This window comes from Streptomyces sp. NPDC056452, from assembly GCF_042796085.1.
In the GTDB taxonomy this organism is placed as follows: Bacteria; Actinomycetota; Actinomycetes; order Streptomycetales; family Streptomycetaceae; genus Streptomyces.
This window is the reverse complement of sequence record NZ_JBHTRI010000035.1, coordinates 1-56,008: the sequence shown is the minus strand read 5'-3', so window position 1 is coordinate 56,008 and position 56,008 is coordinate 1. Positions and strand designations below refer to the sequence as shown.

Sequence of the window (56,008 nt, the reverse complement as noted above, 5' to 3'; positions counted from 1 at the left end):
CGACACCGGCATGTGGGACGAGAACACCCCGACCGTCTGCACCGGGATGCGCGGTCTCGCCGAGTGCGAGATCGAGCTGCACGGCCCGGGCCAGGACATCCATTCCGGATCGTTCGGCGGCGCCGTACCCAACCCCGCGACCGCCCTGGCCCGCCTCGTTGCCGCGCTCCACGACCCACAGGGACGGGTCGCTGTCCCCGGGTTCTACGACGGCGTGGCCGAACTCACCGACACCGAGCGCGCCCTCTTCGCCGAGCTGCCCTTCGACGAGGCCACCTGGCTGCGCACCGCCGCTTCCCAGGCCACCGCGGGCGAGTCCGGGTACACCACGCTGGAACGCATCTGGGCGCGTCCCACCGCCGAGGTCAACGGCATCGGCGGCGGCTACCAGGGGGCGGGCAGCAAGACGGTCATCCCCTCGTCCGCCCTGGTCAAGCTGAGCTTCCGGCTCGTCGCCGGCCAGGATCCGGAGCGCGTCCAGCAGATGGTCCGCAAATGGGCCGAGGAACAGATCCCGGCCGGCATCCGCCACCGGATCACCTTCGCGCCCGCCACCCGCCCCTGCCTGACCCCGCTGGACCACCCCGCACTCCAGGCAGTGGCCCGTGCCATGGGACGGGCCTTCGGGAAGAAGATCCTCTTCACCCGCGAAGGAGGCTCGGGCCCCGCCGCCGACCTGCAGGACGTGCTCGGCGCCCCCGTCCTCTTCCTGGGCATCTCCGTACCGTCCGACGGCTGGCACGGCCCCGACGAGAAGGTCGAGATCGACCTCCTCCTCAAGGGCGTGGAGACCGCCGCCCATCTGTGGGGCGAACTGGCCGCGGCACCACGCTGAATCTCTGATCACCCGATCCACCCCCGGGGGAGTAGGAAGCACCTGTGAGCACCTTCGACAACGCCACCGCCGACCGTCCGATCGGCCTCACCGCGCCCAGCGGCATCGACCGCTCCGCGCACCACCGGCTCGACGAGGCCTGGCTCGCCGCGGCCTGGAGCCACCCGACGACCAGAGTCTTCGTCGTATCGGGCGGGCAGGCGCTGATCGACGACACCCCGGACGGCGGCACCGAGCTCGTCATGACCCCGTCCTTCGAGGCGCCGCTCACCGAGACCCACCGCTACTTCCTGGGCACCGACGAGGAGGGCGTGCGCTACTTCGCCCTCCAGAAGGACTCCCTGCCGGGCCGCATGGACCAGTCCGCCCGCCCCGCCGGCCTGCGCGAGGCGGGGCTGCTCCTGGGCGCGCGGGACGCCGGGCTCATGGTGCACGCCGTGGCCCTGGAGAACTGGCAGCGGCTGCACCGCTTCTGCTCACGCTGCGGCGAGCGCACCGTCATCGCGGCAGCCGGCCACATCCGCCGCTGCCAGGCCTGCGGCGCCGAGCACTACCCGCGTACCGACCCCGCGGTGATCATGCTGGTCACCGACGACCAGGACCGGGCCCTGCTGGGCCGCCAGGTGCACTGGCCGGAGGGACGCTTCTCGACGCTCGCGGGCTTCGTCGAGCCGGGGGAGTCCATCGAGCAGTCCGTCGCCCGCGAGGTGTTCGAGGAGGCCGGCGTCACCGTCGGCGAGGTCGAGTACATCGCCAGCCAGCCCTGGCCGTTCCCGTCCAGCCTGATGCTCGGGTTCATGGCACGCGCCACCTCCTCGGAGATCAACGTGGACGGCGAGGAGATCGAGGAGGCCCGCTGGTTCTCCCGCGAGGACCTGACGGCGGCCTTCGAATCGGGCGAGGTCCTGCCCCCGTTCGGCATCTCGATCGCGGCGCGCCTGATCGAGCTCTGGTACGGCAAGCCACTCCCGAGGCCGGGCGGCGCCGGCTGACGGCGGGTACGCGGGCGGGGTGCGGCGGCACGGTGCGGCACCCCGTGTGACGTGCGCGGGGACGCGCCACCCTTCCTGCCCGACCAAGGGGAGACATGACAGAAGGACGGGTATGGAAGTACGAGGGCACGGAGCTGGCCTGGCTCCAGGAGCGGCTCGGCCGGACCGAGAGCGGTGCCGGACACGTGGTGTCCGAGCTCGTGCCGAGCGGTTTCGAAGCGTACGTGCGGATCTTTCATCGGTTCGCGGCGACGGATGGGTCGGGACGCACCCGCACGTGGAAGACGTGGGCGGAGGACGCCGGCATTTCCTTCCACCCCGAGCTGTCCCATCTGACCCTCCCGGACGAGTTCCGTTTCCCGGGGGAGCCGATGTGGCAGACCGAAGAAGGGGTTCTCGACGGCCCGAGCCGACAGGCGCTGGCCCGGTGCCTTGCCGGAGTGACCGGCGCCCAGAGCGTCTGCTTCGCCTACGATCTGGCAGCAGTCAGCTGGGGTGAGGACGAACCGCTCGTTCGCCGTTCCTCCCTGGCCGACCTGGAAGCCGTACGTGCAGAGGTGGCGGACAGAGTCGGTGAGGACGGTCCGGAATTCTGGTGGCCGGACGACCGCAGCTGGGTGGTGACCACGGACTGGGACCTGCTGTCCACCTACGTCGGCTGCTCGGTGGAGACCGCCGAGCGGATTCTGGGCGACGACGGACTCGAGGCCCTTCCGGTCACGGCTCGGACGCGCGTCGACTGGTTCGCCGACCGTCCGCGCTGATGCCAGCAGTCCGCGATCATGCAGACGGCCCCCGCCGGAGCGAGGGCCACCCTGTACGCACAAGAGAGATCAGGCTGCGGCGAGCGCCTGCTTGACCTGGGCCAGCGAGGGGTTCGTCAGCGTCGAACCGTCGGGGAAGAGCACGGTCGGAACCGTCTGGTTTCCGCCATTCGCCTTCTCGACAAATGCTGCCGAATCCGGGTCCTGCTCGATGTTGACCTCGGTGTACGCGATGCCTTCGCGGTCCATCTGGCCCTTGAGCCGGCGGCAGTAGCCGCACCACGTGGTGCTGTACATCGTCACAGTGCCCGGCATGTCGCTGGTGCTCCCTTGTCTCGTCCGTCTAGCTGGAAGGCGGAAAGAACACGTTCCCGTACCTTCCCGCATGCAGGGAACGTACGGGACCCGGCCGCCATTCCCGCGACCGCACCCGTATCAGTACGACAAACGGCACCCCCTGTGGACAACTTCCGCACCGGCCCCCTGCGACCTGGCAGCATGGCGGGGTGACAGCAGCAACGCATTCCACCCTTTTCCCGCAGGTTCCCGAGTCCGCGGACGCCGTGCTCGACGGGCTCGACCCGGAGCAGCGCGAGGTCGCGCTGGCCCTCGCCGGACCCGTGTGCGTGCTGGCCGGAGCCGGTACGGGGAAGACGCGAGCCATCACGCATCGCATCGCCTACGGGGTCCGGGCCGGGATTCTCCAGCCGACGACCGTGCTCGCCGTCACCTTCACCAACCGCGCCGCCGGCGAGATGCGGGGCAGGCTCCGCCAGCTCGGCGCGACCGGTGTGCAGGCGCGGACGTTCCACTCCGCCGCCCTGCGCCAGCTCCAGTACTTCTGGCCGAAAGCAGTCGGTGGTGCGCTGCCGCGGCTGGTGGAGCGCAAGGTCCAGCTCGTCGCCGAGGCGGCGGCCCGCTGCGGCGTCCGGCTCGACCGTAATGAGCTGCGCGACACGACGAGCGAGATCGAGTGGGCCAAGGTCACCCAGACCGTGCCCGCCGACTACCCGGCCGCGGTCGCCAAGACCCAGCGCGACGCCCCGCGTGATCCTGCCGAGCTGTCACAGATCTACGCGATGTACGAGCAGCTCAAGCGCGACCGCTCGGTGATCGACTTCGAGGATGTGCTGCTTCTCACCGTCGGCATCCTTCAGGACCGGCACGACATCGCCGAGCACGTGCGCACCCAGTACCAGCACTTCGTCGTCGACGAGTACCAGGACGTCAGCCCGCTCCAGCAGCGGCTCCTCGACCTCTGGCTCGGCGACCGGGACAACCTGTGCGTCGTCGGTGACGCCAGCCAGACGATCTACTCCTTCACCGGGGCGACCCCCGACCACCTGCTGAACTTCCGCACCCGCCACCCGAACGCGACGGTGGTCAAGCTGGTGCGGGACTACCGCTCCACCCCGCAGGTCGTCCATCTGGCCAACGGACTGCTGAGCCAGGCCAGCGGCAGGGCGGCAGAGCACCGGCTGGAGCTGGTCTCGCAGCGCGAGAAGGGCCCCGAGCCCTCCTACACGGAGTATGCCGACGAGCCCGCGGAGGCCGAGGGCACCGCCCGGCGGATCCGTGACCTGATCGCCGCAGGCGTCCCGGCCGGGGAGATCGCCGTGCTGTACCGGGTCAATTCCCAGTCCGAGGTCTACGAGCAGGCCCTCGCCGACGCCGGTGTGCCCTACCAGCTGCGCGGCGCGGAGCGCTTCTTCGACCGCGCGGAGGTGCGGGAGGCGGGCGTCGCCCTGCGCGGCGCCGCCCGCGCCGGGGGCAACGACTCCTTGCTCGACGGAGCCGAGGGGCTGCCCTCCGAGGTGCGGGCCGTGCTCTCCACCAAGGGGTGGACCTCCAAGCCGCCCAACGGCTCGGGTGCGGTCCGGGACCGCTGGGAGTCTCTGGCCGCTCTGGTGCGTCTGGCCGAGGACTTCGAACAGGCCAAGCCGGGAGCGACGCTCTCCGACCTCGTGGCGGAGCTCGACGAACGGGCCGCCGCCCAGCACGCCCCCACGGTCCAGGGCGTCACGCTGGCCTCGCTGCACTCGGCGAAGGGGCTGGAGTGGGACGCGGCCTTCCTGGTCGGGCTCACCGAGGGCATGATGCCGATCGCCTACGCCAAGACCGATGAGCAGGTCGAGGAGGAACGCCGGCTGCTGTACGTCGGTGTCACCCGGGCCCGCTTCCACCTCTCGCTGTCCTGGGCCCTGTCCCGCTCGCCCGGCGGTCGCGGCGGCCGTCGGCCGACCCGCTTCCTGAACGGGCTGCGGCCCGGCTCGACCGCCTTCGGCACACGGGGCGGCGCAGGCGGCGGCGGAGGCATCGACCGCGGTTCGGCCACGGGCACGGGCAGCGTCGGTTCCGGCTCTGCGGCCCGGCCCAGGCGCCGCGGGCCGGTGTTGTGCCGGGTCTGCGGCAAGACCCTCACCGAAGCCGGCGAGATGAAGCTGATGCGCTGCGAGGACTGCCCGTCGGACATGGACGAGGGGCTGTACGAGCGGCTGAGGCAGTGGCGTGCGGACCGGGCGAAGGAGATCGGCCAGCCCGCGTACTGCGTGTTCACCGACAAGACGCTGATGGCGATCGCCGAGAGGGTGCCCGACACCGAGGGCGAGCTGGTGGTCATCGCCGGTGTCGGCAACCGGAAGCTGACCCGCTTCGGAGCCGATGTGCTCGACATCTGTGCAGGTCGGACGCTGGAACCGGAGCCAGGAGCGGGCGATGACGACGTGTGAGGAAAACTCGTCGAAAAAATAGTTTGCGCCCGCAGCAGTCATCACCATAGGTTCTTAACCACGGGAACAGCGACTTCTCTGAAGCCCTGATTCCGTGCTGTACTTATCCGAATACGCAGGACCGGCCCCGGCCGGTCCCCTGAGACGCCGAGAGGAGGCGATTCCTGTGATCAGCATTATCAACACCGTCAAAATGACCGATCCGTCGGTCGCCTCCGCCTGCTCGCTCGGCCTCGCCTGCTCTTCGGAACTTTCGCTTCGTGCCACCGGTGTGTCCGGCGTCTCCGTCGGCAGCCCGCTGTCCCTGGCGAGCCTGCCCGTTCGGGAGCGCAATGAGCGACCGACCGAGGCACCGGCAGCAGCAGTAGCGAAGGGACAGGCTCGCGCCTATGCCTTTGCGGCCGTCGGTGCCGGAGCCAAGAAGCAGACGACACAGCACCACACGATGTGGGCCTTCCGTGGGCCTGAACCCTGGAGTGATCCAGCCTGATCCAGCATCAGGCCGGCGCCTTCAGGGCCGCGGAACCCCACTCGGGATCCGCGGCCCTTTTGTTTTGTCCGAACGGATGAGACGAGACGAAGGAGCCTCGGGACAGCAGGACCTGGTACCAGCCGCCAACCGGCCAACAGGCCGGCACGACCAGACGAGGACAACACCACCGTGCAAACCGAGACGCACGCCCCGTCCGTACCGCCTTCCGACACGATCTCCCCGCCCGGCCTCACGGAGGACTCCACCTTGACCCCGCTCACCGCGCTCACCGCGCTCGACGACGCCATCGAGAACCTCGGCGTACCCGTCCCCTGCCGTTCGTACGACCCGGAGGTCTTCTTCGCCGAGACGCCTGCCGACGTCGAGTACGCCAAGTCCCTCTGCCGGACCTGTCCGCTCGTCGAGGCCTGCCTCGCCGGCGCCATGGAGCGTCGCGAGCCGTGGGGCGTCTGGGGTGGCGAGCTCTTCGTCCAGGGCGTCGTCGTCGCCCGCAAGCGTCCGCGTGGCCGTCCGCGCAAGAACCCGGTCGCGGCGTGACCGCCGGCCTGGGGGTCATGTCCCCCACACGAACAAAGCGCATCGGAACCATCGACCGTCCCCAGACCCATGACCCCCGAAATCAGGCACCAATGATCACCCCCACGAAGGAGCCCGTCGGCTCCGCGACCCCGGACGTCACCATCATCGGCGCGAACGACTCGCGTCAGAACAGGACCCGCGAAATGCAACTCATCCCAGAAGCCCTGGCCCGTGCGCATATGCACGACCGCCTGAGGGAAGCCGAGGTGGATCGCCAGGCAGTGCGCCTGGTGGCCGCCCGGCGGATGCAGCGCCGGGCGGAGCGTGCCTCGATGCGCGCCCGCCGTGCGCTCGCCATGGCGGTCATGCACTAACAGCGCCGCCAGCAGCACGATGTGGCCGCCGCGCGACGGCGGCAGGCTGACGGGGCAACCGCTCTGCCCCTCGCGCAGCCACCCCACCCCTTCCGCGGGGCCGGTCCGAACAGGCCGGCCCCGCGGTGCGTTGTGCCGAGCCCGCCGGGCCGACGGGGATATCGTCGCGAGGTGGACGAGGAGACTGATCACCCGGCGCGGCCGGGTGCCGGGCAGGTGTCATGTGCCCGCTGCGGCGTCGTCGCCGACGGCGACACGGCACCCCTGACCTGGATCTGCTCCGTGGAGAACGGCAGACGCCAGTACTTCTGCGAGGACTGTTCCCGCACCCATATCCGGTCGATCGAGGGCCGGCTGGACTCCGACTGGTGGTGACGGGAAGGCCGCGCAGCCGTCAGGAAAGGCTTCGGGCCTCGACCGCTGCGCCCTCCTGCCCGTACGCGCCCTCCCGATCGTCCTCGCTCACCTGATCGTCCTCGCTGTTCCGATCGTCCTCGCTGTCCCGAACAGGCTCGTGCTCCAGGAGGAACCCCGGCAGCCAGGACTCCAGTTCGTCCCGCAGACGCACCGTGGCACCGAGCTGGCACAACACGCCGATGGTGCTCAGCGTGACGCGGTGTATCAGCAGATAGGACGGCGGAAGGTTCAGCTGCTTGCCCAGCTGGTGGGCGGGGGAGCGCGGGTCGGCGATGCGGGCGGCCTGACTGCGCAGCCAGGAGCGGGTGAAGGTGAACTCGTCCACCTGCGCCGGTTCGATGATCGGCAGGAGATAGTCGAGCACGGCGTCCGGCGCGAGTTCGATCGAGTCCTTGACGAACCCCTCCTCACGGAGCATCCGGTACACGGCCTCGGCATCACCGTCCAGCGTCATCCGCAGCGAGTCGCCGATGGTCCGCGGCAGTCCGCCCGGAAGCCGGTCCACCGTTCCGAAGTCCAGGACCCCCAGCCTCCACCGGCCGGCATCTCCGCCGGTGCTGCCTGCATCGGCGACCTCGTTCTCGGTGACCTCGTCCTCGGCGTCCGCGCCCAGTGGAGGCAGCAGCCGGAAGTTCCCCGGATGGGGGTCGGCGTGGAGAAGACCGGTGCGTGCCGGCCCCGAGAACAGGAAGCGCGCGAGCAGCTGACCGGCCCGGTTCCTCTGGTCCGGCGTGCCATCGGCGATCACTTCCGACAGAGGGATGCCGTCCATCCACTCGGTCACAAGAACCTGCTCGGACTGGTGCACCACTCCGGGGACCACCACATCGGGGTCGTCCTCGAACTCCGCCGCGTGCTCCTGCTGGGCCTGAGCCTCCAGCGCGTAGTCCAGCTCCTCCGAGACCCGGTCCCGCAGTTCCGTGATGAGCGGCTTGATGTCCATCCCGGGAATCAGCGGGCCGAGCAGCCTCGCGAAGCGGCTGAGCTGGGTGAGATCCGAGAGCAGTGCCTCACCCGCGCCCGGGTACTGCACCTTCACGGCCACATCGCGTCCGTCGTGCCACACGGCGCGATGGACCTGCCCGATCGACGCGGCGGCAGACGGCCGGTCCTCGAATTCGAGGAACAGCTCCCGCCAGTCCTCACCGAGCCGCTCGGCCAGCACCCCGTGGACGGTGCGGGTCGGCATGGGCGGGGCGGCCTCCTGAAGTTTGGTCAGTGCCGCCCTGTACGGGCCTGCGACATCCTCGGGCAGCGCCGACTCGAAGACGGACAGCGCCTGCCCGAGCTTCATCGCACCGCCCTTCAACTCGCCGAGGACCTTGAAGAGTTGATCCGCCGTGCGCTGTTGGACCTCGCGGGCAACGATCTCCGCGGACTTACCGCCTATCCGCTTGCCCAGGCCCCACGTGGCACGCCCGGCGAAGCCGAGCGGCAGCGCGGCCAGCTTCGCGGTACGGGTGACCGCCTTCCGGGGAAGATCAGACATGTGCCCCTCCAAGTCCCAGACTGCCGTGCCGCGTGAGTGTTTCGGCCCTGCTCCGTCGGCGGCGGTCACCCCGCCATTGTGTCCTGTGCGGCGCCGGCCGCGGAGGTGAGCTCCCCCTCAGTCTGCCCGGCGGCACCACAGGAGCAGTCGAGGTGCGCACCCATCCGTTCGGCCCGCCACTCCAGCAGAGGAAGCGCGGCCTCCCAGCGGGCACCGGTGACGGCCGGCAGCTCCCCGTCGAGAAAGGACAGCGCATGGGCTGCCGCGAGACCGGCCACCGCCGTCGCCAGCCCCAGATCGCAGGCCGGCACCGTGCTGCGCCGCCCGGACCTCCACTGCGCCAGCATCCGCGGCCACTGCGGGTCCTGCTCCGCACGGCGCAGCGCCAGGCAGCCCGCACAGCCGGTGCCGCCCGGCAGCACCAGCGGACCGACCACCCCGGTGGCCTCGATCACTCCCGCGTAGAGATGCGGCGTACCCGAGGCGATCCACGGTGCGGCGGTATCCGGATCGGGGGCGTAGACCGAGAGGCCGTCCCGCGGGGCCACCACGATCAAGGACAGGGCGGGCTCGCCGCTCGCCGGAGCGCCCGCTGTCTCCGCCTGACGGGGAGGTCCGCCGGCCGCGGACCGGCGGACCAACTGCCGGGCCGCGGAATCCCGGCGCTCCCCGACGGCCGCCGCCGGAAGACCGCCGGGCGCGATGTCCCACGGCTCGGCGCGGCCACCGTCGAGCACCTCGACCCGGCCCACTCCGGCCCCGGACAGCACCGCGGCGATCGAAGCGCCGACCCTGCCCGCGCCCCGTACCTGGACCCGCATCGCGCGCCGGGCCGCGAGCCTGCGCAGCCCGCTCCCGGGTTCCGGATGGACGACCGAGAGTGACGCGGCATCGGGACGCTGCCGCTCCACGGTCTCGGCCCGCCGGCGTAATGCATCGGCTTCCGGACCGCCCGCACTCACGTCGTCGAGCAGCCCCGCCTCCGTCAGGCGTGATACCAGGATGTCCACATGACGGTCCGACAGATCGAGCGCTTCGGCTTCTTCGCGCAGGAGTGGGAGTCCGCGTGTTCCGTCGAGCAGTTCGAGGAAACTCCCGGTAGCGATATCCATCGGACCCAGCGTCACAGCATGCGCGGGCGTCACACCGAATTGCACGGTGTTCCGTCCGCGCCAGGCCCGGCGCAGCGCAGGTTTCAACATCGGATGCATGACTTCTCCCCGGTCGGTGTCGGGCTGCACCGGTCGGTATCGGCCGGCGTCGGGATCCGTTGCCAGAATGCAACGCGGTGGCGAAACGTGCGGAAAGTTATCCACAGGCTGGGGTATTAGTCGTTCAAATGGTGCACGCCGAGAAGTGGATCAACGCCGAACCGTCCGGGAGGCAGGACTTCCCGCGCCGACAGCGGGTAACGTCATGGCGTGTCCGCCGACTCTTCACCCGGCCTCGCCGGGGAGACCCCCGTGCGCAGCGCCGGACGCCACCAGCGCAGCGCGGCCGCCCGCCAGCCCGCCGCATCGGTGACGAGTGCGGTCGAGGTCCGCAGAAGCGCCCGGCGCAGCAGAACGGTCTCCGCGTACCGCGAGGGTGACCGCACGATCGTTCTCATCCCCGCCCGGATGTCCGAGGCGGAGGAACAGCGCTGGGTCGGCGTGATGCTCGACAAGCTCGCCGCCCAGGAGAGCAAGCGGGTGATCGGCGACAGCGAGCTCGCCGAACGTGCCGAAGGGCTCTCCGCCCAGTACTTCGAGGGCCGGGCGCGCCCCGCCTCGGTGCGATGGGTGACCAATCAGAACACCCGCTGGGGCTCCTGCACCCCGGCCGAGGGCAGCATCCGCCTCTCGCACCGGCTGCAGGGCATGCCGGAGTACGTCGTGGACTACGTACTCCTCCATGAACTGGCCCACCTCCTGGTTCCCGGCCACGGTCCGCGCTTCTGGCGCCTGCTGGAGGCGTATCCGCGGACCGAGCGGGCGCGTGGCTACCTCGAAGGTGTGGTGGCGGCCGAGCGGCTCCCGCATCTGCCCACCGCACGTGAAGAGTGACGTTCGGTGATTCTGTACCGGGTCTGTACCGACTTAGCTCAATGTCGTGGTTTGCGGTTAGCCTGACGCGACGCATTTACATTCGGGATGGGGGACGGTCGTTACGCATGGCCAGGGAATTCCAACGCGGCCACAAGGCCAAGATCAGTGATCTCACGCCAGGGACGGATCTGTACGTAGGTGTGCAGATCGCCGGCCCGGGCCTGACGTTCGACATCAGCTGCTTCGGTCTCGATGCCAATGAGCAGCTCTCGGACGACCGGTATTTCATCTTCTTCAACCAGCCGAAATCACCCGAGGAGTCCATTCAGCTGCTCGGCGCCCAGGCCGGCGACACCGAGTCCTTCCGCGTCACCCTCGACCGCATTCCGGCGAACATCCACAAGCTTTCGTTCACCGCGACTCTCGACGGTGCGGGGCAGATGTCGCAGGTCGGCCCCGGATACATCCGGATCGTGGCCGGCGGCGAGGAAGTGGTGAAGTACGCCTTCACCGGCTCGGAGTTCACCACCGAGCGCGCGGTCATGCTGGGTGACTTCTACCTCAAGGACGTCTGGCGGTTCGCCGCGGTGGGCCAGGGCTTCGACGGCGGACTGGACGCGCTGCTCAAGAACTTCGGCGGCGAGGTCGCCGAGGAAGCTCCGGCAGCACCGCAGCCGCAGGGCGCGGCACCGTCGTTCGCACCACCCGCCCAGGCCACCGCGCCCCCCGCCTTCGGCGCCCCGGCAGCGCCCCAAGCCCCGCAGCCCGCACCGTCGTTCGGGGCGCCCGCCGCGCCGCAGCAGCCGGTGCACACCGCGCCGACGATCGCGGCCCCCCTGGCACCCCAGGCGCCGGCCCCGTACGGGCAGCCGCCCCAGCAGCCGCAGTTCGGCCAGATCCCGGGCCAGGCCGCGCCGCCGTACGGTCAGCAGCCCCCGGCAGCACCGCCGTACGGCCAGCAGCCCCCGGCGGCCCCTCCGTTCGGCCAGCAGCCGCCCGCCGCGTCGTTCGGTCAGCAGCCTCCGGCCCCGTTCGGTCAGCAGCCTCCGGGCATGCAGCCCGGGGCGCCCCAGGGAATGGTGCCCCAGGGTGTCCCGCAGGCCGGCGCAGGGCTGCAGGCAGCCCTGCAGCCGTACAAGGAGACGGCCACCGGGCAGCGCTGGACCTCGCAGAACCAGCAGCTCATGCGCGTGGACCTGACCATGGGAGGAACACCTGTGCTCGCCCGTCAGGGCAGCATGGTGATGTACCAGGGGAAGGTCGACTTCGGCTACAAGGGCGCCGGGTTCGCGGGCCGCATGGTCGGTAACGCCACCGGCCAGGAAATGCAGCTGATGCGCTGTACTGGTCGTGGACAGGTCTTCCTCGCCGAGGAGGGATCGCACCTGCACCCCATCGAGCTGCAGGGTGACGGCATCTGCGTCTCGGCGGAGAGCGTCCTCGCCTTCGACGAGTCGCTGCAGTACGAGGTGCGCAGGATCGAAGGGCACGGGATTCCCGGCGGTGCCCTGTTCACCATGCAGTTCCAGGGCACGGGCACCGTCGTCGTCAAGACCCACGGTGTTCCGGTCGTCCTGCCGGTCACCCCGACCACGTTCGCCGACTGCAACGCGGTCGTGGCCTGGTCGGCGGCGTCCCAGGTGATCATCTCCAGCCAGGTCCGACTGCGCCGCAACGCGTATCCGGGCCACAGCGGGGAGACCGTGAACCTCCAGTTCCGGGGAGCCCCCGGGAACTTCATCGTCGTCCAGCCCTACGAGGTCTGAGGGAGCCCGTCATGAATCAGCAACTCGCGGGCTTCGCCCCGACCCCCGTCACGGCCCGGATGGAGAACCACGGCCGCACGATGCTCAAGGTCGCCATGGCCTCCGGGCAGGACCTCTACGCACGTACCGGCTCGATGGTGGCCTACGAGGGCTTCATCCAGTACGAGCCCAACCCGCCCGCCGTCCGCCAGATCGCCTCGCAGTGGATCACCGGCGAGGGCGCGCCCCTGATGAAGTGCGCCGGTGACGGGCTGCTGTACCTCGCCGACTACGGCGCCGATGTGGTCGTCATCAATCTCAACAACGACTCGCTGTCGGTCAACGGCACCAATCTCCTCGCCTTCGACGGCCACCTCACCTGGGGTGTGGAGCGGGTCAAGGGCCTGGCCAAGTTCGCCGGCCAGGGCCTGTGGAACGTCTGCGTCCAAGGCACCGGATGGGTTGCGATCACCTCGCGCGGCACGCCGATCGTCGTCGACTGCGGCCGGGGCGAGGACGAGACGTACGTCGACCCCGACGCGCTAGTCGCGTGGTCCCCGAACCTGAAGGTCAAGGGCAAGCGGAGCTTCAAGGCGAGCTCGCTCATCGGGCGGGGCAGCGGAGAGGCCTACCAGATGGCCTTCTCGGGTCAGGGCATCGTCGTCGTCCAGCCGAGCGAGGACAGCACCGACCGCCTGCGGATCCGGAACTGAGCGGGGGGAGAACACATCATGCAGAGTCCGCTTTTCAGTCACACCGAACAGCAGTCGCAGGACCGGTACACCGTCCAGAACCCGCAGCTCCTGCGGGTCTCGCTGACCGGTCATGACGACGTCCTCGCCCGCAAGGGAGCCATGGTCGCCTATCAGGGGCTCATGGAATTCGACGGCGAGTACCAGTCGCAGGGACAGCGCAACGCCCGCAGGAACACGGGCGAGGGCCTCGACCTGATGCGCTGCTCGGGCCAGGGAACGGTCTATCTGGCCAACCTCGCCCAGTACATCCACGTGGTCGACGTCGACCACGAGGGCATGACGGTCGACAGCGCGTACGTCCTCGCCCTCGACTCGTCGCTGCACACCGAGGTCATCGCGGTGGACAGCCAGTACGGGATCTCGGGCACGGGCAAGTACCAGCTCAACATCTCCGGCACCGGCAAGGTCGCGCTGATGACCTCGGGCCAGCCGCTGATGATGCAGGTCACGCCCGACAAGTACGTGAATGCCGACGCCGACGCGATCGTTGCCTGGTCGAGTGGACTGAGGGTGCAGATGCAGGCGCAGACGCACTCCTCCGGCGTTTTCCGGCGCCGCGGCAACACCGGGGAGGGCTGGGAGCTCAGCTTCCTGGGCCAGGGCTTCGCGCTCGTCCAGCCGAGTGAGGTGCTGCCTCCGCAGAACGCTCAGATCGGCCAGGGCGCGGCCGCCCAGTTCGGCGTGGGACAGCACGGCGCCCACAGCCAGAACCAGAACAACGCCTGGAACTGAGTCACCCGGATCCGGCACAGGTAAGGGGCGGCCTATTGCAGGCCGCCCCTTACCTGTGCCCGCGCAGGGCTACTGGCCCTGCTCCAGTCGCGCCCGGGTCCGTTCCATCAGCCGTACGACCGAGGCGTCCGCCACCCCGGCCACCTCGTCGTAGGGGAACCAGCGCAGATCGAGGGATTCCTCGCTGATCTGTTCCGTCGCTCCGGCGGGAGCCGTAGCCGCGTACTGGACGTCGAGGTGCCAGTGACAGGGCGCCGGGATGGGGTGCCGGTCCAGCCGGACCGGTCCGCCGGGCAGCAGGGTGAGTCCCGCTATCCCGGACTCCTCCGTGGCCTCACGCAGAGCCGCGGAGGCCAGGTTGGGGTCCTGCGGCTCGCAGTGGCCGCCCATCTGGAGCCACATCTGCAGCTTCCTGTGCAGCGTCAGCAGAACCCGGCCCCGCTCCGGATCGATCACCAGTGCGCTGGCCGTCAGATGCCCGGCCCCGCAGGCCTTCCACATGCCGTCCGGGTGCCCGGCCAGATGGTCCAGGTACGTCTGGCGCAGCTCGCTCTGGTCCTCCTGGTCCGTGTCGTAGCCCTTGAGTACGAGAACGGCGTCGTCGTGCAGGCTCACTTGTCGGTGTCGTCCTTGCCGTCGCTCTTCGAGTCGTCGCTCTTCGAGTCCTCGCTCCTGGAGTCGTCCGAGTCCTCGGCCGCGGGCTTCTGCGGGCCCTTCGCGGCCTCGCCGAGCATCTTGTCCAGCTCGGAGAAGTCCAGCTGCTCGTGGTGGACGAACCCGTCCGGGTCGTCCAGGTCCTGGGCCGTCGGCAGCATGTCCGGGTGCTCCCACAGGCCGTCACGGCCGTCGACGCCCCGGGCGTCCGTGAGCGAGGCCCACAGCCTTGAAGCGTCCCGCAGCCGGCGCGGACGCAGCTGGAGGCCGATGAGGGTGGCGAAGGTCTGCTCGGCGGGACCGCCGGACGCACGGCGCCTGCGCATCGTCTCGCGCAACGCGTCCGCCGAGGTCAGCCGGGACTTCGCGGCCTCGTGCACCACGGCGTCCACCCAGCCCTCGACAAGGGCGAGCGCTGTCTCCAGGCGGGCGAGCGAGGCCTTCTGCTCAGGAGTGTCCTCCGGCTGGAACATGCCCTGCTGGAGCGCGTCCTGCAGCTGCTCGGGCTGCGTCGGGTCGAACTGGCCGACGACGTCCTCGAGCTTGCTGGTGTCGACCTTGATGCCGCGCGCATAGGCCTCGACCGCACCGAACAGGTGCGAGCGCAGCCACGGAACGTGGGCGAAGAGCCGCTGGTGGGCGGCCTCACGCAGCGCGAGATACAGCCGCACCTCGTCCTGCGCGACGCTCAGGTCCTTACCGAACCGCTCGATGTTCAGCGGGAGCAGCGCGGCCTTGCCGGCCGGGGCCAGAGGAAGGCCGATGTCCGTCGAACCGACGACTTCGCCGGCGAGCACGCCGACCGCCTGCCCGATCTGCTGACCGAACATGGCACCGCCCATGGAACGCATCATCCCGATCAGCGGGCCCGCCATGGCCTGCATCTCCTCGGGCAGGACGTCGCCCATGGCCAGCCCGACCCGCTCGGCCACCGGGTCCACCAGCTGCTGCCAGGCAGGAAGGGACGCCTCGACCCACTCCGCGCGGCTCCACGCCACCGTCGAGACGGAACCGGAGGGCAGCGACGTCACGCCGTCCAGCCAGAGATCCGCCAGGCGCAGCGCCTCGGTGACCGCCGACTGGTCCGACGGGCCGACGCTCGCGTCCTTGCTGCCGTCAGGAGTGCCCTGCGAGACCGTCTGGCGGGCGATCTGCTTGGCCATGTCCCAGTTGACGGGGCCGCCCTCGTAGCTCAGCATCTGGCCGAGCTGCTGGAAGGCCGCTCCCAGGTCGTTCGGGTTCATCGTGCCGAACATCGCTGCGAACGGGTTGTCCCCGCCGGCGCCCGGCCCGATGCCGAACGGGTTCGCAGGCCCGCCCGAACCCTGCCCACCTCCGGTGGGGTCCTTCTTCTTGCCCTCGTCGCCGTTTTCCGGCTCCTCCGGCGGAAGGCCGAATCCGAATGGGGTGTCACTCACGGGTTTCCTCGGCTCGTAGGGCCGCCGGCTCGAACCGACGGCGACTGCCCGACATCACCATCCAGCGTAGACACCAAAGGCCGCTTAGGGCCTCAGTGCTCCGCCGGCTCCCGGCCTGCGGCAGGATGGACGCCACCTGGTACGTACGCGTCATTCGGGTACGTACTGAAGACAACCGCTGGAGACGCCCGGTGAGTTCCCCAGATCCGCAGGTTCGCGCAGCGCGAAACCTGGCCGACCCCTCGCCCGAGAGCAAGCCGACGAAGAATCCTTCCAGAAGCCGGGGCCCCGTCGTCGCGGTCACCGGTGCCGCGACCGGCGTCGGTGAGCTTCTCACCGCGCACCTCGCCGCATCCGACGAGATCAAGCAGGTCATCGCCATCGATGAGCGCCGGGGGGAGGTGTCCGAGGCCACATGGCACATCCTGGACGTACGGGACCCCGCCATCGCGGAGAAACTGCGCGGGGCGGATGTCGTCGTGCACCTGGCACTCGATCTCGACCTGGAGACCGACCCCGCCGCCCGTACCGCGTACAACGTACGCGGCACCCAGACCGTGCTGACGGCCGCGGCGGCCGTCGGGGTCCACCGGGTCGTGCTGTGCACCTCGGCGATGGTCTACGGCGCTCTTCCCGACAACGACATCCCTCTCTCCGAGGACGCCGAACTGCGCGCCACGGCAGAGGCCACCGGTGTCGGCGACCTGCTGGAGATCGAACGGCTCGGGCGCCGCGCCCCCCGTGCCCACCCCGGACTCAATGTCACGGTGGTACGCCCGACCGTCCTGGTCGGCGGTACGGACACCGCGCTGACCCGCTACTTCGAGTCGCCGAGGCTCCTTGTCGTCGCCGGATCGCGCCCCGCCTGGCAGTTCTGCCATGTCGAGGACCTGGTCAGCGCCCTGGAGTACGCCGCACTGGAGAAGATCGACGGGGAGTTCGCGGTCGGCTGCGACGGCTGGCTGGAGCAGGAGGAGGTGGAGGAGCTCTCCGGCGTGCGCCGGATGGAGCTGCCGTCCGCCGTCGCCCTCGGGGCAGCGGCCCGGCTGCACCGGATCGGCCTCACCCCGTCCCCGGCGGGCGACCTCGCCTACACCATGCACCCCTGGGTGGTCAGCGTGAGCCGGCTCCACGACGTCGGCTGGCGGCCCCGGTGGACCAACGAGGAGGTCCTCGGAGCGCTCCTGGAAGAGGTGGAGGGCCGCCACACGGTCGCCGGCCGCCGCCTCGGCCGCAAGGACGCCACCGCGGCAGGCGCCGCGGGAGCCACGGTCGCCCTCCTCGGTACGGCTGCGCTGGTCCGCCGCGCCCGCAAGGCGCGCCGGCGCATCTAGGAAGACCCTGGGCCCCTCCGTCTCCCCAGGTGCGCACCGGGCGCTCCCGGGGGGACCTGTAGGAGGCTCCAAGCAGGCCGGCCGGCCTGCTGGTCGAAAACGCTATTCCGCGATGTCAGCGCCGTGCGGCACGATGGGTCCCATGGCACGCACCCACGACCACCCCGGCGAGCAGGCAGCTCAGGACCCGATCCGGCTGCTGGAGATCAGGGAGACACCGCTCTCCGTCGACGAGATCTTCCGTGCGGTCGGCGACGACGCCGCCGGTGGCATCGCGCTCTTCGTCGGCACGGTGCGCAATCATGACGACGGACAGGACGTCGGCATGCTCGGCTACTCCTGCCATCCGAGTGCCCAGGACGAGCTGCGCAGAGTGGCGGAGAAGGTCGTCGCTCAGTTCCCGGTCAGGGCGCTGGCCGCCGTCCACCGGGTGGGTGAGCTGGCTGTGGGCGATCTGGCGGTGGTCGTCGCCGTCTCCTGCGCCCATCGGGGTGAGGCCTTCGAGGCCTGCCGCAAGCTGATCGACGACCTCAAGCACGAGGTTCCGATCTGGAAGCACCAGCGTTTCTCGGACGGCACCGAGGAGTGGGTCGGCGCCTGCTGAGCGCAAACCGCCCCAGGGGTGTTCAGCCCCGATTTGCGTAACCGCACCCCTGCCATGAGCGTTGGTCCTGCAGGTGGTTAATCTTCTGATCGTCAGTTGCGGTCGCTCATGGGGTAGGGAGGTCGTGATGGCAGCTCTCGCGTGGCTTTTGATTCCGCTTTTCGCCGCTCTCGGCGCGGCGATATGGGGAGGGTGGGCAGCCCGCAATCGAACGACCGGCGACGTCACCGAACTCGCCGGCTACGCCAGGTTCCGTGAGGCGATGGAGAAGTCGGACTCCGGTTCCGAGGCGGTCTGAGACAGCGGCGGCTGTACGCAGTTGCCAATCCCGCATCGCGGCCATGGTCATCCTCCAGGCGTTCTCCGCACAGTGAGCTGACCGGCGGCCCCTCGGCCGTCCCCGTGCCACCCGGCCCCGAGCCCCCGTACGGACCGGCCCCGACGGTGCACTGACAGGCCCTTCCCGTACTGTCGTTCCATGCCACGCCGCACCGCGACGATGCTCGCCTCCACGCTCATTCTGATCGCGCTGCTCTGCGTAGGCGTGCTGATCCCCGTGCCGTATGCGGAGATGTCTCCCGGCCCGACCGTGAACACCCTCGGCGACGCGCGTGGCGAACCCGTTCTGCACATCAGCGGCCGCAAGACCTACCCGACGTCCGGGAACCTCAACATGACGACGGTCCGCGTCACCGGCGCGGACTACGACATGAACATCGTCGAGGCCGTGTACGGCTGGCTGGCCCACGACAGCGTGATCGTTCCGCACGACACCCTCTATCCGGACGGCAAGACGGAGGAGGAGTCGACGCAGGAGAACGCGGAGGAGTTCAGCCAGTCCCAGGAGAGCGCCAAGGTCGCGGCCCTCGAGGAACTGAACATCCCCGTCACCTCACGCGTCGTGGTCTCCACCGTCGTCAAGGACAGCCCCGCCCAGGGCAAGCTGCACGCGGGCGATGTGATCAAGGCCGTCGACGGTACGGCGGTCAAGCAGCCCGAGGACGTCGCGAAGCTCGTCACCGAGCACAAGCCCGGTGAGGACGTCGTGTTTACGATCATCCCCGCCAAGGCGGCCGCCGCGGCCGAGAAGGCCGGCAAGGAGCCGCGGGGCACACGTGAGATCACCCTCACGACGCGCAAGGCCCCTTCGGAGGACCGCGCGATCGTCGGCATCCAGGCCGGGACGGACCACACGTTCCCGTTCGAGATCGACATCAAGCTCGCCGATGTCGGCGGCCCGAGCGCCGGGCTGATGTTCTCGCTGGGCATCATCGACAAGCTCACGCCCGGCCAGCTGACGGGCGGAAAGTTCATCGCCGGCACCGGCACCATCGACGACAGCGGCAAGGTCGGGCCGATCGGCGGCATCAACATGAAGCTGGTCGGCGCGCGCGATGCCGGCGCCCGGTACTTCCTCACCCCGGACGACAACTGTGCCTCCGCGGCAGCCGACACCCCGAGCGGTCTCACCCTGGTGAGGGTGAAGACCCTCGACGACGCGAAGAAGTCGCTGGAGAAGATCCGCGCAGGGGACCCGGCCGGCCTGCCGAGCTGCTCGGCAGGCTGAGGCCCCGCGCGAAGGCAGGGGCCCCGGACCGACCCCGCGCGACGGCGAGGGCCCGGACCGGACCCCGCACGACGGCATGGGCAGAGACCGGCTCCCCGCTACGGCAGGGACCGGGAGCGGTTCCGCGGGGCGGGACCAGCCCCGCGGAACCGCAGGATCAGGCCTCGAAGGTGGCCGCGAGCGCCTCGGCCAGCCCGGGGACCAGGCCCGCACCGGTCAGGACCTCGGTCGGGGAGTCCTTCTCCCGCAGCCGCACGGCCGAGTCCCGCGCCCCGTCCCGCAGAACAGCCACGGTCATCCGGACCTCCTGCCGGTCCGGGTGCTTGGCGACCCACTTGGTCAGCTGGCTGTCGCTCAGGCCTTCCGGTACGGAGGCCTCGGCGGACGGCGGCAGCATCAGCCGCTCGACCGTCATGGCGCAGCCGACCACGGCGTCGGGCCAGGCGATCGTGGCGAGGAATTCGTCCAGGGCGGTGCCGGCGGGAAGCTCCTCCTGCTCGATAGGGGTGAAGGCGGCGGTGGTCGACGCGGCGTCGTCGAGACCGAGCTGGGCGGCCAGGCCCGGCTCACTGGCGCGCAGCCTGGCGGTGTCGACGAGGGCGAACAGCCGGGCGGGCTGGTCCCAGCCGAGGCCTGCGGCGTAGGCATCGATTTCGAGTACGGCGACGGTCAGGGGGCTCGCGGCCATCGGAGGGCCTGAGGGGGAAACGTTGGGCATGGTCAATATCCTGCCTCCTTCCGCCCCGGGAACGGGAACTAGGTAAAGCCTCAGTAAGTTGCATAGGTGGGCTCTACGATCGCTGGGCCTGCTTCACACGACCGCGAACTTCGAGGTGCGCACGTTGGCTTTCCAGATGCCGGACCGCGGCGGAGGCCCGACCGGGCCACGGATCAGAGTCGGCCGCCCGTCCCGGCGCGTCCGTACCCTGCTCATGACACTGGGTGTCCTGGCGGTCCTCGCCATGGCCTTTGTCATGTTCGCCGGGTTCTGGACAGACTGGCTCTGGTACCGCTCGGTCGCGTATTCATCCGTCTTCACCACCACCCTGTGGACCAAGATCGGGCTGTTCCTCGTCTTCGGACTGCTGATGGCCATCGCCATCGGCGTGAACATCTGGCTCGCGCACCGGCTGAGGCCGCCGCTGAGCGCGATGTCGCTGGAGCAGCAGAGCCTGGACCGCTACCGGATGAGTGTCGCCCCGTACAAGAAGTGGGTGCTGCTCGCGATCACCGCCCTCGTCGGGCTGATCGCCGGAGCCTCCGCTTCGGGCCAGTGGCGTACGTGGCTGATGTACGTCAACGGTGTGTCGTTCGGGCAGAAGGACCCCCAGTTCAAGCTGGACGTGTCCTTCTACGCCTTCGACCTGCCGTGGTACCGCTTCATGCTCGGCTTCGGCTTCGCCGCGGCCGTGCTGTCGCTGATCGCCGCAGCGCTGACGCACTACCTGTACGGCGGGCTGCGGATCACCAGCCCCGGCGCACGGGCCACGGGTGCGGCCACCGGCCATCTCTCCGTGCTGCTCGGCATCTTCGTCTCGCTGAAGGCCGTGGCGTACTGGCTCGACCGCTACGGCCTCGCCGTGAAGTCGAGTGACTTCAAGGCCACGGACAACTGGACGGGCCTGCGGTACGTCGACGCCAACGCCTACCTCCCGGCGAAGACGATCCTGTTCTGCATCGCCGTCATCTGCGCCCTGCTGTTCTTCGCGACGCTCTGGCGGCGCACCTGGCAGCTGCCGGTGATCGGCTTCGGCCTGATGGTGCTCTCCGCGATCCTGATCGGCGGGCTCTACCCGGCGATCGTGCAGAAGTTCCAGGTCCAGCCGAACGAGCAGGCCAAGGAAGCGCCGTTCATCCGGAAGAACATCGACGCGACCCGCGATGCCTACGACATCGACGACGCGCAGGTGGACGACTACTCGGGCAAGAGCACGACCACGGACGACGCCAAGCTCCGGGCAGGTGCGGACGCCGCGGCCAGCTACCGCGTGATGGACCCGAACGTCGTCTCGCCGGCCTTCCAGCAGCTCCAGCAGAAGAGGAACTACTACCAGTTCCCCAAGACCCTGGACGTCGACCGCTACAAGGGAACAGACGGCAAGGAGCAGGACACCGTCATCGGCCTGCGCGAGCTCAACCTCGACGGCCTCCCCAAGCGGAACTGGATCAACGACCACTTCACGTACACGCACGGCTACGGCGCCATCGCGGCCCGGGGCACCACGACGGGCACCAACCCGGCGGGCTCCCCGGACTTCACGGAGTCGGGCCTGCCGACCACCGGTGAGCTGCCGAAGTACGAGCAGCGGATCTATTACGGCGAGAAGACCGAGCAGTACTCCATCGTCGGAGGGCCCCAGAAGGAGCTCGACTACGAGGAGGACGGCGAGAAGACCACCAGCTACAAGGGCAACAGCGGTGTCAGTCTCGGCAACGCCTTCAACCGCGCTGCCTACGCCGTGTCCTTCAGCGAGCCGCAGATACTCTATTCCGGAGCCATCGGCGAGGGTTCGCGGATCCTGTACAACCGCACCCCCAAGGAGCGCGTCGAAGCGGTCGCGCCCTGGCTGACCATCGACGGTGACGCCTACCCGGCGGTCGTGGGCGGCCGGATCCAGTGGGTCGTCGACGCCTACACCACGACCAACGGCTATCCGTACGCCTCGCGTACGACGCTCGGTGACACCACGGCGGACTCGCTGACCACCAACCAGCGCGCCGTCGTCGCCCAGCAGAACCAGGTCAACTACATCCGCAACTCGGTGAAGGCCACCGTCGACGCGTACGACGGCAAGGTCAGGCTCTACGAGTGGGACACCGAGGACCCGGTGCTCAAGACCTGGCGCAAGGCGTTCCCCGGAACCGTGAAGTCGCGGGGGGACATCCCGCAGGATCTGATGGACCACCTGCGCTACCCGCAGGACCTGTTCAAGGTCCAGCGGGAGCTGCTCACGCGCTACCACGTCCAGGATCCCGCGCAGTTCTACAGCGGCAGTGACGCCTGGCAGGTGCCGGACGACCCCACCAACAAGGAGCCCGGGGCCGTTCCGCCGTACTACCTGAGCATGAAGATGCCGGACCAGGACGAGCAGAGGTTCTCCCTGACCACGACGTTCACACCGAAGGGGCGGCCCGACCTGGGGGCGTTCATGGCGGTGGACGCGGACGCGGCCAGCAAGGACTACGGCACCATAAGGCTGTTGAGAGTCACCACCACGGTGAAGGGCCCGGGCCAGGTACAGAGTGAGCTCAACGGCAACGACGACGTCGCCGAGTTCGTGAGGAACCTCAAGGGCACCGACTCGGACATCGAGTACGGCAATCTGCTGACCGTGCCGCTGGACGGGGGCTTCCTCTACATCGAGCCGGTGTACACGCGCGGTGGCACGCAGAACTATCCGCTGCTGCGCAAGGTGGCCGCCTCGTACGGGTCGAAGATCGTCTTCGAGAACAGCCTCGGCGAGGCGCTCAACGCGGTCTTCGGGGTCGAGGAATCCGATACGACCACCCCGCCGACGGAGCCCACCGAGCCACCGGGTGACACCACCGAGCCGCCTGCCACCGGGGAGGCCGCTCTGAAGAAGGCCATCGCGGATGCGCAGAAGGCGTACACGGCGGGTGAGGCGGCCCTGAAGAAGAACGACTGGACCGCCTACGGCAAGGCGCAGGCGGACCTGGAGGATGCCCTCAGGCGAGCGGCAGCCGCCCAGCCCAAGGCCACCGGCGGTGCCGACGCGGCAGATACGGCGGCCGGGCCGGCCACGGCCGACAAGGCCGATGAGAAGGGCGAGGACCAGGGCAGCTGAGAAAGTTCCACCCCGCGTCGTGGTACGGTTTGAACACAACGACGCGGGGTGGAGCAGCTCGGTAGCTCGCTGGGCTCATAACCCAGAGGTCGCAGGTTCAAATCCTGTCCCCGCTACTGAAGACTGAGGCCCGGATCCTGAAAAGGATCCGGGCCTTCGTCATGCCGTCGATTGTCGCCTCGGGCACTTTCTCAAGTTGTTGGTGCGAAGTGCGGTTCGCAGGGCACGAGTTGGGCTTGAACGTGTTTGACTTGTCTCTCTGTGGGCATGTCGACAAAACGCTGAAGTGACCTCACTGGCCGCGGTATACCAGGTGTACGCGGGTTGCAGGTGGTGCGACGATGGTATTTATGGGGGACAGGGCAACTCTGTTGGAGACAGGGCGGTTTGTGCAGCGACACGTCCGGAAGACGGAAAACGTGGCGGATGCGGTATTTGCCGCTGCCCTCGCCGAGGCCGCCGACACCGCTGACGACACCTCTGCCGAGGACGCCGCCTACGCCACGGACACCACAGATACCACGGATCATGCCGAGACCGAGGCGCGACACCGTCGTGCCGCGGAGGCCGGCGACGCCGCGTCGATGAGTGTCCTCGGCGCGCTCCTGCTGCGCCGAGGCGACCTCGACGGTGCCGAGTCCTACCTGCGTGCCGCCACGGCCGAGGGCGACCGGGCCGCAGCCAACAACCTGGGTGTCCTGCTCCACCAGCGCGGCTACGCGGACGAGGCCGCCGGGTGGTGGCGCATCGCCGCCGTCGCAGGGTCCGCCGCCGCCGCGCACGCACTCGGGCGGCACTTCCGGGAGTGCGGCGACGAGCCCGGGGCCGAGTACTGGCTGCGCCAGTCCGCCGAGCAGGGCCACGCGCTGGGCGCCTACGCCCTGGCCGACCTGCTCGAGCACAGGAGCGACGTCGGAGCCGAGCGCTGGCTGCGGGCTGCCGCCGAACAGGGCCACCGGGAGGCCGCCTACCGCCTCGCACGCATCCTGGAACGCAACGCTGTCGACGAGCCGCAGGACGCCTTCGGCATGGGGCGGAGCACCGGGGAGGGTGCGCCGAGCGTTCTGGACGGCCGTGCGGGGACGGGGAGGAGCGACGGCCCCGTCGCGGGCCCGGCGACCGGCCGGGTGGGTGAGGCCGAGCAGTGGTACCGGCAGGCTGCCGCGCGCGGTCACCGCCGTGCCGCCCTGCACCTCGGAGCCATCCTGGAGCAGCGCGGTGAGCTGAAGGAGGCGGGCCGCTGGTACCTCACCGCGGCCAAGGACGGTGAGCCCCGTGCTGCCTGCGCCCTCGGCTTCCTGCTGCGCGACGCGGGCGACGAGGAGAGCGCGGCCGTGTGGTGGCTGCGTGCCGCCCAGGACGGCGACGGCAACGCGGCCAACGCCCTGGGGGCACTCCACGCCGCACGCGGTGAGCAGCAGACCGCCGAGCGCTGGTACCGCGCCGCGATGGACGCGGGCGACGTCAACGGTGCGTACAACCTCGGTCTGCTCTGCGCGGCCCAGGACCGCACCCCGCAGGCCGAGCAGTGGTACCGCCGTGCCGCCTACGCGGGACACCGCGAGGCCGCCAACGCGCTGGCCGTGCTGCTGCTCCAGGCGGGCGACGGTACCGGCGCCGAGCCGTGGTTCTCCAAGGCGGCCGAGGCGGGCAGTGTGGATGCCGCGTTCAACCTCGGCATCCTGCATGCCGGACGCGACGAGGACCGTACGGCGCTGAGCTGGTACCAGCGGGCGGCCGCGGCCGGGCACACCGATGCCGCGCTGCAGGTCGGCATGGCGCTGCTGCGCGACGGTGAGGAGCGGGAGGCCGAGCGCCATCTGCGCTGCGCCGCCGGTGGCGGCAGCGCCGAGGCGGCCTTCCGGCTGGCCGGCGTGCTCGACCTGCGCCAGCCGCCGCCCGGACCGCCCGGACTGGGCGAGCCGATGCCGGAGAAGACCGAGTGCGAGGAGTGGTACGAGCGCGCGGCCGAGCAGGGGCACCGCCGTGCCCAGGTCCGGGCCGGGATGCTCGCCGCGGCCCGCGGCGACATGGAGAGTGCTGCCCGCTGGTACCGCGAGGCCGCCGAGTCGGGCAGCCGCAACGGAGCCTTCAACCTCGGCCTGCTGCTCGCCCGTGAGGGCAGCGAGCGTGAGGCTGCCCTGTGGTGGGGCCGCGCCGCCAACGACGGGCACGGCCGTGCCGCCCTGCGCCTCGCGCTGCTCGCCGCCCGCCGCGGTGAGCTCACGGAGGGGCAGCGCTGGTGTGCCCGTGCCGTGGAGCTGGGACCGGCGGAGGTGGCCGAGCGGGCCGCCCGGCTGCTGGAGGCGCTCCACCAGGAGCTCACCGCGTAGACGGTGCGCTCCTGGGGGCGCAGGTGTCCGCGGAAGGGATTTGCGCTGGTCGGCGGGGTACCGTAATGTTGCATTCACAACGACGCGGGGTGGAGCAGCTCGGTAGCTCGCTGGGCTCATAACCCAGAGGTCGCAGGTTCAAATCCTGTCCCCGCTACTGAAGACTGAGGCCCGGATCCTGAAAAGGATCCGGGCCTCAGTCGTATGTCCGGTCGCGTGCAAGGTCCCGTGCGCGGCAAGGTCCCGTCCAGGGTGCCGCCCGCGCGCGGCGAGGTCCCGCACCCGAGGGGCGGGACCGGTCCGGCTCAGGCCGCGGCGGCGCAGTTCGGGCAGACGCCCCGGTAGGTCACCTCGACGTTGGAGACGGTGAAACCGAAGCGCTCGTCGGCCGGCAGGTCGGCCAGCGGATCTCCCGACGGGTGCACGTCCCGGATGGCTCCGCACTGCGCGCACACCAGGTGGTGGTGGGGGCGATGGGCGTTCGGGTCGTACCGCTTGGCCCTGTGGTCGGTCGACACCTCGAGGACCTCACCGAGGGACACCATCTCGCCCAGCGTGTTGTACACGGTGGCGCGGGAGATCTCCGGCAGCCGGCCGACAGCCCTCGCGTGCACCTCGTCCGCCGTCAGGTGTACGTGGTCCCCGTCAAGGACCTCGGCCACGACACGCCGCTGCGCCGTCATGCGCCAGCCGCGTCCGCGAAGTCGTTCCAGGAGGTCACTCATGGGGTCCAGCCTAACAGTGGAGGGACGGAGTCCCGAATGGGTGTGACTTTGGATGCTCGCTTGACTTGGACAATGTCCATTGTAGGATCGAGACTGGCATTGGCCAAGGGACAGGCTGCGCAGGGAAGACGACTGTGCGGGACATGAACGCAGGAGGCGCACGTGACGCAGGGACCGCTCACCACGGAGGCCGGCGCACCGGTTGCCGACAACCAGAACAGCGAGACGGCCGGTCCGGGTGGACCGGTTCTCGTGCAGGACCAGGCGCTGCTGGAGAAGCTCGCCCACTTCAACCGTGAGCGCATCCCGGAGCGCATAGTGCACGCCCGTGGCGCGGGTGCGTACGGCACGTTCACGCTGACCCGCGACGTCTCGCAGTGGACGCGTGCGAAGTTCCTCTCCGAGGTCGGCAAGCAGACCGAGACGTTCCTGCGCTTCTCCACCGTCGCCGGCAACCTCGGTTCCGCCGACGCGGTGCGTGACCCCCGCGGCTTCGCGCTGAAGTTCTACACCGAGGAGGGGAACTACGACCTCGTCGGCAACAACACCCCGGTGTTCTTCATCAAGGACGCCATCAAGTTCCCCGACTTCATCCACACCCAGAAGCGCGACCCGTACACCGGCTCGCAGGAGGCGGACAACGTCTGGGACTTCTGGGGTCTGTCGCCCGAGTCCACGCACCAGGTGACCTGGCTGTTCGGCGACCGCGGGATCCCGGCCACGCTGCGCCACATGAACGGGTACGGATCGCACACGTACCAGTGGAACAACGAGGCCGGCGAGGTCTTCTGGGTCAAGTACCACTTCAAGACCGACCAGGGCATCAAGAACCTCACCACCGACGAGGCCAACCGGCTCTCGGGAGTGGACCCGGACAGCCACCAGCGCGACCTGCGCGAGTCCATCGAACGCGGCGAATTCCCGTCCTGGACGGTGCAGGTGCAGATCATGCCGGCGGCCGAAGCGGCCAACTACCGCTTCAACCCGTTCGACCTGACCAAGGTCTGGCCGCACGAGGACTACCCGCCGGTCGAGATCGGCAAGCTCGAGCTCAACCGCAACCCGGAGAACATCTTCGCCGAGGTCGAGCAGTCCATCTTCAGCCCCGCGCACTTCGTTCCCGGCATCGGACCGTCCCCGGACAAGATGCTCCAGGGCCGCCTCTTCGCGTACGGCGACGCCCACCGCTACCGCGTCGGCATCAACGCCGACCACCTGCCGGTGAACCGCCCCCACGCCACCGAGACGCGTACGAACAGCCGTGACGGCTATCTGTACGACGGCCGTCACCAGGGCACCAAGAACTACGAGCCGAACAGCTTCGGCGGTCCGGTCCAGACCGGCCGGCCGCTGTGGGAGCCCCTCCCGGTCACCGGCGGCACAGGCAACCACGAGGCCCCGAGCCACGCCGAGGACGACGACTTCGTCCAGGCCGGGAACCTCTACCGGCTCTACTCCGAGGACGAGAAGGACCGGCTGATCGAGAACCTCGCCGGGTTCATCTCGAAGGTCTCGCGCGACGACATCGCCGAGCGCGCGATCAACAACTTCCGCCGGGCCGACGGTGACTTCGGCAAGCGGCTGGAAGCAGCGGTACAGGCCCTGCGGAGCTGAGACGTCGGACACGAGTGCGGGGTGGGGCAGCGGATCCGCTGCCCCACCCCGCACTTCTGTGTGCGCGCTCGTCACAGGGTGAGCCGGTGCACCCCTCCCCGCACCGTGCCGACGTGCAGCCGGTGGAGTCGGTCGTCGGTGTCCCCGCTCAGCCGACCAGCTCCACCGGAGGGCGCCCGGGGCGCCCGGCCGGAGCCCAGCAGCGGATGATGTCTCGCACCGACACGATGCCGACCGGTCCGTCGTCGTCCAGCACGATCAGATGCCGGAAGCCGCCGTGCGTCATGGCCTCGGCCGCCTCCTCCAGGGTCCAGACAGGGGCGGCGAAGACCACATCGGTGGTGGTGTGGCTGGAGGCGGTCTCGACATCGGGGTTCTGGCCCGATCCGACCGCGTTGAGGATGTCGCGTTCGGTGAGGATGCCGAACCCGCAGGTGTCCGGGTCATGGACGACGGCTGCTCCGACACGGCGGACCGACATCAGCCGGGCGGCCTGGCGGAGGGTGTGGGTCGGGCCGATGGTGAGAACCACCGTGCTCATGGCGTCACGGACGAGCATGAAGGGAGCCACCTCCTTCGTGAAGCGACTACGTGAGCCGATTCACAAGTTCACAAGTAGGGGGACTCTCAGAGTCGCACTGTTGGGGGACGGCAACAAGGGGTGGCGAAGACCGTTCGAGGGGCGTGCGGTGGTGCGGCACGCCCCTCGTGGTGCCGGTGCGCCCGCTCGGGCTCCCGGCATGGCTGCTCAGACGGTGGGCCGCGTCGGAAGGCGCGGCCCGGCCCGGTCAGTAGCGCTGATTCAAGTAACCCAGAAGTTCGTGGTGGAGCGTCCCGTTCGAAGCCGCCGCGTTGCCGCCGCCCGGACCGGGGACCCCGTCCAGGCTGGTGAACTGCCCGCCCGCCTCCTGGACGATGATCGCGTTCGCCGCCATGTCCCAGAGCGAGAGCTCCGGCTCCGCGCAGATGTCGACCGATCCCTCGGCGACCATCATGTACGGCCAGAAGTCCCCGTAGCCGCGGGTACGCCAGCAGGCCCGGGTCAGATCCATGAAGCCGTCGAGCCGGCCCTGCTCCTCCCACCCGGTCAGCGAGGAGTACGCGAGGGACGCGTCCGCGATGCGCTCCACCTTCGACACGTGCAGCCGGGTCGCGGAGGTCAGGCTGCGGCCGGAGAAGGCTCCCGCGCCCTTCGCCGCCCACCAGCGCCGGTTCAGCGCGGGCGCGGACACCACGCCGACCACCGGCTGGAAGCCGTCCTCACCGGCTTCCATCAGCGAGATCAGCGTCGCCCAGACCGGCACACCGCGTACGTAGTTCTTCGTGCCGTCGATCGGGTCGATCACCCAGCGGCGCGGACCGGTCCCCTCGATGCCGTACTCCTCGCCCAGAATCGCGTCGCGTGGGCGGGCCCGATGGAGGTGGCCGCGGATCAGCTCCTCGGCGGCCTTGTCGGCCTCGCTCACCGGCGTCATGTCCGGCTTGGTCTCGACCTTGAGGTCCAGAGCCTTGAACCGGTCCATCGTCGTCGCGTCGGCGGCATCCGCCAGCACGTGGGCGAGGCGCAGATCATCGTGGTAGTCGGGCATGCCGTCACAGTATCCACAGGCACCCGTCCGGGCTACACGGCCCCATGTGCTGGAGCGCTGCCGGGAAGCCGTGCGCAGCCCCTTGACAGTGCGGGGCGGCGCGTCAACTCTGAATCGCAGATCCCCCGGCGTGGGAGGCAACGATGCCTGCAGCGCGAGAAGCCCTGCTGGACGCGGCACTGTCGGCGCTCTCCACGCTGCCGTGGGCGGCGGTACGCATGGTCGACGTGGCAGCCGCCGCCGGGGTCTCCCGGCAGACCCTCTACAACGAGTTCGGCAGCAAGGACGGCCTGGCCCGCGCCCTGATCCGGCGCGCCGCCGACGGCTATCTGGCCGGGGCGGAACGGGCCCTCGGCGCGCCCGGGGCCGCGGGGGCGGGACCGGCGGAGCTCGCCCTGTGGACCGTGCGTGCCGCCCGGGCGAACGACCTGGTCAAGGCCTTGCTCACGGGGTTCTGGGGGGAGCGGTTACCCCGGCCCGTGGCCACGGGGCCGTCGACGTCGGTCGTGCCCGCGCAGCGCCGGGCCGATGCCGCACTGCCGACCCCCACGGAACTGCTCGCACTCGTCCGGGACCGGGCCGTGGCCGCACTCAAAAGCTCTCCTCAGGACGCCGCGGAACTGGCCCTGACCTGCGAGATCGCGCTCCGTCTTGCCCTCTCGTACGCGATGGTGCCGGCGGTTCCCGCACCGTCCCCGGTCGGGGCGGACGCGGTGACACTGGTGCGCGAGGCCCTGGCGCGGCACCCGGCACGCTGAAACGCGCGGTGCGGTGCACGGGGTGTACGGGAGGTCAGGCCGAGGAGCCCGACAGCTGCAGACCGATCACACCGACGATCACCAGCGAGATCGAAATGAGCTTGAGCGTGGAGACCACGTCGTCGAGGAAGACCATCCCGTAGATCGCGGTGCCGGCCGCGCCGATGCCCGTCCACACCGCGTACGCGGGTCCGACGTCGAGCTTCTTGAGGGCCAGCGTCAGCAGCCCGAAGCTTCCGAGCGCGAACACGCAGAACGCGATCGTCGGCCACAGCCGGGTGAAACCGTGGGAGAGCTTCAGACACACGGCGAAGCCGGTCTCCAGCAGTCCTGCGACCACGACCAGCAACCACGCCATCGTCAGGTGCCTCCCACGTAGGTGACTGCTTCGTCTCGCTTGACGCGATTATGCACTTACCAGTTGTGGGAGCTCGCAAACGTGCGCGAGTCGTGCGGGCCGGCGCCCCTCAGTCCCCCTCGCGGCGCTCCCGGGTCGAGAGCAGCCGCCGCAGGGAGTCGAGCCGTGCGGGATCCGCGTGCCCCTCCGAGACCCATGCATCCAGGGCGCATTCCGGCTCACGGTCGTCATGGGTGCAGCCGCGCGGGCAGTTCTCCGTACCCGGCTGCAGGTCGGGGAACGCGTTGATGACCCGGGACGGGTCGACGTGGTGCAGCCCGAACGAACGGACACCCGGGGTGTCGACAACCCAGCCGCGGTCGTCCGGCAGCGGCAGCGCGAGCGCCGACGTGGTGGTGTGACGGCCGCGGCCCGTGACGGCGTTGACCACACCAGTCGTACGCCGTCGGTCCTTCGGCACCAGGGCGTTGACCAGGGTCGTCTTCCCGACTCCGGAGTGCCCGACGAATGCGGTCACCCGGTCGTTGAGCAGCTCCCGCACCCGGTCGGCCGCGTCACCGTTCTCCAGTTCCTCGCGGCTGGTCACGATGTAGGGGACACCCAGCGGGGTGTACGCCTCCAGGAGCTTGTCCGGTGACGCCAGGTCGGACTTGGTCAGGACCAGGAGCGGGGTGAGCCCGCCGTCGTACGCCGCCACCAGACAGCGGTCGATCATGCGGGGGCGGGGTTCCGGATCGGCGAGCGCGGTGACGATGGCCAGCTGATCGGCGTTGGCGACGACCACCCGTTCGTACGGATCGTCGTCGTCCGCGGTACGGCGCAGGACCGAGCGGCGCTCGCCGATGCGGACGATGCGGGCCAGCGTGTCCTTGTCGCCTGAGAGGTCGCCGACGATGGAGACCATGTCCCCCACGACGGCTGCCTTGCGGCCCAGCTCACGGGCCTTCATCGCCATCACGGTGCGCCCGTCGACGAGGCAGGTGAGCCGTCCGCGGTCGACGGTGAGGACCATGCCGTCCTGGGCGTCCTCGTGCTTGGGGCGGGTGTGCGTGCGAGGACGGTTGCCCTTGCGGTTGGGGCGGACGCGGATGTCGTCCTCGTCCGGGTTCTTCCCGTAGCGGCGCATGTCCTCAGACCCCGCGCCTTTCCGGGGCTGCCCCGAGTGCTCCCGGCGAGACGCCGACCGTTCCGGAGGGTTCACCGAGCATGCCGGCCCACATCTCGGGGAAGTCCGGCAGTGTCTTCGCCGTCGTACCGACGTTCTCGATCTCCACCCCGGCGACGGCGAGGCCGATGATCGCGCCCGCCGTCGCCATCCGGTGGTCGTCGTACGTGTGGAAGGTGCCGCCGTGCAGCGGGCGCGGGCGGATCAGCAGTCCGTCGGCGGTCTCGGTGACGTCGCCGCCCAGGCCGTTGATCTCCTTCGTCAGAGCGGCCAGCCGGTCCGTCTCGTGCAGCCGCAGATGGGCGACGCCGCTCAGCGTGGAGGGGGAGTCGGCGAGGGCGGCGAGTGCGGCGATGCCCGGGGTGAGCTCGCCGACCTCGCTCAGGTCGACGTCGATGCCGTGGATGCGGCCCGATCCTGTGAAGGTGAGGCCGCGTTCCGTCAGTTCGCAGCTGCCTCCCATTGCGGTGAAGATCTCGCGCAGCGCGTCACCCGGCTGGGTGGTGCGCAGCGGCCAGTCGGGGACCGTGACCCGGCCGCCGGTGACCAGTGCGGCCGCGAGGAACGGCTGGGCGTTGGACAGGTCCGGCTCGACGGTCAGGTCGCGGCCGAGCAGTGCGGAGGGGGAGACCCGCCAGACGTTGGGCTCACCACCGCTCTCCGGCTCGTCGACCTGGGCGCCGACCGCGCGCAGCATGTCGACGGTCATCCGGATGTGCGGCATGGAGGGCAGGGCCGAACCTGTGTGGCGTACCTCCACCCCCTGGTTGAAGCGGGGTGCCGACAGCAGGAGGGCGGAGACGAACTGGGAGGACGAGGAGGCGTCGATGGCCACCGGACCGCCGTCGAGCGCGCCCGCGCCGTGGACGGTCAGCGGTAGTGCCCCGCGCCCGTCGTCATCGATCCGGGCACCCAGCACGCGCAGCGCGTCGATCACACCGTTCAAGGGGCGCTCGTAGGAGCGGGGATCGCCGTCGAAGTGGACCGGGCCGTCCGCCAGGCAGGCCACGGGCGGCAGGAACCGCATGACCGTTCCTGCGTTGCCGACGTCGACCGTGGCCGGGCCGTGCAGGCCGGCCGGAATGACCCGCCACGCCTCGCCCGAGCCGTCCGGGCCGACGCCCTCCTCGATTCCGACGCCCATCGCACGGAGCGCCTGTGCCATCAGCAGGGTGTCCCGGGAGCGCAGCGGGCGGCGCAGCCAGCCCGGCTCGGAGGAGAGGGAGGCGAGGACGAGGGCGCGGTTGGTGACCGACTTCGACCCGGGCACGGTGACGGTCGCGTCGACGGCTCCGCTCGCAAGCGGGGCGGGCCAGAGGGCGGGGTGCACGGAACTTTCGGTCATGGCCCTCACTTTAGTGGCACACCGCAAACCCAGATCCCGATCAAATGGGACGAAATAGTGATGTAACGCAAGGGTGGTACACACGGCGGGGCGCTCCGGGCCGTCACAGTCCGAGCAGCCAGCGCCCGCCGCCGATCAGTGAGCAGAGCGACACCGCGTGGAAGAGGAAGAGCCATATCGCGGCCGGCGCGTGCGTGAGCCGGGAGAGCTGGTCGGCGTCGGAGTCCGGTGCGCCGCCGTGCCGCCGCTTGGACTGCAGCTCGAAGGCCGGGCGCACTCCACCGAGCAGCAGGAACCAGACCACGGTGTACGCGAACGCCGACTGGACAGCGGCCGACGTCAGCCAGGACACCAGCAGGAAGGCCGCACCCGTGAGGATGACGGTCAGCGCCCCGTACAGATTGCGGATCATCACCAGCATGACCGCGAGCAGCGCGGTCGCCAGCCACAGGAGGAGCGTGATCCTGCCGTTGGTGAGCAGCCAGGCGCCGCCCAGGCCCAGCAGCGGAGGTGCGGTGTACCCGGCCGCCGCGGTGAGGATCATGCCGGCGCCGGTCGGCTTGCCGCGGCTGACGGTCAGCCCGCTGGTGTCGGAGTGCAGCCGGATTCCGGAGAGCTGCCGCCCGGTGAGCAGGGCGACGAGTCCGTGGCCGCCCTCGTGCGCGATGGTGATCGCGTTCCGGGAGAGCCGCCATATGAGGTTCGGCACGACGGCGATGAGCGCCACTGTGGCCGTCACGACCACGAGCCACTGCTCGGGCGCGGGCTGGGTGCCGAAGACGCGATCCCACAGATCGCCCAGTTCGGTGCTGTCCATGGTGCGGGCGGCTCCTTGAGGTACTTGAGGTTTTGGCGTCCACTCGACCTGACGGTCGTGGCAGTCTGGCACTTATGTGCGGACGGTATGCAGCGAGTCGGCGGCCCGAGGATCTGACCGGGCTCTTCGGGGTCGAGAAGTGGGACCCCACCGAAACCCTGGAGCCCGACTGGAACGTGGCGCCGACCAAAGAGGTCTACGCGGTTCTGGAGCGTCCTGTGAAGGACGCAGACGACCAGCGTCCGGTTCGCCAGCTGCGCACGCTGAAGTGGGGCCTCGTACCGTCCTGGTCGAAGTCTCCCGAAGGCGGCGCCCGCATGATCAACGCCCGCGCGGAGACCGTCCACGAGAAGCCCTCCTTCCGCCGGCCCTTCGTGTCGAGGCGCTGCATCCTTCCCGCGGACGGCTACTACGAGTGGGTCACCGGCGCCGACGAGCGGCAGCTGGAGGAGACCGGGAAGCGGAAACGCCCCCGCAAGCAGCCCTACTTCGTCACACCGGCGGACGGCGCGGTCTTCGCGATGGCGGGTCTGTACGAGTTCTGGCGGGACCGGACCCTGCCCGACGACCATCCGCAGTCCTGGTGGGTGACCTGCTCCGTGATCACCACGGAGGCGGAGACGTCCCCGCTGGCCGTGGCCCCCGCTGAGGGGCCCGCCGCGCTCGCCGACATCCACCCCCGGATGCCCCTGATGCTCACCCCCGACCGCTGGGACGACTGGCTCGACCCGGCGCGCACCGACATCACGGAACTGAAGGCCCTGCTGGAACCCCCGCCCGGAGGGCTCATGCGGGCCTACCCGGTGGCCACGGCCGTCAGCAACGTCCGCAACAACGGCGCGGAACTGCTGGAGGAGCTGGCCGCGCCGGAGGTGAGCACGCTCTTCTGACCCGTCAGGATGGGTCCCGTGACCCGTGCAGAGACAGCGCAGTGGACCGAGACGGCCGATACGGAAGCCGGAGTGGCCAGGATCACCTGGCGGCCCGCCGAGAACGCCCGGCTGGTGCTCGCCGTCAGCCACGGAGCGGGCGGCGGCATCGAGGCCCGGGATCTCCAGGCCCTCGCCGCCGTGCTCCCCGGGCACCGGGTGAGCGTCGCCCTGGTGGAGCAGCCCTGGCGGGTGGCGGGGAAGAAGCTCGCGCCCGCTCCCCGGACCCTGGACACGGGCTGGCGAGGGCTGTGGCCCGCGCTGACCGCCCCGGGGCTGCCCGTCGTCGCCGGGGGGCGCAGCGCGGGGGCCCGGGTGGCCTGCCGTACGGCGACGGAGCTCGGTGCCCACGCGGTGCTCGCGCTCAGCTTTCCGCTGCACCCGCCGGGCCGACCGGAGAAGTCCCGCAAGGACGAGCTGCTGGGGGCGGGCGTGCCCGTCCTGGTCGTGCAGGGCGGGCGCGACCCGTTCGGACGACCCGAGGAGTTTCCTCCGGGGGAGCACCGGATCGTCGAGGTGCCGCACGGGGACCATGGTTTCGCCGTACCCAAGAAGGCCCCTCTGACCCAGGATCAGGCCATGGATCTCCTCACCGGTGCGGCGGCCGAGTGGCTGGACGGACTCCCCTAGCCACGTGGTTCCGCTGCCTCCACGGCACCGGCGGGGCCCCGGGAATGCGGCGTGCGGGGCCGCTGTTGTTCGGGACGTCGGTACAAGAAAGTCCTACGTGGAGAGGGAGTCCGTCGCATGGGTTCGACCATCTGCCCGCGCCGCTCGAACACCGCTGATCTGGAGTGGACGGTCCTGCATGCGGCCAAGACCACTCCCGAGCGCGCCGTGAGCGGAGCGGATCGACAGCCCGCGTCGAAGCAAGGTCGACTATTCTCCGAGGCGAGCGGGTCCGGTTTCGGTTCCGCCACATCGTTGGAGGAGGTGGGTCCGGTCACTGGGACCGACACAGGGACCGACGACGGCCGTGCGGAGGAGACGACCGCCGAGCGCAATGCGCGCTTCGAGCGGGACGCCCTCGGATTTCTCGACCAGATGTACTCGGCCGCGCTGCGCATGACGCGCAACCCCGCCGATGCCGAGGACCTGGTCCAGGAGACGTACGCCAAGGCGTACGGCTCCTTCCACCAGTTCCGTGAGGGCACGAACCTCAAGGCGTGGATGTACCGCATCCTCACGAACACATTCATCAACTCGTACCGCAAGAAGCAGCGCGAACCCCAGCGGAGTGCCGCCGAGGAGATCGAGGACTGGCAGCTGGCACGTGCCGAGTCGCACATGTCGACCGGTCTGCGCTCGGCGGAGTCCCAGGCGCTGGACCACCTGCCGGACTCCGATGTGAAGTCCGCACTGCAGTCGATCCCCGAAGAGTTCCGCATCGCCGTGTATCTCGCCGACGTAGAGGGCTTTGCGTACAAGGAGATCGCGGACATCATGGGGACCCCCATCGGTACGGTGATGTCCCGCCTGCACCGGGGACGCCGCCAGCTGCGCGGCATGCTGGAGGACTACGCGCGTGAGCGCGGGCTCGTCCCGGCCGGTGCCGGTGAGTCGGACGACAGGAAAGGCTCGACCTCATGAGCTGCGGAGAGCCGCACGAGACGGATTGCTCAGAGGTTCTCGATCATCTCTATGAGTTCCTCGACCATGAGATGCCCGAGGGCGACTGCACCAAGTTCGAGGTGCACTTCGAGGAGTGCTCCCCGTGCCTCGAGAAGTACGGCCTGGAGCAGGCCGTGAAGAAGCTGGTGAAGCGCTGCTGCGGTCAGGACGACGTCCCGTCCGATCTGCGCTCGAAGGTGATGGGACGGATCGACCTGATCCGTTCGGGACAGGCCGTCCCGGAGCAGGATGTCGCGATGGGCGGGGCAGAACGGCCCGCCACCGCCGAGTGACAACTGCCCTCGGGCACCGCTGTCACGCACCCCTGTCGAGCGCCGGAACCCCGGCAGTGTCACCCGAATGTGCTAATCCCTCCCATCGGGACCCTTGGCCGCGCCCAACTCGCTAGCCTGGCGCCTTCATTGACCAGGCTGGGGGCGGGCGGTACGGGTGAGGAGCACACCGGGGGCGGCGCGCGCATACATTCTGGCCGCGCTGATCTGCTCCTTTCTCTGCGCCCTGCCGGCGCTGTCCTCCGGGACGGGCACCCCCTGGGGCACCCTCGCCCTTCTCACGGCGCTCTACCTGGTGTGTGAGCTTCCCGGGCGCTGCCCGTTCTTCGGCAGCTCCGTCCCGGTCACCGCCGGGTCGTTCTTCCCCCTGCTGCTCGCCGCGGCCTTCCTGCTGCCGCCCGCTGCCGCCGTCATGGTCGCGATACCCGGGTCGCTGGCCGGCCGGGTCGAACAGCCGCCGGCGACCGCCCGCCGCGTCTGGCGGGCCGCTCAGCTCTCCCTCGCCGTGTGGGCGGCCTCGTCGGCCCACACCGCGCTCGGGGGCCCGGCCACGCTCGGCGGTTCCGGCGGCGGTGCGGTTCCCGACCTCCCGTACGCCCTGTTTCCCGCCTGCGCCTCGGCGCTCGTCTTCAGCCTCGTCCTGGCCGCCCTGGACGGAGGCATCCTCGCCACGGCCGAGCGCGTGCCGTTGCGGCACGCCTGGCGCGGGCTGCCGGCGGGGTCACTGGGGCCGCATCTGGTGCACGCGCTGGCCGGGCTGATGATGGCCGTCCTCTGGCGCAGCTCGTACGGGCCGGTGTCCGCCCTCGTCGTCCTGCTGCCGATGTACATCTCCTGCTGGGTGTTCGCCCAGTACCACCGCCAGCACGCCGCCCACCGCGCCACCATCCGGGCGCTGGTCCAGGCCGTCGACATCAAGGACACGTACACCCGCGGGCACAGTGAGCGGGTGGGGCGGGCCTCCGAGCTGATCGCCGTCGAGCTCGGCATGGAGGAGCAGCGCATGGAGGCGCTCCGCTTCGCCGGGATCCTGCACGACGTCGGCAAGCTGGGCGTCCCCACGCGGGTGCTGCGCAAGGACGGACCGCTGACCCCCGAGGAACGCCGGGTCATCGAGCTGCATCCGGAGTACGGGCACGAGATCGTCCGGGGCATCGGCTTCCTCGACGAGGCGCGCGCCGCGATCCTCCACCACCACGAACGGCTCGACGGCAGCGGCTATCCGTACGGCCTCACCGGCGACAAGATCCCCGAGTTCGCCCGGGTGGTGGCCGTCGCCGACGCCTTCGACGCGATGACCTCGACCCGCTCCTACCGGCGTGGACGCCCCGTACCGGCGGCGGTGGAGGAGCTGGAGCGCTGCGCGGGCAGCCAGTTCGACCCGCGGATGGTGCGGGCGCTCGCGCGGGCCCTGGACCGGCACGGCTGGTCCTCGGCGGCCAACGCGGTCACCTCGGACGAGGAGACGTTCGGGGTGCCCCGCCAGCGGTCGGGGAAGCCGGCGTCCGCCGCCGGCACCGCGGACCGGCACGGACGGCCCCGGTGAGCCTGATCAGCCGCCCCTCGCTGCCCCCGGCCGTCCTCGCCGTCCGCGGCGCCGCCCTCGCCCTCGCCGTCGTCGCACTCGGCCACACCCTGTGGAACGGTGTCGTCGAACCCGGCCACGCGCTCGCCTTCGGTGTCCTCGTCACCGTGGGGGAGCTGGCCCGCTGGGGCGCCCTGCCGGGTGAGCGGGAGCCCGCGCCGCTCGGGTCGGCCGGAGCGCTCGCGTACGCGCTGCTCGGACGCAGCGCCGGGGAGCCCAGCGCGCACGGCGTCCTGCAGGTGATCACCGTCGTCGCCGCGGCGCAGCTGCTCGCCTCGGTGCCCCAGCTGGCGCGCGGCAGCGGACCGGGACCCGACCGGGTGGCCCGCCGCATCCTGGCCGTCGCCTTCGCCGCGGTGTGTTTCCAGCCGCTCTTCAACTCGGGGCGGACCGCGCTCTGGTTCGGCGAGGGACCGTACTTCGCGCTCTTCCTGCTCCTGCTGCTGGTCCTCACCGCCCTGTGCGACGCCGTCCTGGCCGCCCTGCTGCTGCACTCCCGCACCCGGTACCCGTTCGGACCCCTGCTGCGTGACGAGCTCCGCGCGCTCAGCGGCATCGGCTCGGCCGTCTGTGCGACCGGTGCCGTCATGGCGCTCGGGGTCGCCGTCGGCGGGCTCTGGGCGCTGCCCGTCCTGTGTGTCCCGCTGCTGCTCACCCAGGTGTCCTTCCGCCGGTACGCCGCCGTCCGCACGACCTACCGCCAGACCATCACCTCGCTGGCCAGGTCCACGGAGATCGCCGGATACACCCAGCACGGCCATGCCCGCAGGGTCGCCGAGCTCTCCACCGCCGTGGGGAGGGAGCTCGGCCTGGCCGGCCCCGAGCTGACCGTCCTGGAGTACGCGGCGCTGATGCACGACATCGGCCAGCTCTCGCTCGTCGATCCGGTGCCCGACGGTGCGACCGCGGGGCTGCCGCCGGCCGAGCAGCGGAGGATCGCGCTGCTCGGAGGCGCCGTGGTCCGGCAGACCGGGGTGGACACCGAGGTGGCGGTGGTCGTGGAGCAGCAGGCCGATCCGTACCGGGAACAGCCGATCACCGCCAGGATCGTCCGTGCGGTCAATGCGTACGACGACCTGTGCGGGGAAGGCGTCAGTGGCCCCCTGGGGGCCCTGGAGCAGCTCAGGCTCGGCACCGGCCGGGACTACCAGCCGCAGGTGGTCGAAGCGCTGGCCAGAGTCCTGGCGCGAGGCGGTCTGACCCCGGTCCGGTCTGGGTAACCCATGGGTAATGAGCGAGCGTCCACCCGGGCATGGTTGGATGCGAAGGAGAGCGGAAAACGAGGGTGTCCAGTCGGGACAGGCGGGAATCGTGAGGATCTTCGGGAAGGTACGGCATCGGCCATCCGCCTCTTGGCGGCAGGCCACCGACCGCGCGTTCACGCTGATCGGCGACGGCCGGTACGAGGACGCGGGGGCGCTGCTGACGCGCGCGGCGGATCTGGAGCCCTGGCTCTCGGAGTCCTGGTTCAATCTGGCGCTGCTGCACAAGTTCCGGCACGACTGGGAACAGGCGAGGGCCGCGGGCCTGCGCGCCGTCGCCCTGCTCGACAGGGAGTCCGGCGCCCCCGACTGGTGGAACGTCGGGATCGCGGCCACCGCGCTGCAGGACTGGCCCCTGGCCCGCCGGGCCTGGCAGGCGTACGGCCTGAAGGTGCCGGGCAGCGGCCAGTACAACGCGGCGGCCAACAGCGAGCCGACGGGCATGGAGCTGGGCAGTGCGGCGGTACGGCTGTCGCCCGAGGGCGAGGCCGAGGTCGTCTGGGGCCGCAGGCTCGACCCCGCGCGGATGGAAGTGCTGTCGATCCCGCTGCCGTCCTCCGGCCGGCGCTGGGGCGAGGTCGTCCTGCACGACGGGGTTCCGAACGGCGAGCGGATCACGGCGGCGGGCCCGTCCTACCCCGTCTTCGACGAGATCGAGCTGTGGGCGCCCTCTCCCGTACCCACCTGGGTGGTGCTCCTGGAAGCGGCTGAGGAGGCCGACCGGGACGCGCTGGAGCAGCTTGCGTCCGACGCCGGGTTCGCGGCGGAGGACTGGTCGTCCTCCGTGCGGCTCCTGTGCCGGGCCTGTTCGGAGAGCCCGATGGAGAGCGACGAGGGCGACGGGGAGCACTTGGACCCGCACGACCACAGCGAACCCGGCCACCCGGGCCCGCTGGGCCACCGCACCGCGGGCGACCTCTGGGTTCCGGAGCGTGAATGCGGCATAGCGGCGCCGGCAGGGCTCGTGCGCGGGCTGCTGGACAGCTGGGTCGCGGACAGTCCGGACAGCCGTGAGTGGCGCGATCTGGAAGAAGTCTGCTGACCGGTGCCCGTAGGCTGTACGGGCACCGATTCCGGTGCGGTTCTCACTGGTTTCAGGTTTGCAGGAAGGCGTACGGCGGACATGTCGCAGCAGGAGACGGACGAGCAGGTCGGCGTGGACGACGAGGGATTCCTCGTGGACACCGAGGACTGTGAGGCGCGCGAGGCGGCGTACCGCGAGCGCGGCACCTCCCGCCCGATCACGGTCGTGGGCAACCCGGTGCTCCACAAGGAGTGCAGAGACGTCACGGAGTTCGGTGACGAGCTCGCACAGCTGATCGACGACATGTTCGCCAGCCAGCGGACGGCCGAGGGTGTGGGCCTGGCCGCCAACCAGATCGGTGTGGACCTCAAGGTCTTCGTCTACGACTGCCCGGACGACGACGGTGTGCGGCACGTCGGCGCGATCTGCAACCCGGTGCTCGAGGAGCTGGCGCCGGAGGAGCGGATCCTCGACGACTCCAACGAGGGCTGCCTCTCGGTCCCGACGGCGTACGCCGCACTGGCGCGCCCGGACTACGCGGTGGTGCGCGGCCAGGACGCCAAGGGCAACGCGGTGAAGGTGCGGGGCAACGGGTACTTCGCGCGCTGCCTCCAGCACGAGACGGACCACCTGTACGGGTACCTGTACATCGACCGGCTCTCGAAGCGGGACCGCAAGGACGCGCTTCGACAGATGGACGAGGGCACGCCGCGCTACGAGGTCGTCGCGAACGGCTGAGCAACTGCCTGGTGAGGCCCTGCTGCCGGTGCGCCGGCGGCAGGGCCTTCCCGTTGCCCCGGGACGATGGTGTTCAACTGCCAACCAGCGTTTCCCCAGGGGTAGTTGACGCGCGTCGACTCGTCCGACAGGCTCACCCCTACACCTCACCGTGGTTGGGAGAACCCCATGCTCAGACGTACCGCACATCTGCTGCTCGGTTTTGTCATGACCATGGCCTTCGCTGTGGGCGGGGCCATCGTCACCGCAGGCCCCGCGCAGGCCGACGGCTGCTACACCTGGACCCGCACACTGTCGTCCGGAGCCTCCGGAGCCGACGTCACCCAGCTCCAGATCCGGGTGTCCGGCTATCCGGGATACAACTCCGTACTCGCCATCGACGGCTCGTACGGCCCCGCGACCACGGCCGCGGTCAAGCGCTTCCAGTCGGCCTACGGCCTCGCCGCGGACGGCATCGCCGGACCGGCCACGCAGTCCAAGCTCTACGCGCTCCAGGACGACGACTGCACCCCGATCCACTTCACCTACCCCGAGCTCAACAAGTGCAACAGCACCTGGGCCGGCGGGGCGGTGGCCGCCGGCACGGCCAAGGCCAACGCGCTGAGCTCCATGTGGAAGCTGGAGGCGCTGCGGCACGCACTCGGTGACCAGTCCATCCGTGTCACCAGCGGATTCCGGTCGACCTCCTGCAACTCCGCGGTGGGCGGGGCGACGAACAGTCGTCATCTGTACGGTGACGCGGTCGACCTCGGCTCCGGACCGCACTCGCTGTGCACCATCGCCCAGCAGGCCCGCAACCACGGGTTCAACGGGATCCTCGGCCCGGGCTACGCCGGGCACAGCGACCACATCCATGTGAACCAGGGGCCGAGCCACTTCTGGTCGGCCTCCCAGTGCGGCATCTGACCGCACACGCACCGCTGCCGTGCCCCGTCCGGGACCGAGTGATCTCCCGGGCGGGGCACCGCCGTTCGCGGCTCAGGCCGCGTCGGTCATGGCGGCGGGCCCCCGGAACGTGCGGCGGTAGGCGTTCGGCGTCGTCCCCAGCGAGCGGACGAACTGATGGCGCAGCGCCGCCGCGTTCCCGAAGCCGGTCCGCCCGGCGATCGTGTCCATGGTCTCGTCCGAGGTCTCCAGCAGGTGCTGCGCCAGCAGCACGCGCTGCCGCAGCAGCCAGCGGTACGGGGTGGTGCCCGTCTCCTGCTGGAAGCGGCGCGCGAAGGTGCGGGGCGACATGTGCGACTGGGCGGCCAGCTGCTCGACGGTCATCTCCTGGTCGAGATGGGCCTCCATCCAGGCGAGCGTGTCCCCGACCGTGTCGCACCGGGTGCGGGGCAGCGGGCGCTGGATGTACTGGGCCTGGCCGCCGTCCCGGTGCGGCGGCACCACCATGCGGCGGGCGATGGCATTGGCGACGGCCGGGCCGTGCGCCTGGCGGACCAGATGCAGACAGGCGTCGATACCGGCTGCCGTGCCCGCGGACGAGATGACCGGGCCCTCGTCCACATAGAGCACGTCCGGCTCCACGATCGCCTTCGGGAAGCGCCGGGCCAGTTCGGCCGCATGGCGCCAGTGGGTGGTGCAGCGGCGCCCGTCCAGCAGCCCGGCCGCGCCGAGGACGTACGCGCCGGAGCAGACGCTCAGCACCCGCGCTCCGCGCTCCACGGCCCGGCGCAGGGCGTCCAGGACCTCCTGGGGGTACTCCCGCTCCATGAAGTGGCTGCCCGCCGGTACGGCGATGAGGTCGGCCTCCTCCAGCCGGTCCAGCCCGTACGGCGTGCTGATGGTGAACCCGGCGTGCGTCCGCAGGACCGGCCCCTCGGCGGAGACGACCGCGAAGTCGTGGACCGGCAGCCCCTCGTCGGAGCGGTCGAGTCCGAACACCTCGCACAGCACGCCGAGTTCGAAGGGGTGGACCTCGTCGAGCAGCAGAGCGGCGACATTCTTCAGCATGACGACAGTGTGGCAGTAATTCGATGCTCTATGACAGTCCTGCCACTGACCGAATCCGCTCGCACGGACGACAGTGGAGCCATGAACACATTCCTGAGCTACCTGGCCACAGCCGCACTCTTCGCCTTCGTCCTGCTGCCCGCGCTCGCCGGGCTCGCACGGGAGCGCCGGATCGACCGCGAACTGCGGGACGCGGAACGGCAGCGGTCCGCGCAGCCCCCGGAAACGGCAGGCGCCGCGCGGCCGGTCACGGCCACGCGGCGCCCGTTCGCCGGAAGTTGGGCGAGGACCTGAGGTCTTCCGCCGGACCCTAGAAGTCGTCGTCGAAGCCGACCGAGCCCTCCACCGCCACCTGGTACGCGGAGGGCCGGCGCTCGAAGAAGTTCGTCAACTCCTGGACGCCCTGCAGTTCCATGAACGAGAAGGGGTTCTCGGATCCGTAGAGCGGCGGGAAGCCGAGCCGGGTGAGCCGCTGGTCGGCGACGCACTCCAGGTACTGGCGCATCGACTCCGTGTTCATGCCGGGCAGGCCCTCGCCGCACAGATCGCGGCCGAACTGCAGCTCCGCCTCGACGGCCTCCTTCAGCATGTCGGTGACCTGCTGCTGGAGGGCGTCGTCGAAGAGCTCCGGCTCCTCCTTGCGGACGGTGTCCACGACCTCGAACGCGAAGTTCATGTGCATGGTCTCGTCACGGAACACCCAGTTGGTGCCCGTGGCCAGGCCGTGCAGCAGGCCGCGCGAGCGGAACCAGTACACGTACGCGAAGGCGCCGTAGAAGAACAGCCCCTCGATGCACGCCGCGAAGCAGATCAGGTTCAGCAGGAAGCGGCGGCGGTCGGCCTGCGTCTCCAAGCGGTCGAGCTTCTCGACCTCGTTGATCCACTTGAAGCAGAACTGGGCCTTCTCGCGGATGGAGGGGATCTCCTCGACCGCGTCGAACGCTGCCGCACGGTCGTCCGGATCGGGCAGATAGGTGTCGAGCAGCGTCAGATAGAACTGGACGTGCACCGCCTCCTCGAACAGCTGGCGCGACAGGTACAGCCGCGCCTCCGGGGAGTTGATGTGCTTGTACAGCGTCAGCACCAGGTTGTTGGAGACGATCGAGTCACCGGTCGCGAAGAACGCGACGAGCCGGCCGATCATGTGCTGCTCGCCGGGGGAGAGCTTGGCCAGATCGGAGACGTCGGAGTGGAGGTCGACCTCCTCCACCGTCCAGGTGTTCTTGATCGCGTCCCGGTAGCGCTCGTAGAAGTCCGGGTAGCGCATGGGGCGCAGGGTCAGCTCGAAGCCCGGGTCGAGCAGGTTCTTGGTGGTGTCGGAACTCATTACTGGCAGGCCTCGCAGGACTCGGGGTTTTCGAGCGAGCAGGCGATGGCATCCGCGTCGGGCGCCGAAGCCTGCTGTACGGGAATGGGCGCGGCGGCAGCGGCCGTCCCGGACGCCGCACGGGCGATCCGGGTCGCCGGACGCGAGCGCAGGTAGTACGTCGTCTTCAGCCCCTGCTTCCAGGCGTACGCGTACATCGAGGAGAGCTTGCCGATCGTCGGCGTCTCCAGGAACAGGTTCAGCGACTGGCTCTGGTCGAGGAACGGCGTACGGGCCGCCGCCATGTCGATCAGACCGCGCTGCGGGATCTCCCACGCCGTGCGGTACAGCGCACGCACGTCCTCGGGGATCCAGGCGAAGCCCTGCACCGAGCCGCTCGCCTCGCGCAGCGCCTCCCGGGTCCGCGCGTCCCACACGCCGAGCTTCTTCAGCTCGTCCACCAGGTACGCGTTGACCTGGAGGAACTCACCGCTGAGCGTCTCGCGCTTGAAGAGGTTGGAGACCTGCGGCTCGATGCACTCGTACACACCGGCGATCGAGGCGATCGTGGCCGTCGGCGCGATGGCGAGCAGCAGCGAGTTGCGCATCCCGGTCTTGGCGACCCGGGCACGCAGCGCGTCCCAGCGCTCCGGCCAGTTCAGCTCGGTGTCGTAGTGGTCGGGGTGCAGCACACCGCGGGCGGCGCGCGTCTCGGACCAGGCGGGCAGCGGGCCCGAACGCTCCGCGAGGTCGCACGACGCCTCGTAGGCGGCCAGCATGATCCGCTCGGAGATCCTCGTGGAGAGCGCGCGGGCCTCGGGCGAGTCGAAGGGCAGCCGCAGCTGGAAGAAGACGTCCTGCAGGCCCATCGCACCCAGACCCACCGGGCGCCAGCGGGCGTTGGACCGGCCCGCCTGCTCGGTCGGGTAGAAGTTGATGTCGACCACGCGGTCGAGGAAGGTCACGGCGGTTCGGACCGTGGCGTCCAGCCGCTCCCAGTCCATCTCCCCGCCGACGACGAACGCGCCGAGGTTGACCGAACCCAGGTTGCAGACGGCCGTCTCGCCGTCGTCGGTGACCTCGAGGATCTCCGTGCACAGGTTCGACGAGTGCACGACCCTGCCCGGCTCGGCGGTCTGGTTCGCTGTCCGGTTGGAGGCGTCCTTGAACGTCATCCAGCCCTGACCGGTCTGGGCCAGCGTCCGCATCATCCGGCCGTACAGCTCACGGGCGGGCATCGTTCTGCGGGCCAGGCCCTTGGCCTCCGCCGCACGGTATGCGGCATCGAACTCGTCGCCCCACAGGTCGACAAGCTCGGGGGTGTCGGCAGGGGAGAACAGCGACCACTCGGTGTCCGCGTCGACGCGCCGCATGAACTCGTCGGGGATCCAGTGCGCCAGATTCAGGTTGTGCGTGCGGCGCTGGTCCTCGCCCGTGTTGTCGCGCAGCTCCAGGAACTCCTCGATGTCCGCGTGCCAGGTCTCCAGGTACACGGCGGCAGCACCCTTGCGGCGGCCCCCCTGGTTGACCGCGGCGACCGAGGCGTCGAGCGTCTTCAGGAACGGCACGATGCCGTTGGAGTGCCCGTTGGTGCCACGGATCAGCGAACCCCGGGCGCGGATACGGGAGTACGAGAGGCCGATGCCCCCTGCGTGCTTCGACAGCCGCGCCACCTGGTGGTAGCGGTCGTAGATCGAGTCGAGCTCGTCCAGCGGGGAGTCCAGCAGGTAGCAGGAGGACATCTGCGGGTGCCGGGTGCCGGAGTTGAACAGGGTGGGCGAGGAGGGGAGGTAGTCGAGCCGGCTCATCAGCCCGTACAGCGAGGTGACTTCGTCCAGGGCGCGCTCGGAGGTGTCCTCGGCGAGGCCGGCGGCCACCCGGAGCATGAAGTGCTGCGGGGTCTCGATGACCTGGCGGGTGAGCGGATGGCGCAGCAGGTAGCGGCTGAACAGCGTCCGCAGCCCGAAGTAGCCGAAGCGGTCGTCGGCGCCGTCGTCGAGAGCCTGCCCGACCAGCGCGTCGAGGGCGTCCGCGTGCAGCGTGACGAACTCGGCCGTACGGTCCGCGATCAGACCCTCGCGGTGGCCGACGGCGACCGAGGCGGAGAAGGAGACGGCGCCCTGGCCGGCGGCCTCGTCCGCGATGGTGCGGGTGAGGAGCCGTGCGGCGAGCCGGGAGTAGGCGGGGTCCTCGGAGATCAGGCCCGCGGCGGCCTCGGTGGCCAGCGAGCGCAGCTCGGCCTCGTCCGAACGGGCGTTGCGGCCGCGCAGTGCGGCGGCGGCGACCCGTCCGGGGTCGGTGTCGGGCAGATCGACGGTGAGGTCGGTCAGGGTCCGCAGCAGTGCGGTCCCGGGCCCGTCGGGAGTGGCGTGCGTGGACTCGGCTGAATCGACCGCTGAAACCGGATCGGCTGGCGCGATGGTCACTGGGACTATCCCTCGCTCGGCTCGGGGCCGGCGGGAGCGGGGGCAGCCGGGCAGGACGACCCGGGTCGGGGCAGCACCGCGCGGCGTCCACCGGCCTTCCGCGAGGCCCGGACGTCTGGCGTCCGGTTCGGTCGAGCCGGACGCGCTGTCGGCAGGTCTTCGGACTCCCGGGTGCGCAGAAGCACACCGATCACACCGTTGCGGGACAGTTCCGGATTCGCACCGGATTCCCCTGCGGAGACAGCGAGCACGAGCATACATGTGGGGGCCGCCGGACATGGCAGCCCCCACATGTTGTGTCGTGCTCGATCAGAGCTCCAGGCGGAATGTCAGGAGGGAGATGTTCTCGACGGGCTTCCAGTCGCGTTCCGGAGTCCGTACGAAGCCCAGGCGCCGGTAGATCCGATGGGCGCCGAGCATGGCCTGCTGCGTCGACAGGACGAGACCGGAGACGCCCTCCGTGGCCCGTGCCCGGTCGATACAGGCCCGTACGAGCGCCTCGCCCGCCCCGCGCCCACGGGCTTCGCGGGAGACGGCCAGCATCCGGAATTCGGCCTCGTCCGCCCGGGCGATGTCCGCCCACGGGCTGCCGGGTGCCGCGTAGGTCACGCCGCCGAGCAGCGTGCCGTCACCGCCCACCGCGACGAGTACCTCCGCCTCGGCGGCCCGGCGCCCGACCGCGCGCAGTTCGGCCAGATAGGGGTCGTCGGCGCCGAAGTCCAGCAGCTCGTCCGCGAGATACGCCTCGGCGGTGATGCCGGCCAGTGCCTCGTGCTCCTGGAGGCCGACGGGCCTGATCGAGATGTCCATGGGCTGGAGTCTGCCGCAGGCGGAAGCGAGGGTCGAACTCCTTTGCGGCGGCCCGGAACGGAGCGGGCCGCCGCGCCCCCGTGGGGGACGTGGCGGCCCGCTGCGCAACCGGCTCTCGTCGGGACGGGGTCAGTGACCGCCGCCCGGGGCGCCCACGGTGGCCGGCGGGAGCTCCACCTTGACACCCGGGTCGCCCGCGTCCGCCGTGTAGTCGGACGGGGAGGTCTCGTCGATCCCGGCCGGTGCCTTCAGCGCGTTCAGGACGAAGGTCAGGACGACCACCACGACGACGTTCAGCACGAACGCGGTCAGACCGATGTAGCCGATCTCGCCGATGCCGGGGATCTCCTTCGAGGAGCCGCCGAAGTGCTTCTGGGTCGGGCTGGCGACGCCGTACGCGGCGACCGTGCCGTAGATCATGCCGACCGCCCAGCCCGCGATCAGGGCCCAGCGGTGGAACCACCGGGTGAACAGGCCGCCCACCAGGGCCGGCATCGTCTGGAGGATCCAGATCCCGCCGAGCAGCTGGAAGTTGATCGCGACCGTCTTGTCCATGGTGAGGACGAAGGCGAGCGCGCCGACCTTGACCAGGAGCGAGACCAGCTTGGAGACCTTGGTCTCCTCGGCCGGGGTCGCGTCGGGCTTGATGAAGTCCTTGTAGATGTTGCGGGTGAAGAGGTTCGCCGCGGCGATCGACATGATCGCGGCGGGCACCAGCGCACCGATCCCTATCGCGGCGAAGGCCACACCGGCGAACCAGTCGGGGAACATGTTCTCGAACAGCTGCGGAATGGCCAGCTGGCCGTTGTCCACCTTCACCCCGGCGGCGATCGCCATGAAGCCGAGCAGGGCCAGAAGACCGAGCATCAGCGAATACAGCGGCAGGATCGTGGTGTTGCGCCGGATCACGTCACGGCTGCGGCTGGAGAGCGTCGCCGTGATGGAGTGCGGGTACATGAAGAGCGCCAGCGCCGAACCCAGTGCCAGCGTGGCGTAGCCCCACTGGCCCATCTCTCCCGGGACAAGACCGGCGACGGGCTTCCCCGCGGCTTCGTTCTTGGTCGCGAACGCCTCGCCCGCCTTGGCGAAGATGTCGTCGAATCCGCCGAGCTTGATGGGGATGTAGATGATGGCCACCGCGATGACCAGATAGATCAGGCCGTCCTTGACGAAGGCGATCAGCGCGGGCGCGCGCAGCCCCGAGGAGTAGGTGTACGCGGCCAGTACGGCGAACGCGATCAGCAGCGGCAGGTCCTTGATGAACCAGTGCGTGGTCTCGCCGCCGCCGACGCCCATGACGTCCAGCACGGCCTGGATGCCGACGAGCTGGAGGGCGATGTACGGCATCGTGGCGAGGATGCCGGTGACCGCGACCGCCAGCGACAGCCCCTTCGAGCCGAAGCGTCCGCGGACGAAGTCCGAGGTGGTCACGTAGCCGTGCTTGTGCGAGACCGACCAGAGCCGCGGCAGGAAGGTGAAGATCAGCGGGTAGACGAGGATCGTGTACGGGACGGCGAAGAAGCCCGCAGCGCCCGCCGCGTAGATCGCCGCGGGGACCGCGACGAAGGTGTACGCCGTGTAGAGGTCACCGCCGAGCAGGAACCAGGTGACCCAGGTGCCGAACGACCGTCCGCCCAGGCCCCATTCGTCGAGACTCGCCTCGTTCTCGGCCTTGCGCCAGCGCGAGGCCATGAATCCGATGACCGTGACGGCCAGGAAGAAGAAAATGAATACGGCGAGTGCGACGCCGTTCACGCCGTCCTTCATGCTGACGCACCTCCCTTGCGGGAGCGCTGGTCACGCTGCCACAGCTTGTACGCGACCATCGTGAGAGCGGTCGAGATGAGCACCCAGAGCATCTGGTACCAGTAGAAGAACGGGATGCCGATAAAGGTCGGATCGACCTTCGCGTACGAACCCACCCAGAGCATCGCCACGAACGGCGCGATAAGACAGAGGGCGATAATCACCCTTGTGGGTGTCACTGTTGGTCGTTTCACGACCGTATCTTCCGGCATGTGGCGACTCCGTCCCCTCGCTGATCACCGATTGCAATGCGCACGAAATCTAGGCGAGGGTTCCGGCAACCGTCACCCCCCGTCCGCATTGCGGTCCTGCAACGGTCCTGCGTCGCCCGAAATGACTGATCCCCCTGCGCCGGCAGGGGGATCAGTCATATCGGTATTCCGGGGGCTTTTCTCAGTCGGTGGGCCGCTTCAGACGTGCCACGAACTTGTACCGGTCGCCGCGGTACACCGAGCGGACCCACTCCACCGGCTCGCCGTGTCCGTCGATCGAATGCCGGGACAGCATGAGCATCGGCAGGCCGACGTCCGTACCGAGCAGTCCCGCCTCGCGCGGGGTGGCGAGAGAGGTCTCGATGGTCTCCTCGGCCTCGGCGAGCCGGACGTCGTACACCTCCGCCAGCGCGGTGTAGAGAGAGGTGTACTTCACCAGTGAACGGCGCAGCGCGGGAAAGCGTTTGGCCGAAAGGTGGGTGGTCTCGATGGCCATGGGCTCACCGCTCGCGAGCCGGAGCCGCTCGATGCGCAGCACCCGTCCGCCCGCCGTGATGTCGAGCAGCCCGGCGAGCGTGTCGTCCGCTGTGACGTAACCGATGTCCAGCAGTTGGGACGTCGGCTCCAGACCCTGGGCGCGCATGTCCTCGGTGTACGAGGTGAGCTGCAGCGCCTGGGACACCTTCGGCTTCGCGACGAACGTGCCCTTGCCCTGGATGCGCTCCAGCCGGCCCTCGACGACCAGTTCCTGCAGGGCCTGGCGCACGGTGGTGCGCGAGGTGTCGAACTCGGCCGCCAGGGTCCGTTCGGGCGGCACAGGCGTGCCGGGCGGCAAGGTGTCGGTCATGTCGAGGAGATGGCGCTTGAGCCGGTAGTACTTCGGGACGCGCGCCGTTCGCGCACCCGCGCCGGTCTCGCTCGTACTGCTGGCCCCGTCGGCACCCATGGCCCGCCTTCCCGACTGCTGCGTTGCTGCCGTCACCGGCTCCTCCGTCTGTCGCGGCTCACATGGTGGCACGGTCCGGTCACGGGTCGTCGCCCTCCCTTAGATGTCGGTCCTATAACGGACGCGAGTGCACTTCTTATACACCCTTGACACCCCTAAAGGTCTAGGCCAAGCTCCCGGTACTGGTCTAAACCATTAAAGACCAGGTCCCAGACCCACAGGCAGTACTGGTCGTACATTTCCGCGGTGGGCGGGGGGTTGCTGGTATCCCTGAGGAGGGTGTGGCATGAAGCGCAAGCTCATAGCGGCAGTAGGCGTCGCAGCGATGATGACCGGTATCGCGGCGTGTGGTGGGGACAGTGGCGACAACGCTTCGAAGGACCCGAAGGACCGTACCGAGAGCCTGACGGTCTGGCTCATGGTCGACGCGCAGAGCACCTGGCCGGAGCTGGTCAAGGATGTCAACGCGCAGTTCAAGGCGAAGTATCCCAAGGTCAAGGTCAACGTCCAGTACCAGCAGTGGGCAGACAAGGCCAAGAAGCTCGACACCGCTCTCGGTGGCGACAAGTTCCCGGATGTCGTCGAGCTCGGCAACACCGAGACGATGCAGTACATCCTGAACGGCGCACTGGCCGAGATCGACCCCAAGAAGTACGACAACTCGGACACCTGGATCAAGGGTCTGAAGGACACCTGCACCTTTGAGGGCAAGCAGTTCTGCGTTCCTTACTACGCCGGTGCCCGCGTCGCCATTTACAACAAGGACATGCTCAAGAAGGGCACCGGCAGCGACGTGCTGCCGCAGACCGAGGACGAGCTGTTCGCGGCCCTGGACAAGGTCCAGGCCGAGTACGGCAAGAAGGACAAGCGCTTCTCGTCCCTCTACCTGCCGGGCCGTTACTGGTACGCGGCCGCCTCCTACGTCGCGGCGTACGGCGGCTCGATCGCCGAGTACGACGAGGGTGCGAAGGAGTGGAAGGGCAACCTTTCCTCCGCCGAGTCCCAGAAGGGCATCGAGCACTTCATCAACCTGGTCAAGAAGTACAACAAGGCCGACCAGACGAAGGACGAGCAGGACCACGCCAACGTCATGGCCAACGAGAAGGCGGCCGTGCTGTACGGCAACGGCTGGGAGGCCGGGTCCGTCGTCGACGGTGCGAACAACGGCAACCCGAAGCTCAAGGACAAGATCGGGACGGCCGGCATGCCCGGTCCGAACGGCAAGGCGCTCCCGTCCTTCATCGGTGGTTCCGACCTCGCGGTGACCTCGAAGTCGAAGGTCACCGACCTGGGCCAGGAGTGGATCTCCCTCTTCACCAGTGAGAAGTCGCAGGAGGTGCTCACCTCCAAGAACATCCTCCCGAACAACGAGAAGCAGCTCGAGCCGCTGAAGGCCAAGCCGGAGACCGCCGCCGTCGCCAACGCGGTGCCGGACGCCTGGTTCACGCCGATCGCGCCGGGCTGGACCTCGATCGAGAAGGAGGAGGTCCTGGAGAACATGCTCCTGGAGATCCTCAAGGGAGCCTCGGTCGCCGACGCCGCCAAGAAGGCCGACGGCAAGATCAACGAGCTGATCAACAAGTAGTCCCTGAGCCTTCGGCTCTCCAGGCGGGGGCCCGCGACACCGGGTCCCCGCCCCTTTCTTTCTTAGGTAGAGAACGCCGTGATTTCCGGGTGCGCACCCCCGGAATCCCGATGGAAGGTCAGCCACGTGACTGCTGCCGACACCCAGGCCGCCGGTCCACCGGTATCCGTACCGAGTGCCCCGGAGGAGATCGGGACCTCACCCTCCAAGCAGGATGCTGCCGGGCCGCGCCCGAAGAAGCGGCGGAAGAAGGGCGAGCTCCTCCCCTACTTCCTGATCCTGCCGGCGATCCTGGCGATCGCCGCCGTCTACGTCTACCCGCTGATCAAGACCGTGATCATGTCCTTCCAGGACCTGGGGCGCGCGGCTCTGTGGGGCAACGGCGAGACGCCGTGGGTCGGCTTCGAGCAGTTCACCAACATCCTCGGGGACCCCGAGTTCTGGTCGGTCACCGGCCGGACCGTCGTCTTCATGACCATCTGTGTCGTCCTGACCATGGGCATCGGCCTGCTGATCGCCCTGATGATGCTGCGCCTGTCCACCTGGGTGCGGCTCGTCCTGACGGTGGCGCTGATCGCCGCCTGGTCCATGCCGCTTATGGTCGCCGCGTCCGTCTTCCGCTGGCTCGCCGACTCGGACTACGGCCTCATCAACACGCTGCTCGCCGACCTCACCGGCGACGAGGGATGGCTCGGCCACAACTGGTTCCTCGACCCCTGGCAGGGCTTCGGCATCATCACGCTGCTGGTCGTCTGGGGCGCCATCCCGTTCGTCGTCATCACGATGTACGCGGCCCTCACCCAGGTCCCCAAGGAGCTGGAGGAGGCGGCAGCCCTCGACGGTGCCTCCGCGTTCGGTGTCTACCGCTTCGTGACCTGGCCGGTCATCAGGCCGGTCTTCACGATGGTCGCCACCCTGTCGGTCATCTGGGACTTCAACGTCTTCGGCCAGATCTGGCTGCTGCGCGGCAACAAGCCGGAGCCGGACTACGAGACCCTCGGCCTCTACTCCTTCTCCAAGGCGTTCGAGTCCACCTCCTTCAGCCAGGGCAGTGCGATCGCTCTGATCACCGTCCTGATGCTCTCCGGTGTCGCCGTGTACTACCTGCGCCAGCTGATCAAGACGGGAGAGGTCGAATGAGCACCTCCGCACCCTCGAACGCTCCTGCCCAGGTCCTGCGGCCCGACCGCAAGAAGAACCGCCTCGGCTACAACATCCTGGCGCTGGTCACAGCCGGCCTCATGGCCTTCCCGGTCTACTGGCTGATCGTCAGCTCCCTGCGCCCCAACCACGAGATCCGGTCGTACGACCAGACCCTGTGGCCCTCCTCCCTCACCTTCGACAACTTCGCGCGCGCGGTGAAGCAGGACAACTTCGCCACCGCGATCCAGTCGAGCCTGATCGTCTCGGTCACCGCCGTGCTCGGCGGCATGATCATCGCGACGCTCGCCGCGCTCGCCATCGGACGCTTCCGCTTCTTCGGGCGGAAAGCGCTGATGATGATCATGATCCTGGTCCAGATGCTGCCGCCGACCGCGATGCTGATCCCGATCTACCTCCAGCTCAACGCGCTGGGCGGCATCGACGAGTACTGGGGACTCATCGTCGTCTACCTGGTGTCCACGCTGCCCTTCGCGACCATCATGATCCGCGGCTTCGTCATCAACATCCCGGTGGAGCTCGAGGAGTCGGCGATGGTGGACGGCTGTACCCGCATGGGGGCCTTCCGCCGGGTCATCTTCCCGCTGCTGGCTCCTGGGCTCGCGGCCGCGTCCATCTTCGCGCTGGTCAACGCGTGGAACGAGTACCTCTTCGCGTACATCCTGATCAACGACAACTCCAAGTACACGCTCAACGTGTGGCTGATGACCTTCACCACCGAACGGGGCACGGACTACGGCGCGCTGATGGCGGCCTCCACGCTCATCTCCATCCCGGTCGTCATCTTCTTCATGATCATTCAGGGGAAGATGGCCACGGGGCTCACGTCCGGCGCAGTGAAGGGATAACGCGCGCGATGACCACCCTCGTATCCACCACGGACACCGTCACGCGCGATGCCCTCGCCGTGCTGCAGCCCGGGTTCACCGGCACCACCGCCCCCGACTGGCTGCGGCGCAGGGTCGGCGAAGGCCTGGCCTCCGTCGGCCTGTTCGGACGGAACATCGAATCGCCCGAACAGCTTGCCGCGCTCACCGCGCAGCTGCGGGCCGAGCGGGACGACGTACTCGTCGCGATCGACGAGGAGGGCGGCGACGTCACCCGACTCGAGGTCCGCAACGGCTCGTCCTTCCCCGGCAACAACGCCCTCGGCTTCGTCGACGACGTGGACCTGACCCGGGCCGTCGCCCGGGAGCTGGGCCGCCGGCTGGCCGAGTGCGGCGTCAACCTCAACTGGGCGCCGTCCGCGGACGTCAACTCCAATCCCGGCAATCCGGTCATCGGCGTCCGGTCCTTCGGTGCCGACACCGCCCTGGTCGCCCGGCACACCGCGGCGTACGTCGAGGGCCTCCAGGCCGCCGGCGTGGCCGCCTGCACCAAGCACTTCCCCGGACACGGCGACACGGCGGTCGACTCGCACCACGCGATGCCCCGCATCGACGTGGATCTGGACACGCTGCACGCCCGTGAGCTGGTGCCTTTCAGAGCGGCCATCGCAGCGGGTTCCAAATCAGTGATGAGTGCACATATCCTGCTTCCCGCGCTCGACCCGAACCGTCCGGCGACACTGAGCCCCCAGATCCTCACGGGTCTGCTGCGCCAGGAGCTGGGCTACGAGGGGCTGATCGTCACCGACGGCATGGAGATGGACGCCATCGCCGGTACGTACGGCATCGAGCGCGGCTCCGTCCTCGCCATAGCCGCCGGCGCCGACGCCATCTGTGTCGGAGGCGGGCTGGCCGACGAGGAGACCGTGCTGCGGCTGCGCGACGCTCTGGTGGCGGCGGTGCGGAGCGGTGAACTTCCCGAGGAGCGGCTGGCCGACGCCGCCGCACGGGTACGGGCTCTCGCGTCCTGGACGCAGCGGGCCAGGGGGGCTGCCTCGGAGCCGGGCGCGGACATGCAGGAGGGGACCGCGCCCGGCACCGGAGCCGACAGCGGCATCGGGCTCGTCGCGGCCCGCCGCGCCGTGAAGGTCACCGGCAGCGCCGGACCGCTCACCGGACCCGCGTACGTTGCCGCGTTCACCCCGGTCGCCAACATCGCGGTCGGCGACGAGACCCCGTGGGGCGTCGCCGAGGAGCTGGCCCGGTTGGTGCCCGGGACCGGGACGGACACGTACGGCGACGGGACGCAGGCGGTCACGGACCAGGTGCTCAAGGCGGCGGGGGAGCGGCGCATCGTGGCGGTCGTCCGTGATGCGCACCGCCATGCCTGGATGGGCGAGGCGCTCGATGCCCTGGTGGCGGCCCGTCCCGACACCATCGTGGTCGAGATGGGCCTGCCGAAGGCGCCGCCGAGGGGGGCACTGCACATCGCCACCCACGGTGCGGCGCGGGTGTGCGGGGTCGCGGCGGCCGAGGCGGTCACGGGCGTACGGAACGTGTGAGGGCGGTCCCGGCC

The 56,008-nt window shown here is 69.7% G+C and carries 54 protein-coding genes, 2 tRNA genes and 1 riboswitch (1 of these 57 cut by a window edge); of the genes, 36 read left to right on the top strand and 20 right to left on the bottom strand.

Annotated elements, in window-relative coordinates; genetic code table 11:
* From ACFQ6X_RS28935 to ACFQ6X_RS28925, 3 genes are all read left to right on the top strand, one after another.
* Positions 1–835, top strand: partial view of a dipeptidase gene (locus ACFQ6X_RS28935; protein ID WP_383185654.1) — the 3' portion only. The gene continues 560 nt to the left of window position 1, outside the view; the window shows 835 of its 1,395 coding nt (coding positions 561–1,395); its start codon lies off the left edge, out of view; its stop codon occupies positions 833–835.
* Positions 836–879: 44 nt separating this feature from the next.
* Positions 880–1,827, top strand: coding sequence for an NAD(+) diphosphatase (gene nudC, locus ACFQ6X_RS28930; RefSeq protein ID WP_329207620.1), 948 nt, complete (start codon positions 880–882; stop codon positions 1,825–1,827).
* Between the two features lie 95 nt (positions 1,828–1,922).
* Positions 1,923–2,591 carry a hypothetical protein gene (locus ACFQ6X_RS28925; RefSeq protein ID WP_383185652.1) on the top strand — a complete coding sequence of 223 codons (669 nt, stop codon included), beginning with the start codon at positions 1,923–1,925 and terminating at the stop codon, positions 2,589–2,591.
* 69 nt (positions 2,592–2,660) lie between these two features.
* Here the strand turns inward: ACFQ6X_RS28925 and ACFQ6X_RS28920 are convergent, their stop codons facing one another.
* A complete protein-coding gene (locus ACFQ6X_RS28920; protein WP_383185650.1) occupies positions 2,661–2,906 on the bottom strand; it encodes a mycoredoxin in 246 nt (81 codons plus the stop codon).
* Between the two features lie 191 nt (positions 2,907–3,097).
* On the opposite strand from ACFQ6X_RS28920, the gene ACFQ6X_RS28915 reads away from it, so the two are divergent.
* From ACFQ6X_RS28915 to ACFQ6X_RS28895, 5 genes are all read left to right on the top strand, one after another.
* Positions 3,098–5,320 carry an ATP-dependent DNA helicase UvrD2 gene (locus ACFQ6X_RS28915; protein WP_383185648.1) on the top strand — a complete coding sequence of 741 codons (2,223 nt, stop codon included), beginning with the start codon at positions 3,098–3,100 and terminating at the stop codon, positions 5,318–5,320.
* A 166-nt stretch (positions 5,321–5,486) separates the two neighbouring features.
* Positions 5,487–5,810, top strand: coding sequence for a hypothetical protein (locus ACFQ6X_RS28910; protein ID WP_383185646.1), 324 nt, complete (start codon positions 5,487–5,489; stop codon positions 5,808–5,810).
* Positions 5,811–5,981: 171 nt separating this feature from the next.
* A complete protein-coding gene (locus ACFQ6X_RS28905; protein WP_383185645.1) occupies positions 5,982–6,350 on the top strand; it encodes a WhiB family transcriptional regulator in 369 nt (122 codons plus the stop codon).
* Complete coding sequence (locus ACFQ6X_RS28900) at positions 6,347–6,706, top strand: hypothetical protein (RefSeq protein WP_351167946.1); 360 nt, start codon at positions 6,347–6,349, stop codon at positions 6,704–6,706. Before ACFQ6X_RS28905 ends, ACFQ6X_RS28900 begins: the two co-directional genes overlap by 4 nt.
* Positions 6,707–6,877: 171 nt before the next feature.
* The gene (locus ACFQ6X_RS28895; RefSeq protein WP_383185643.1) at positions 6,878–7,081 is read left to right on the top strand and encodes a hypothetical protein; all 204 of its coding nucleotides are present in this window, start codon (positions 6,878–6,880) and stop codon (positions 7,079–7,081) included.
* Positions 7,082–7,100: 19 nt separating this feature from the next.
* Here the strand turns inward: ACFQ6X_RS28895 and ACFQ6X_RS28890 are convergent, their stop codons facing one another.
* A complete protein-coding gene (locus ACFQ6X_RS28890) occupies positions 7,101–8,612 on the bottom strand; it encodes an ABC1 kinase family protein (protein ID WP_383185641.1) in 1,512 nt (503 codons plus the stop codon).
* 65 nt (positions 8,613–8,677) lie between these two features.
* Positions 8,678–9,823: a ThiF family adenylyltransferase gene (locus tag ACFQ6X_RS28885; protein ID WP_383185639.1), complete on the bottom strand. Its 1,146-nt coding sequence runs from the start codon at positions 9,821–9,823 to the stop codon at positions 8,678–8,680.
* Between the two features lie 210 nt (positions 9,824–10,033).
* On the opposite strand from ACFQ6X_RS28885, the gene ACFQ6X_RS28880 reads away from it, so the two are divergent.
* The 4 genes from ACFQ6X_RS28880 (at position 10,034) to ACFQ6X_RS28865 (ending at position 13,871) form a co-directional block, all read left to right on the top strand.
* The gene (locus ACFQ6X_RS28880; protein ID WP_383185637.1) at positions 10,034–10,657 is read left to right on the top strand and encodes a M48 family metallopeptidase; all 624 of its coding nucleotides are present in this window, start codon (positions 10,034–10,036) and stop codon (positions 10,655–10,657) included.
* A 107-nt stretch (positions 10,658–10,764) separates the two neighbouring features.
* Positions 10,765–12,405: a TerD family protein gene (locus ACFQ6X_RS28875; protein ID WP_383185636.1), complete on the top strand. Its 1,641-nt coding sequence runs from the start codon at positions 10,765–10,767 to the stop codon at positions 12,403–12,405.
* Between the two features lie 11 nt (positions 12,406–12,416).
* Positions 12,417–13,097, top strand: coding sequence for an AIM24 family protein (locus ACFQ6X_RS28870; protein ID WP_329207599.1), 681 nt, complete (start codon positions 12,417–12,419; stop codon positions 13,095–13,097).
* An 18-nt stretch (positions 13,098–13,115) separates the two neighbouring features.
* A complete protein-coding gene (locus ACFQ6X_RS28865; RefSeq protein WP_383185634.1) occupies positions 13,116–13,871 on the top strand; it encodes an AIM24 family protein in 756 nt (251 codons plus the stop codon).
* A gap of 69 nt (positions 13,872–13,940) precedes the next feature.
* On the opposite strand, the gene ACFQ6X_RS28860 is transcribed toward ACFQ6X_RS28865, so the two are convergent.
* Positions 13,941–14,486 carry an NUDIX hydrolase gene (locus ACFQ6X_RS28860; protein ID WP_383185632.1) on the bottom strand — a complete coding sequence of 182 codons (546 nt, stop codon included), beginning with the start codon at positions 14,484–14,486 and terminating at the stop codon, positions 13,941–13,943.
* Positions 14,483–15,943 (bottom strand): zinc-dependent metalloprotease, encoded by a 1,461-nt coding sequence (locus ACFQ6X_RS28855; RefSeq protein WP_383185631.1) that lies wholly within the window; start codon positions 15,941–15,943, stop codon positions 14,483–14,485. The genes ACFQ6X_RS28860 and ACFQ6X_RS28855 overlap by 4 nt, the downstream gene beginning before the upstream one ends.
* 191 nt (positions 15,944–16,134) lie before the next feature.
* On the opposite strand from ACFQ6X_RS28855, the gene ACFQ6X_RS28850 reads away from it, so the two are divergent.
* The 4 genes from ACFQ6X_RS28850 to ACFQ6X_RS28835 all read left to right on the top strand — a co-directional run bounded on the left by ACFQ6X_RS28850 (position 16,135) and on the right by ACFQ6X_RS28835 (position 19,448).
* A complete protein-coding gene (locus ACFQ6X_RS28850; protein WP_383185629.1) occupies positions 16,135–17,277 on the top strand; it encodes an SDR family oxidoreductase in 1,143 nt (380 codons plus the stop codon).
* A gap of 142 nt (positions 17,278–17,419) precedes the next feature.
* Complete coding sequence (locus ACFQ6X_RS28845; protein WP_383185627.1) at positions 17,420–17,881, top strand: molybdenum cofactor biosynthesis protein MoaE; 462 nt, start codon at positions 17,420–17,422, stop codon at positions 17,879–17,881.
* 127 nt (positions 17,882–18,008) lie between these two features.
* Positions 18,009–18,179, top strand: coding sequence for a hypothetical protein (locus ACFQ6X_RS28840; protein WP_329207588.1), 171 nt, complete (start codon positions 18,009–18,011; stop codon positions 18,177–18,179).
* A 180-nt stretch (positions 18,180–18,359) separates the two neighbouring features.
* Complete coding sequence (locus ACFQ6X_RS28835; RefSeq protein WP_383185625.1) at positions 18,360–19,448, top strand: PDZ domain-containing protein; 1,089 nt, start codon at positions 18,360–18,362, stop codon at positions 19,446–19,448.
* 157 nt (positions 19,449–19,605) lie between these two features.
* Here the strand turns inward: ACFQ6X_RS28835 and ACFQ6X_RS28830 are convergent, their stop codons facing one another.
* Complete coding sequence (locus ACFQ6X_RS28830; protein ID WP_329207584.1) at positions 19,606–20,166, bottom strand: PPA1309 family protein; 561 nt, start codon at positions 20,164–20,166, stop codon at positions 19,606–19,608.
* Positions 20,167–20,302: 136 nt separating this feature from the next.
* Between ACFQ6X_RS28830 and ACFQ6X_RS28825 the strand changes: the two genes are divergently transcribed.
* The 4 genes from ACFQ6X_RS28825 (at position 20,303) to ACFQ6X_RS28810 (ending at position 25,744) form a co-directional block, all read left to right on the top strand.
* Positions 20,303–23,254, top strand: coding sequence for a UPF0182 family protein (locus ACFQ6X_RS28825; protein WP_383185684.1), 2,952 nt, complete (start codon positions 20,303–20,305; stop codon positions 23,252–23,254).
* A 42-nt stretch (positions 23,255–23,296) separates the two neighbouring features.
* Positions 23,297–23,370: transfer RNA gene (locus tag ACFQ6X_RS28820), tRNA-Met, on the top strand.
* A 225-nt stretch (positions 23,371–23,595) separates the two neighbouring features.
* Positions 23,596–25,587: a tetratricopeptide repeat protein gene (locus ACFQ6X_RS28815; protein WP_383185622.1), complete on the top strand. Its 1,992-nt coding sequence runs from the start codon at positions 23,596–23,598 to the stop codon at positions 25,585–25,587.
* Positions 25,588–25,670: 83 nt separating this feature from the next.
* Positions 25,671–25,744 (top strand) — tRNA-Met (locus tag ACFQ6X_RS28810).
* 148 nt (positions 25,745–25,892) lie between these two features.
* On the opposite strand, the gene ACFQ6X_RS28805 is transcribed toward ACFQ6X_RS28810, so the two are convergent.
* Entirely contained in the window at positions 25,893–26,312 is a 420-nt protein-coding gene (locus ACFQ6X_RS28805; RefSeq protein ID WP_383185620.1) for a Fur family transcriptional regulator, read from the bottom strand.
* A 162-nt stretch (positions 26,313–26,474) separates the two neighbouring features.
* Here ACFQ6X_RS28805 and ACFQ6X_RS28800 point away from each other — a divergent pair, with 162 nt between their 5' ends.
* Positions 26,475–27,926, top strand: a complete 1,452-nt coding sequence (locus ACFQ6X_RS28800; protein WP_383185618.1) for a catalase — start codon at positions 26,475–26,477, stop codon at positions 27,924–27,926.
* A gap of 148 nt (positions 27,927–28,074) precedes the next feature.
* Here ACFQ6X_RS28800 and ACFQ6X_RS28795 read toward each other — a convergent pair whose 3' ends face one another.
* Together ACFQ6X_RS28795 and hisN are read right to left on the bottom strand one after the other, a co-directional pair.
* Complete coding sequence (locus ACFQ6X_RS28795; protein WP_383185616.1) at positions 28,075–28,485, bottom strand: cyclic nucleotide-binding/CBS domain-containing protein; 411 nt, start codon at positions 28,483–28,485, stop codon at positions 28,075–28,077.
* Positions 28,486–28,714: 229 nt separating this feature from the next.
* Complete coding sequence (gene hisN, locus ACFQ6X_RS28790) at positions 28,715–29,515, bottom strand: histidinol-phosphatase (protein WP_356419137.1); 801 nt, start codon at positions 29,513–29,515, stop codon at positions 28,715–28,717.
* Positions 29,516–29,658: 143 nt separating this feature from the next.
* Here hisN and ACFQ6X_RS28785 point away from each other — a divergent pair, with 143 nt between their 5' ends.
* Positions 29,659–30,273, top strand: a complete 615-nt coding sequence (locus ACFQ6X_RS28785) for a TetR/AcrR family transcriptional regulator (RefSeq protein WP_383185615.1) — start codon at positions 29,659–29,661, stop codon at positions 30,271–30,273.
* Between the two features lie 34 nt (positions 30,274–30,307).
* Here the strand turns inward: ACFQ6X_RS28785 and ACFQ6X_RS28780 are convergent, their stop codons facing one another.
* The 4 genes from ACFQ6X_RS28780 to ACFQ6X_RS28765 all read right to left on the bottom strand — a co-directional run bounded on the left by ACFQ6X_RS28780 (position 30,308) and on the right by ACFQ6X_RS28765 (position 33,958).
* On the bottom strand, positions 30,308–30,631 hold the full coding sequence (locus tag ACFQ6X_RS28780) for a DMT family transporter (protein ID WP_383185613.1): 324 nt from the start codon (positions 30,629–30,631) through the stop codon (positions 30,308–30,310).
* 109 nt (positions 30,632–30,740) lie between these two features.
* Complete coding sequence (rsgA, locus tag ACFQ6X_RS28775) at positions 30,741–31,757, bottom strand: ribosome small subunit-dependent GTPase A (protein WP_329207568.1); 1,017 nt, start codon at positions 31,755–31,757, stop codon at positions 30,741–30,743.
* A 4-nt stretch (positions 31,758–31,761) separates the two neighbouring features.
* On the bottom strand, positions 31,762–33,141 hold the full coding sequence (gene aroA, locus ACFQ6X_RS28770; protein WP_383185611.1) for a 3-phosphoshikimate 1-carboxyvinyltransferase: 1,380 nt from the start codon (positions 33,139–33,141) through the stop codon (positions 31,762–31,764).
* 103 nt (positions 33,142–33,244) lie between these two features.
* The gene (locus ACFQ6X_RS28765; RefSeq protein WP_383185609.1) at positions 33,245–33,958 is read right to left on the bottom strand and encodes a M50 family metallopeptidase; all 714 of its coding nucleotides are present in this window, start codon (positions 33,956–33,958) and stop codon (positions 33,245–33,247) included.
* Positions 33,959–34,032: 74 nt separating this feature from the next.
* Between ACFQ6X_RS28765 and ACFQ6X_RS28760 the strand changes: the two genes are divergently transcribed.
* The 9 genes from ACFQ6X_RS28760 (at position 34,033) to ACFQ6X_RS28720 (ending at position 42,306) form a co-directional block, all read left to right on the top strand.
* Complete coding sequence (locus ACFQ6X_RS28760; RefSeq protein WP_383185607.1) at positions 34,033–34,848, top strand: SOS response-associated peptidase; 816 nt, start codon at positions 34,033–34,035, stop codon at positions 34,846–34,848.
* 9 nt (positions 34,849–34,857) lie between these two features.
* Positions 34,858–35,517, top strand: a complete 660-nt coding sequence (locus tag ACFQ6X_RS28755) for an alpha/beta family hydrolase (protein WP_383185605.1) — start codon at positions 34,858–34,860, stop codon at positions 35,515–35,517.
* 303 nt (positions 35,518–35,820) lie between these two features.
* A complete protein-coding gene (locus ACFQ6X_RS28750) occupies positions 35,821–36,477 on the top strand; it encodes a sigma-70 family RNA polymerase sigma factor (protein WP_329215066.1) in 657 nt (218 codons plus the stop codon).
* Positions 36,474–36,791 carry a mycothiol system anti-sigma-R factor gene (gene rsrA, locus ACFQ6X_RS28745; RefSeq protein ID WP_383185603.1) on the top strand — a complete coding sequence of 106 codons (318 nt, stop codon included), beginning with the start codon at positions 36,474–36,476 and terminating at the stop codon, positions 36,789–36,791. Before ACFQ6X_RS28750 ends, rsrA begins: the two co-directional genes overlap by 4 nt.
* Before the next feature lie 157 nt (positions 36,792–36,948).
* Positions 36,949–38,337, top strand: coding sequence for an HD-GYP domain-containing protein (locus tag ACFQ6X_RS28740; RefSeq protein ID WP_383185602.1), 1,389 nt, complete (start codon positions 36,949–36,951; stop codon positions 38,335–38,337).
* Positions 38,334–39,596 (top strand): HD-GYP domain-containing protein, encoded by a 1,263-nt coding sequence (locus ACFQ6X_RS28735; RefSeq protein ID WP_383185600.1) that lies wholly within the window; start codon positions 38,334–38,336, stop codon positions 39,594–39,596. The genes ACFQ6X_RS28740 and ACFQ6X_RS28735 overlap by 4 nt, the downstream gene beginning before the upstream one ends.
* 91 nt (positions 39,597–39,687) lie before the next feature.
* Positions 39,688–40,680, top strand: a complete 993-nt coding sequence (locus ACFQ6X_RS28730) for a hypothetical protein (RefSeq protein WP_329207556.1) — start codon at positions 39,688–39,690, stop codon at positions 40,678–40,680.
* Positions 40,681–40,761: 81 nt separating this feature from the next.
* Entirely contained in the window at positions 40,762–41,400 is a 639-nt protein-coding gene (gene def / locus ACFQ6X_RS28725) for a peptide deformylase (RefSeq protein WP_329207555.1), read from the top strand.
* 168 nt (positions 41,401–41,568) lie between these two features.
* Positions 41,569–42,306 (top strand): D-Ala-D-Ala carboxypeptidase family metallohydrolase, encoded by a 738-nt coding sequence (locus ACFQ6X_RS28720; RefSeq protein WP_383185598.1) that lies wholly within the window; start codon positions 41,569–41,571, stop codon positions 42,304–42,306.
* A 72-nt stretch (positions 42,307–42,378) separates the two neighbouring features.
* On the opposite strand, the gene ACFQ6X_RS28715 is transcribed toward ACFQ6X_RS28720, so the two are convergent.
* Positions 42,379–43,353: a GlxA family transcriptional regulator gene (locus ACFQ6X_RS28715; RefSeq protein ID WP_383185596.1), complete on the bottom strand. Its 975-nt coding sequence runs from the start codon at positions 43,351–43,353 to the stop codon at positions 42,379–42,381.
* 81 nt (positions 43,354–43,434) lie between these two features.
* Here ACFQ6X_RS28715 and ACFQ6X_RS28710 point away from each other — a divergent pair, with 81 nt between their 5' ends.
* On the top strand, positions 43,435–43,647 hold the full coding sequence (locus ACFQ6X_RS28710; RefSeq protein WP_383185594.1) for a hypothetical protein: 213 nt from the start codon (positions 43,435–43,437) through the stop codon (positions 43,645–43,647).
* A 16-nt stretch (positions 43,648–43,663) separates the two neighbouring features.
* Here the strand turns inward: ACFQ6X_RS28710 and ACFQ6X_RS28705 are convergent, their stop codons facing one another.
* The 6 genes from ACFQ6X_RS28705 to ACFQ6X_RS28680 form a co-directional block, all read right to left on the bottom strand.
* Positions 43,664–44,680 (bottom strand): ribonucleotide-diphosphate reductase subunit beta, encoded by a 1,017-nt coding sequence (locus tag ACFQ6X_RS28705; protein WP_329207549.1) that lies wholly within the window; start codon positions 44,678–44,680, stop codon positions 43,664–43,666.
* On the bottom strand, positions 44,680–47,085 hold the full coding sequence (locus ACFQ6X_RS28700; RefSeq protein ID WP_383185592.1) for a ribonucleoside-diphosphate reductase subunit alpha: 2,406 nt from the start codon (positions 47,083–47,085) through the stop codon (positions 44,680–44,682). Before ACFQ6X_RS28700 ends, ACFQ6X_RS28705 begins: the two co-directional genes overlap by 1 nt.
* 132 nt (positions 47,086–47,217) lie before the next feature.
* Positions 47,218–47,349, bottom strand: a riboswitch (cobalamin riboswitch).
* 45 nt (positions 47,350–47,394) lie between these two features.
* Positions 47,395–47,895, bottom strand: coding sequence for a GNAT family N-acetyltransferase (locus ACFQ6X_RS28695; RefSeq protein ID WP_383185590.1), 501 nt, complete (start codon positions 47,893–47,895; stop codon positions 47,395–47,397).
* 129 nt (positions 47,896–48,024) lie between these two features.
* Complete coding sequence (mctP, locus tag ACFQ6X_RS28690; protein ID WP_383185588.1) at positions 48,025–49,662, bottom strand: monocarboxylate uptake permease MctP; 1,638 nt, start codon at positions 49,660–49,662, stop codon at positions 48,025–48,027.
* Positions 49,659–49,913, bottom strand: a complete 255-nt coding sequence (locus ACFQ6X_RS28685) for a DUF3311 domain-containing protein (RefSeq protein WP_329207543.1) — start codon at positions 49,911–49,913, stop codon at positions 49,659–49,661. Before ACFQ6X_RS28685 ends, mctP begins: the two co-directional genes overlap by 4 nt.
* 181 nt (positions 49,914–50,094) lie before the next feature.
* Positions 50,095–50,859 (bottom strand): GntR family transcriptional regulator, encoded by a 765-nt coding sequence (locus ACFQ6X_RS28680; RefSeq protein ID WP_383185682.1) that lies wholly within the window; start codon positions 50,857–50,859, stop codon positions 50,095–50,097.
* A gap of 286 nt (positions 50,860–51,145) precedes the next feature.
* Here ACFQ6X_RS28680 and ACFQ6X_RS28675 point away from each other — a divergent pair, with 286 nt between their 5' ends.
* From ACFQ6X_RS28675 to ACFQ6X_RS28660, 4 genes are all read left to right on the top strand, one after another.
* The gene (locus tag ACFQ6X_RS28675) at positions 51,146–52,444 is read left to right on the top strand and encodes a sugar ABC transporter substrate-binding protein (RefSeq protein ID WP_383185586.1); all 1,299 of its coding nucleotides are present in this window, start codon (positions 51,146–51,148) and stop codon (positions 52,442–52,444) included.
* Between the two features lie 126 nt (positions 52,445–52,570).
* Positions 52,571–53,584, top strand: coding sequence for a sugar ABC transporter permease (locus ACFQ6X_RS28670; protein ID WP_329207541.1), 1,014 nt, complete (start codon positions 52,571–52,573; stop codon positions 53,582–53,584).
* Positions 53,581–54,453, top strand: a complete 873-nt coding sequence (locus tag ACFQ6X_RS28665; RefSeq protein ID WP_329207539.1) for a carbohydrate ABC transporter permease — start codon at positions 53,581–53,583, stop codon at positions 54,451–54,453. Before ACFQ6X_RS28670 ends, ACFQ6X_RS28665 begins: the two co-directional genes overlap by 4 nt.
* A gap of 8 nt (positions 54,454–54,461) precedes the next feature.
* Complete coding sequence (locus ACFQ6X_RS28660) at positions 54,462–55,994, top strand: glycoside hydrolase family 3 protein (protein WP_383185584.1); 1,533 nt, start codon at positions 54,462–54,464, stop codon at positions 55,992–55,994.
* Positions 55,995–56,008 lie beyond the last annotated feature (14 nt).

Coding starts and splice junctions, on each gene's coding strand:
- ACFQ6X_RS28875 (WP_383185636.1), top strand. CDS start 10,765: ATGGCCAGGGAATTCCAACGCGGCCACAAGGCCAAGATCAGTGATCTC.
- ACFQ6X_RS28695 (WP_383185590.1), bottom strand. CDS start 47,895: ATGGACATCTCGATCAGGCCCGTCGGCCTCCAGGAGCACGAGGCACTG.
- ACFQ6X_RS28710 (WP_383185594.1), top strand. CDS start 43,435: ATGAACACATTCCTGAGCTACCTGGCCACAGCCGCACTCTTCGCCTTC.
- ACFQ6X_RS28685 (WP_329207543.1), bottom strand. CDS start 49,913: ATGCCGGAAGATACGGTCGTGAAACGACCAACAGTGACACCCACAAGG.
- ACFQ6X_RS28845 (WP_383185627.1), top strand. CDS start 17,420: ATGGCACGCACCCACGACCACCCCGGCGAGCAGGCAGCTCAGGACCCG.
- rsgA (WP_329207568.1), bottom strand. CDS start 31,757: ATGCGCCGCTACGGGAAGAACCCGGACGAGGACGACATCCGCGTCCGC.
- ACFQ6X_RS28865 (WP_383185634.1), top strand. CDS start 13,116: ATGCAGAGTCCGCTTTTCAGTCACACCGAACAGCAGTCGCAGGACCGG.
- ACFQ6X_RS28665 (WP_329207539.1), top strand. CDS start 53,581: ATGAGCACCTCCGCACCCTCGAACGCTCCTGCCCAGGTCCTGCGGCCC.
- rsrA (WP_383185603.1), top strand. CDS start 36,474: ATGAGCTGCGGAGAGCCGCACGAGACGGATTGCTCAGAGGTTCTCGAT.
- ACFQ6X_RS28795 (WP_383185616.1), bottom strand. CDS start 28,485: ATGCTCGTCCGTGACGCCATGAGCACGGTGGTTCTCACCATCGGCCCG.
- ACFQ6X_RS28780 (WP_383185613.1), bottom strand. CDS start 30,631: ATGGCGTGGTTGCTGGTCGTGGTCGCAGGACTGCTGGAGACCGGCTTC.
- ACFQ6X_RS28715 (WP_383185596.1), bottom strand. CDS start 43,353: ATGCTGAAGAATGTCGCCGCTCTGCTGCTCGACGAGGTCCACCCCTTC.
- def (WP_329207555.1), top strand. CDS start 40,762: ATGTCGCAGCAGGAGACGGACGAGCAGGTCGGCGTGGACGACGAGGGA.
- ACFQ6X_RS28675 (WP_383185586.1), top strand. CDS start 51,146: ATGAAGCGCAAGCTCATAGCGGCAGTAGGCGTCGCAGCGATGATGACC.
- aroA (WP_383185611.1), bottom strand. CDS start 33,141: ATGACCGAAAGTTCCGTGCACCCCGCCCTCTGGCCCGCCCCGCTTGCG.
- ACFQ6X_RS28830 (WP_329207584.1), bottom strand. CDS start 20,166: ATGCCCAACGTTTCCCCCTCAGGCCCTCCGATGGCCGCGAGCCCCCTG.
- ACFQ6X_RS28805 (WP_383185620.1), bottom strand. CDS start 26,312: ATGAGTGACCTCCTGGAACGACTTCGCGGACGCGGCTGGCGCATGACG.
- ACFQ6X_RS28660 (WP_383185584.1), top strand. CDS start 54,462: ATGACCACCCTCGTATCCACCACGGACACCGTCACGCGCGATGCCCTC.
- ACFQ6X_RS28925 (WP_383185652.1), top strand. CDS start 1,923: ATGACAGAAGGACGGGTATGGAAGTACGAGGGCACGGAGCTGGCCTGG.
- ACFQ6X_RS28815 (WP_383185622.1), top strand. CDS start 23,596: ATGGTATTTATGGGGGACAGGGCAACTCTGTTGGAGACAGGGCGGTTT.
- ACFQ6X_RS28835 (WP_383185625.1), top strand. CDS start 18,360: ATGCCACGCCGCACCGCGACGATGCTCGCCTCCACGCTCATTCTGATC.
- ACFQ6X_RS28765 (WP_383185609.1), bottom strand. CDS start 33,958: ATGGACAGCACCGAACTGGGCGATCTGTGGGATCGCGTCTTCGGCACC.
- ACFQ6X_RS28705 (WP_329207549.1), bottom strand. CDS start 44,680: ATGAGTTCCGACACCACCAAGAACCTGCTCGACCCGGGCTTCGAGCTG.
- ACFQ6X_RS28760 (WP_383185607.1), top strand. CDS start 34,033: ATGTGCGGACGGTATGCAGCGAGTCGGCGGCCCGAGGATCTGACCGGG.
- ACFQ6X_RS28825 (WP_383185684.1), top strand. CDS start 20,303: ATGCCGGACCGCGGCGGAGGCCCGACCGGGCCACGGATCAGAGTCGGC.
- hisN (WP_356419137.1), bottom strand. CDS start 29,515: ATGCCCGACTACCACGATGATCTGCGCCTCGCCCACGTGCTGGCGGAT.
- ACFQ6X_RS28885 (WP_383185639.1), bottom strand. CDS start 9,823: ATGCATCCGATGTTGAAACCTGCGCTGCGCCGGGCCTGGCGCGGACGG.
- ACFQ6X_RS28680 (WP_383185682.1), bottom strand. CDS start 50,859: ATGGGTGCCGACGGGGCCAGCAGTACGAGCGAGACCGGCGCGGGTGCG.
- ACFQ6X_RS28840 (WP_329207588.1), top strand. CDS start 18,009: ATGGCAGCTCTCGCGTGGCTTTTGATTCCGCTTTTCGCCGCTCTCGGC.
- ACFQ6X_RS28870 (WP_329207599.1), top strand. CDS start 12,417: ATGAATCAGCAACTCGCGGGCTTCGCCCCGACCCCCGTCACGGCCCGG.
- ACFQ6X_RS28920 (WP_383185650.1), bottom strand. CDS start 2,906: ATGCCGGGCACTGTGACGATGTACAGCACCACGTGGTGCGGCTACTGC.
- mctP (WP_383185588.1), bottom strand. CDS start 49,662: ATGAAGGACGGCGTGAACGGCGTCGCACTCGCCGTATTCATTTTCTTC.
- ACFQ6X_RS28890 (WP_383185641.1), bottom strand. CDS start 8,612: ATGTCTGATCTTCCCCGGAAGGCGGTCACCCGTACCGCGAAGCTGGCC.
- ACFQ6X_RS28785 (WP_383185615.1), top strand. CDS start 29,659: ATGCCTGCAGCGCGAGAAGCCCTGCTGGACGCGGCACTGTCGGCGCTC.
- ACFQ6X_RS28755 (WP_383185605.1), top strand. CDS start 34,858: ATGGGTCCCGTGACCCGTGCAGAGACAGCGCAGTGGACCGAGACGGCC.
- ACFQ6X_RS28720 (WP_383185598.1), top strand. CDS start 41,569: ATGCTCAGACGTACCGCACATCTGCTGCTCGGTTTTGTCATGACCATG.